The sequence below is a fragment of the Flavobacterium pectinovorum genome (assembly GCF_006438875.1).
GTDB classification, from domain to species: domain Bacteria; phylum Bacteroidota; class Bacteroidia; order Flavobacteriales; family Flavobacteriaceae; genus Flavobacterium; species Flavobacterium pectinovorum_A.
The window spans coordinates 115,343-156,525 of sequence record NZ_RCZH01000016.1 but is presented as its reverse complement, the minus strand read 5'-3'; the positions used below and the strand labels follow the sequence as shown (position 1 = coordinate 156,525).

Below are 41,183 nucleotides of genomic sequence, written 5' to 3'. Positions count from 1 at the left end.
AGGTATTTACAACAATCATAACAATAAACACATTGCGATGACCAAACTGGCACATTGGTACAAGAATGTAGAAGATTCAGGGTTTAAAAATTTTAATATCCTTTTAAATACTATAACGGTTAATTACCAATCAATCTTAAACTATTTTGGCAATAGAAGTACTAATGCTTCTGCAGAATCATTCAATGCTAAAGTAAAAGCGTTTAGAAGTCAATTTAGAGGAGTGCGTAAAGTAGATTTCTTCTTGTTCAGATTATCTAATCTTTTTGCCTAATCCCCAACTTTTGCACCTGATCCAGCATTATCCTTAATTTTTCTTAATATCTTAATGGTTAAAAACAAAAAATCCTCAAACAAATTGTTTGAGGATCTTGAAGAGCGAAAGACGAGGCTCGAACTCGCGACAACCAGCTTGGAAGGCTGGAGCTCTACCAACTGAGCTACTTTCGCATTAACAGGGTGCAAATATAAATAATTAAATCTTTTAAAAAAAATAAAAATCAAAAATTATTTATTTTGATAAAAAAACCGAAACAATTAAGTTTCGGTTTTTTAGAGCGAAAGACGAGGCTCGAACTCGCGACAACCAGCTTGGAAGGCTGGAGCTCTACCAACTGAGCTACTTTCGCATTACCGTGGTGCAAATATAAAAAATAAATCAAGGTAAAAACAAGCTTTTTCGCAAAAAAAATCAATAAAAAACAACAATTATTTATAACTAATTTAAAACTAAAAAGTTATATATTTATTTATTTTACACAAATCATGAATATCATTAAAGAAATACCGTCAAAAGAAACTTATATCGTTCGCCAACCTGTTTTAAGAAAGGGAAAACCTATCGAAAGTTGCGTATTTGAAGGAGATGACCTGGAGACGACACATCATTTTGGTTTATTTGAAAATAAAAGCTTAACAGGAATTATTTCACTATTTACAAAAATCAATCCTATATTTGCCCAAAAAAGTCAAGCCCAGATTCGCGGAATGGCCGTTTTAGAAAACCATCAGAAAAGAGGAATTGGAGAAGCTTTAGTCAGACATTGTGAAAACTATTGCAATACAAACAATGTCGATTTAATTTGGTTCAACGCAAGAACAGCCGCCGTTGGTTTTTATAAAAAAATGAGTTACAAAGCTTTGGGAGAAGCATTTGACATTAAAGATGTTGGAGAACATTATTTAATGTTTAAAAAATTATGACATGAGAAAACTTTACTTTTTAGTTATTATATGCCTGTTTGTTAGTTGTAAAAAAGATACACCTAAACCCGCACCTATTGTCAAAAAGAAACCGCCACTAATCATTCTTACTGACGAAAGGAAAGTAGAAATAGATACTACTACTATAAATGTGTTCAAAAGCGAAACTTTAAAACAGTTCTATGACGCTTCTGAAAATAAAACAGTTTGGGGAAACCTTAAAAAGAGAACTTATGTTTTATCGCAATTAGAAGAATCAGACAAATTGGGCTTAGATCCGGAAGATTACAAGGCTTCGAAGCTTAGAAAATTTGAAAGCAGAATCAGTTCTTTAAACGATAAAGATTTAGCAACTTATGACATTCTATTGACTTATAACTTCGAAAAATACCTGAATCACCTATATAAAGGAAAACTGGATCCAAAAAAAATATACACAGATTGGGATTTAGAAGAAAAAACATTTGATGTAAACAGTGTTCTAATCAAAGCTTTTAATAAAAACAAACTAGACAGCGTTGTTGATAATATCCAACCAAAATCAGAAACCTATAAAGAACTATTAAAAGCACTCGAAATTATTGATGAGTTTCCAAATGACGAAATTGGAACAATTGCAATTGATTCTTCGACTAGAAAAATAACTTTAAACGATACTAACAATGCGATAGTCAATATCAAAAAAAGACTTTTGTTTTGGGGAGATATGTCCGGAAAAGATACTTTAAACAGGATTTATAATAAAAAAACCTTCGAATCAGTTAAAAGATTTCAGGAAAGACATGGTTTAGCGTCTGATGGAGTTATTGGTGCAGGAACGATAAGCGCCTTAAACTATTCTAAAGAAAAAAGAAAACAACAAATTATCGCCAATTTAGAGCGTTGGAGATGGTATACTTCAGATTTTGCAGATAATTATTTCATTATAAATATTCCAAATTACAGCCTGAACGTCGTTGAAGACAAAGACACTACTTTAGTTAGAAATATTGTAGTTGGAACCAGTAAAAGAAAAACTCCAATTATAACCTCAACGCTCAAAACAGTGGTTTTTAACCCAACCTGGACCGTTCCGCCTACTATATTAAAGGAAGATGTAGTACCGGCTATGAAACGAAACAGAAATTATCTTGCTAATAAAAGTATTACTATATATGATACCACAGGAAAAGTAGTTGATCCAACTGCGTGGAACGAAAATAAACCAGGTAATTACCGTTATGTACAAAGTCCGGGATACAACAATTCATTGGGAGTAATGAAAATTTTGTTTCCAAATCATCATAGCGTATATCTACATGATACTAATCACAGAAATTACTTTGGAAGAAATAACCGTTCTTTAAGTTCAGGTTGTGTGCGTATTGAAAATCCTCTGGAACTTGCAGAACATATATTGGATGATCCTGAAAAATGGAACAGAGAGAAGATTGACACGCTAATTGCTACTAAAAAAACAACGAATATTAAGATAGTCAAAAAATACGCATTATATCAATGGTACTGGACAGCTTGGAGCAAAAAAAATCAGCTCGTTTTCAGAGCTGATATTTATAACTTAGATTCGGATTTGTATGCTAAATTAAGAAATTAGCTTTTCTTCCATCGCAAAACTTCTTGACGGATGGTAGATATACAAACACGATTTGTCTTTTATAACTTGTATTATTTCATCCGTTAACTCCACTGGAATTGCCGGACAACCTTGGCTTCTGCCTAATCTTTTATTCCCTCTGATGAAGGATTCTGAAACATAATCGGCACCATGCATAACGACACCTCTTTCGCGGGCGTTATCATTTACGCCGTTCTCTAAACCGTCTAAACGAAGAGAAGCTCCATGTTTTCCCTGATAAATTTCGCCGGTAGCATAAAAACCTAAGCTGCTTTTAAAAGAGGAATTTGAATTTGAAAATGTAGAGGCAAATTCTTCTCCGGTATTTCGTCCGTGAGCAACTAACGAATTGAATAGAATTGTATTTGTTGTCAAATCAATTACCCAAAGGCGTTTTGCATTTGATGACAAACTAAAATCAATCAATGTTAGAATGTTTTTTTGAATAATTCCTCTTTCTTTCAATAAATAAAACCCTTTTAAAGCTTCCGAAAAAGTTCTAAGTTCAGGTAATTTAAAGTTGTTGGAATTCAAAGTATTATAGACACTTTCAATTTTTGCTTCGACAGTAAGTTTTTCAACTTTTGCGATAGTCTTTATTGCAGTCTTTTTAATTTCGGGTGTGTTATTTGAATCTTTACCAAAAGATAACAACATAACCACAAGCAGCGGATAAATTTTATAAATCATTGAATTACTTTAGGTTAAACAAAAGGTTTGGGTCTGGCAAAACTACAAAAAAAATATACTTATCAAAGTATAAGCCTGTAAATCAAGGGCTTTTTGGTTAAACTTTAACAAAATCAAAATAAAATATTAGCATTTGGAGCGAAAATCATTTTTATTTGTAAGATATTTACTTATCATAAAAATCTTAGCGTTTTAGACCTCTTTCTTAAAGAAAACTTAATCAAACGGCATTTATTACAATTATAAGTGTAACATTTTGGAAAAAACGTTGTCTACTAATGCAACAAACATTCTAAAATCGTTTATTTAAAATTTGACATGAAAAAAGCACTTTTTCTTATTCTTCTTTTATCCACTTTCTCAGGCTATAGTCAGAAAAAAGTTTTGCAGGCCCAATCGACTTCGCAAAGCATTATTATTGACGGAAAACTGGATGAATCAGCATGGAAAGATGCTTCAATAGCAACAGATTTTGTAATGTATGATCCTGATAACGGAAAACCGATTCCGGAGAACAAAAGGACAGACATTAAAGTGGTATATAATAATGACGCCATTTATATTGGCGCAATGCTGTATGATGATGAACCTAATAAGATTCTAAAAGAAGTTTTGCAGCGCGACAACTTTGGAACCGCCGATATTTTTGGTGTTTTTATTAATGGCTTTAATGACGGTCAGCAAAACTTTGAATTTTTCGTTTCTGCTGCCGATGTTCAGGGCGATTGTATCATGACTGATGCGAACGGCGAGGATTATTCCTGGGATGCCGTCTGGATTAGCAAGGCAAGAATAACGGATAAAGGCTGGATTGTCGAAATTAAACTTCCTTATGCCGCGTTGCGTTTTTCAGGAGAAAACAAGCAAACTTGGGGAATAAATTTTTTCAGAGATATAAAACGTGAACGTAAAAAATATACCTGGAATTTGATCAACACCAAAATTGGAACATTTACGCAACAAAATGGTGATTTGACAGGAATTGAAAACATCAAACCTCCTACCCGATTATTTTTTCTGCCTTATGCTTCTTATTATTTAAATGCCGGAGATGGTCAAAAAACTTACGGTACGCTAAAAGGCGGAATGGATATTAAGTACGGAATCAGCGATGCTTTTACGCTTGACGCTATTCTAGTTCCTGATTTTGGACAGGCAAAATATGACGATCAGATTTTAAATCTTGGTCCGTTTGAGCAACAATTTAATGAAAACAGGGCCTTTTTTACTGAAGGAACTGACTTGTTTAATAAAGGTAATATATTTTACTCCAGACGAATTGGCGGAAAACCTTCTGTTGATCCTGAACTGCATGATAATGAAGAAATCATTGACAATGTTCAAAATGTAAATCTGATCAATGCTTTGAAAGTTTCGGGAAGAACAAAAAACGGATTGGGAATTGGAATTCTAAATGCTGTTACCGAAAAAACGTATGCTACTATAAAAGATACGATAACGGGAGAAACGAGACGCGTAGTTGTAGAACCTTTAACAAATTATAATGTACTGGTTCTGGATCAGCGTTTTAGAAAAAATTCTTCGGTAACGTTTATTAATACAAATGTTAGCAGAAACGGTCATTTTAGAGATGCAAATCTAACCGGATTAGTTTGGGATTTGAACACAAAAGCAAATACTTATAACTTATCCGGTAATATAAAATACAGCTTTATTAATGCGGCTGAAGATAAAAATGGGCTTTTTTCTACCATTAGTTTTGCCGAAACCAGCGGAAAATATCGCTACAGCGTTGGTTCTGATTTTGTAACCAAAGATTTTGATCCGAATGATTTGGGAATTAACTTTTACACCAATTATTATAACTTTTATGGCAATGCCAATTATAGGATTCTAAACCCTACAAAACTCTTCAATAAATTTAAAGTGGACTATGATATGTATGTCGAGTTTAATAAAGAATCCGGAAAAGTTCAAGACAATAAAATAAGTTCTGAAGTAAATGTTACCTCGGTAAATAATAATTATTATGGCTTTGGAGTTACTCTTTTTCCGCTGGAATCTAATGATTATTATGAACCCAGAGCAGAAAACAGATATGTTATTATTCCGAGGAAAATTGAAGCATGGGCAAGCGTATCCACCAATTACAACAAGAAATTTGCTGTTGATTTAAATCCATCTGTTGCTATTGCAGATGAATCCGGACGAATTGCTTACGGGGCTGATATTGGTCCGAGATATCGATTTAACGACAAACTGTTACTAACGTATACTTTTAGTTTTTTAAGACGAAACAACAACAAAGGTTATATTGATAGTGTCGATGATGATGACAACGAAAACACTCCCGAAACTATTGTTTTTGCGAATAGAAACGTCATTACATACGCAAATACGCTGGGCGGAAAATATGCTTTAAACAGCGCTATGACAATCAATCTCGCGGTTCGTCAATATTGGTCATCGGCTGAAAACAAAGATATTTTAGAACTTGAACCAGATGGAACTCTGACTCCTTATCCTCAATATACCGAAAATAAAAACTCAAGCTTTTATTCGTGGAATACTGATTTATCGTATTCCTGGTGGTTTGCGCCCGGAAGTCAGCTTTCGGTTTTATACCGCAATAATGCTTCTAATTTTGAACGTCTTATTGACAAAAATTTCAAACACAATGTAACGGACTTACTGAACAATGATGCCTTAAAACACATTTTTTCGGTTAGTGTAAAATATTTTATTGACTATAATGCCGTCAAAAATAAGATTAGAAACAGAGCCTAGCGTGAATTAATTTTAAATTTTTCAGGGTTCTTCAGCTAAATTATTATTTTTTAATACGCTTCATTTTATTAACCATAAATTATAACATTGCTTTCGTTCACATTTTAGAAATGGTTTATCTTTGTAAAAAACTAAAAACGATGAATAAAAAAGTAATTCTAATGATTTTAGACGGTTGGGGAAAATCTCCTGACCCTAAAGTATCTGCAATAGACAACGCAAACGTTCCTTTTATAAACAGTCTTTACCAAAACTACCCAAGCGCACAACTTCGAACTGACGGATTAAATGTTGGTTTACCTGAAGGTCAAATGGGAAACAGTGAAGTTGGTCACATGAATCTTGGTGCAGGAAGAATCGTATATCAGGATTTAGCCAAAATAAACTTAGCCGTAGCAAACAAAACACTTGCCAAAGAACAAGTACTTATTGATGCTTTTACCTACGCTAAAGAAAACAATAAAAAAGTACACTTTTTAGGATTAGTTTCTGATGGAGGTGTTCACTCTCATACTTCTCACTTACGCGGATTAATCGACGCTTCGCAAGAATATGGCTTAGATAAAGTTTTTATTCACGCTTTTACAGATGGTCGTGATGTTGATCCGAAATCCGGAGCAAAATACATTCACGATTTAGAAGAACATATTAAAGATACGCCTGTAAAAATCGCTTCGATCATTGGTCGTTATTATGCAATGGATCGTGACAAACGTTGGGAACGTGTAAAACTGGCTTACGATTTAGTCGTTAACGCTATTGGAACTCCATCTAAAAATGCCGTTGCAAGTGTTCTTGACAGTTATGCACATGATGTTACTGACGAGTTTATCGCTCCAATTGTAATGGTTGATGAAGACGAAAAACCATTAGCAACAATTGTTGAAGGTGATGTAGTTATCTTCTTTAACTTTAGAACTGACAGAGGACGTGAACTTACAGAAGCGCTTTCGCAACAAGATTTCCACGAGCAAAACATGCACAAGTTAAACTTGTATTATGTAACGCTTACGAACTACGACGAAACATACCAAAACGTAAAAGTAGTTTACAATAAAGACAACATTACAGAAACTCTTGGTGAGGTTTTAGAAAAAGCAGGTAAAAAACAAATTCGTATTGCCGAAACAGAGAAATATCCACACGTTACGTTTTTCTTTTCCGGCGGAAGAGAAACTCCTTTTGAAGGCGAATCTCGTATTTTAAGAAATTCTCCAAAAGTAGCAACTTACGACTTACAACCAGAAATGAGCGCATTTGAACTTACAGCTGCTCTTGTTCCTGAATTGAACAAAGGCGAAGTTGATTTCGTTTGCTTAAACTTTGCTAACGGAGATATGGTTGGTCATACCGGAATCATGAGCGCAGCAATTCTTGCTTGTGAAGCTGTTGATGCTTGTGTAAAACAAGTTATTGAAGCGGCTCTTGCCAATGATTATACTACAATCGTAATTGCCGATCACGGAAATTGCGAAACTATGATTAATCCTGATGGAAGCCCAAATACAGCACACACAACAAACCCAGTGCCGATTATCTTAGTTGACAAAGAATTAAAAAATATCCAAAATGGTGTTCTTGGTGACATCGCTCCTACTATTTTAGAATTAATGGGAGTTCAGCAGCCTAATGCAATGACTTGTCATTCGTTGCTTTAGTCGCGGCTTCTAGTCACAGTCGCAGTTTTCAGTCTCAGTGACTGCCGAAAATAACAACAAACCCGATAGATTTAAAAAATCTATCGGGTTTTCTATTTATAATCCAAACTGAAAACTGAGACTGAGACTGAAAACTGGGACTGAGACTGAGACTAAAAAACTGAGACCGTGACTGAAAACTGTGACTAGAAAAAGCAATAAATAAAAGTTAAAAACTCAAAACTAATAGTATTACTATTATATTTGCATATAAAATAATTGTTATGGAAATTATACTATCAAATATAAAGATGCAGGTAAACGAAAAGATCTATGTAAAAGATCCCGAAACATCTGCATTAGGAAAAAAGATAATTGAACAGAGTATTCTTCTTATAGATGCTATTGGCTTTGATAATTTTACTTTTAAAAAATTAGGCGAAAAAATAGGTTCAAACGAAAGTTCGATTTATCGTTATTTCGAAAACAAGCACAAATTATTAGTATATTTATCTTCATGGTATTGGAGCTGGATGGAATACAAACTTGTTTTTACAACGACCAACATTGTAGACAAGAAAGAAAAGCTCAACAAAGCCATTAATATAGTTACGGAGAAAATTACAGATGACGTTTCAACAGATCATATTAATGAAGCGATTCTAAATAAAATTATAATTGCCGAATTCACAAAAACACTTCACACCAAAGAAGTGGATCAGGAAAATAAGGAAGGTTTTTTCTTAATCTACAAAAGGGTGATTAATCGAATTGTTGCCATTGTGAAGGAAGTAAATCCTGAATATCCGTACGCAAAATCATTAGTATCAACTATTGTCGAAGGAAGTTTACACCAACATTTTCTAACAGATCATTTAAAAACAATTACAGATTGCAATGAGACCGTTACATCGACTCAATTTTACTTAAATCTAGTACAAAACGTTCTGCGCTAATTATAAAAAAAACAGTATGACTCCATTAAAACGATTTTACCACTTACTTGAGCTGGATAAAAAAGACATTTACCAAATCTTCTTCTACGCCATATTTGCCGGACTTATCAGTTTATCGCTTCCGCTAGGAATTCAGGCGATCATCACTTTTATACAATCCGGACGTGTAAGCGCATCCTGGATTGTGCTTATCATACTTGTTGTTGCCGGCGTTGCGCTTGTTGGACTTTTGTCTTTGATGCAATTGCGAATCACTGAAAATTTACAGCAAAAAATATTTGTTCGCGCTTCGTTCGAATTTGCAGCTCGTTTGCCAAAAATAAAATCACAGGAATTGTACGACACTTATCCGCCGGAATTAACGAATCGCTTTTTTGATACGTTAACCATTCAAAAAGGAACTTCAAAATTACTAACAGATTTTTCGGCTGCTCTACTTCAAATCACTTTCGGGATTATTTTACTGTCTTTATACCATCCCTACTTTATTGTTTTTGGTCTTTTATTGTTCCTGCTTTTATTCTTCATTTTTAAATTTTCGTATAAATCAGGTTTAGAAACCAGCTTAAAAGAATCAAAATTCAAATACAAAGTAGCAAGCTGGCTACAGGAAATGGCGCGTAATAATTTTAGTTTCAGAAATGAATTAAACTATGATTTTGCACTTCAAAAAAACAACTCAATTGTAGAAGGTTATCTTAATTATCGCGAGAAACATTTTGGTGTAATCAAAAGACAATTTATACAATTGATCATTTTTAAAGTCATCATTACAGCAAGTTTATTATCGATCGGTGGCTATTTGGTTTTGAGTCAGGAAATGAATATTGGACAATTTGTGGCTGCAGAAATCATTATTTTGTTAGTAATTACTTCTGTCGAAAAAATCATTATTGGACTTGAAAGTTTTTATGATGTTTTAACTTCGGTTGAAAAAATTGGTCAGGTAACCGATTTAGAATTAGAAGAAAACTCAGATTCACAAACCGAACATAACTACAACAGTATTACTTTGGAAACTGAAAATTTAAAATTCAAATTTCCGGATTCTCCAACCAATGCTTTAGATTCTATAACGCTAAAAATTGAACAAGGCGAAAAAATCTTTGTTGACGGTACAAATGGTTCTGGAAAAACAACTCTTATTCGATTATTATCCGGTTTATTAAAACAAAGTTCCGGTGCTTTTTACATCAATGATGACACTTTTAGAAAAATAGACCTAAAACAATATCGCTCACAAATAGGCAGTATTATTCATAACGAAACACCATTTGAGGGAACAATTTTAGAAAACATAACCTTCAACGATCCGTCTATAAGTACCGAAGATTTAAAATGGGCGCTTGATGGAGTTCAGTTGAGTCCGTTAATCAAGACATTACCAAAAGGTCTAAAAACACATATTCATCCCGAAGGAAGACAATTATCATCTTCTAATGCTCAAAAAATCCTGTTGGCAAGAAGTATAATTCATAAACCGAAAGTGCTTTTTTATGAAGATCCAACAGATACGATGGATGAAAATGTAGCGAATGAAATCATTGATTTTATCACTTCTGATAAAAACGACTGGACCATTATTGTTTCATCCAAAAATCCACATTGGAAAACAAAATCGACACGACAAATTACGATGCAAAACGGCCTTATTATTCTGGATCAAAAAAAACAATAAGTCATGCTAAATATATCTGACAACAAAACAAAATTACAGTCTCTTGATCGATACGAAACTGTAAAGAACCTGAGCAACAGACCTCATTATAAGATCCTGAACAAAATAATAATTGGAACTTCAATCTTGGGATTAATTGCTCTTTTCCTGCCTTGGACGCAAAACATTTCGGGATCTGGAGCTGTGACAACCTTAAAACCCAACCAAAGACCACAATCGATTCAGAGTGTAATTTCGGGACGTATTGAAAAATGGTACGTACAAGAAGGTGACTTTGTAAAAAAAGGCGATACAATTCTGTTTATTTCTGAAATAAAAGAAGATTATATGGATCCGAATTTGGTCGAAAATACCAAAAATCAGGTTGATGCCAAAAAGAACTCTTTAGAATCGTATGATGATAAAGTAACAACACTTTCGACCCAAATTCAATCCATAGAAAATGAAAGGAAACTGAAACTAGAACAAGCCAGAAATAAAGTCAAACAATCGCTTTTAAAAATAAAAAGTGACAGTATCGATTTGGTTGCCGCAAAAACTCAGTTAAAAATTGCTAATACACAATACAACCGTTCTGTACAACTGAATAAAGAAGGCTTAAAACCTTTGACGGATGTTGAAGAAAAGCGTTTGAAATTGCAAGATGTCGATGCTAAAATCATAACGCAGGAAAATAAATATCTCACCAGCAAAAATGAATACATAAACGCCAGAGTTGAGATAAACAGAATTTCCGCTGAATATGGCGAAAAAGTAGCCAAAGCAAAAAGTGATCAATTTACAACCCTGAGTAATAAATTTGATACTGAGGCTCAAGTAAGCAAACTGGAAAATCAATATGCAAATTACAGCTTACGAAACGGAATGTATTATATCAAAGCGGTACAAAACGGCTATATTAATCGCGCTTTGCAGGCTGGTTTAGGCGAAACGATAAAAGAAGGAACGCCAATTGTAACTATAATGCCTTCCCATTATGATATTGCGGTTGAAACGTATATAAATCCAATCGATTTGCCTTTGATAAAAAAAGGAGCGGAAGTTCGTGTTTGGTTTGACGGATGGCCAACAATTGTTTTTTCGGGATGGCCGGATATGTCGTACGGAACTTTTGGAGGAAAAGTTGTTGCGATAGAAAACTTTATAAGTGCTAACGGGAAATACAGAATCTTAATTGCTCCAGATCCAAACGAAGCAAAATGGCCAAAACAATTAAGTATTGGTTCCGGAGCACAAACAATTGCATTATTAGACACCGTTCCAATTTGGTTTGAAATCTGGAGAACCCTAAACGGATTCCCTCCTAATTACTATAAAACGGGTGAAAAAGAAACTAAAGAGAAAAAATAATGAAACGGATATTTATAGCTTTTCTTTTTTTGAGCTGCACCGCTTTTGGTCAGCAGCCCATATCTAAAGAACTTACTTATAATGAGTTTCTTGGATATGTAAAAAAGTACCATCCTTTAGTTAAAAGTGCTAATCTTGAAATAAGCGAAGCACAAGCCAATTTGATGATGGCGCGAGGTGGTTTTGATCCAAAGATTGAAGTCGATTTTAGTCAGAAACAATTCAAAGACAAAGAATATTATTCGATTTTGAACAGTAGTTTCAAAATCCCAACCTGGTACGGAATCGAACTAAAAGCGGGTTTTGATAATAATGAAGGAGTTTATCTTAATCCCGAAAATACAACTCCAAGTTCAGGGTTAACTTCGTTTGGAATCAGTGTGCCGCTTGGACAAGGATTGTTTATTAATCAAAGAATGGCAGATGTTCGCAAAGCCAAAATTCAAATAAAACTAAGTCAGGCTGAAAGAAAACTTCAAGCCGTAAGTGTTTTATACGATGCTTCAATTGCTTATTTCAATTGGAAGAAGAATTTTGAAGAAATGAAACTTTACGAAACGTACAACAACAATGCGGTAATACGTTTGGAAGGAATTAAATCTTTGATAACGCAGGGCGATAAACCTGCCATAGACAGTATCGAAGCCGGAATTATTGTAAAAAACAGAGCTTTAAGCCTTGAAGATTCTAAACTAAAACTGGCAAAAGCAAAACTCGAATTGTCAAATTTTATGTGGCTGGATAATAATATTCCGTTAGAGCTTTCGGACGAACTTGTGCCGGAAGCAGCACTTGAATCTACTTTGCAGGAAACTTTAAAAACAAACGATCTTTTGCAAGAAAATGTTAATTTAGAAACACATCCAAAATTAAATGCGCTGCAAAATAAAATAGAAATTCTGACAGTCGAAAAAGATCTCAAGCAAAATATGTTATTACCCAAAATAAATGTCGGTTATTCTTATTTGTCGGAACCCGGTTATATTGACAATTATCGTTTTGACGATTACAAAATTGGACTTGAATTTTACTTTCCTTTATTTCTGCGAAAAGAAAGAGGAAGTCTGAAATTGGCAAAATACAAGCTTCAGGAAAACGAATTTGCTTTAGCTTTGGAAAAAACACAATTGACGAATAAAATAACGGCTCAAAAAACAGAAATCATTTCACTTGTAAAACAAAAAAAGCTAGCCAAAGATTTGGTCGATAACAACCTGACAATGCTAAATTCTGAAGAACGATTATTCACTTTTGGAGAAAGTTCTTTGTTCCTGATTAATACGCGCGAGAATAATTTAGTAAGTGCAAAATTGGCTTCAATTGCTTTAGAAAACAGATTTTATATCTCCAATTCAGAGCTATTCAAGATCATGGCAAATCCTGATTAAAGTTTTAACCATATAAGTGATATAAGTAATTATAAGTTGCCGCGTTTTTTAGGCTTTGCTTAAATGAACTTATATCACTTATATGGTTAAACTATCTAGATGTTTAAATCACAAAATAATGGTAAGTCCATTCGACACAATAGATTAAGATTCCGATGAGCCCTCCAACCAAAGTTCCGTTGATTCTGATGTATTGCAGATCTTTACCGATTTCTAATTCTAATTTCTCAGAAACCTCTTTTCCGTCCCAACTTTTTACGGTTGACGAAATCAAATCTCCAATCACTTTTTTATTGTTCAAAAGAATAGAAAGTAAATCGTTTTTGATGAAATTATTGATCTTGTCAATCATTACAGGATCTTCTTTTATTCCGTTTCCAAAGCCTTGAATTAAACCGGAAATATTTTTCTTGATTGATGACTCTTCGCCTTTTTCCAAATCATTGGTAATTGACAATTTTATTTCGTCCCAAATTCCGTTGATGTAATCCTGAACTTCTTTTTTTCCGGCAAAACCAAGAATCATCGTATTGATTTTTACCCTCATTTCTTCTGAGTTCTTTACTTTATCCAGAAAATCATAAACATATTCATCAATCTTAACTCTAATCGTACTTCCCGGTTGTTTGGCTTCATTTAGAAAATCTGCCAATCCATTAAAAACACCTTCTGAAATGCTTTTATCGGCTAAGCCAAAACTCAAAAATGGTGTTGATTCTTTTACTTTTCTTCTGATTAAATCCTTATTATTACTCAATTCCGTGCTCATCACATTCAGAACATTGGTGAGCAATTCGTCTTTTACATTTCCTTTCTGTAAAGGTTCCAAAGCCAACGCTACCCATTCTCCAAAATTAATTGCTTCCAGTTTTTCTTTGAATTGAATTTGAATAAAGCGTTTTATATCTTCATCTTTTAATGTTTTCAAAACTCCGGGAATAACATTTACAGCCACCAAATTGGCAATTTTATTGGCGTTTTCGTCAAGCGAAAGCCATTCAGAAGCTTTTGTAGCAAAGTTGAACTCTTCTATTTTAACTTCTAGTTTTTCACGATTCAGAAATTCTTCCGAAACAAAATTTCCCAGATTTTCACCAATTTCATTTTTCTTGGTCGGAATAATAGCGGTGTGCCAAATCGGGATTCCCAACGGATGACGAAATAAAGCTACAACCGCAAACCAATCTGCGATTCCACCAACCATTGCCGCTTCGCTAAAAGCCTGCAACATTGGAATTTTAAAATAAATAGCAATGATAAACAGAAGCACCGCAACACCTAAAAGTGCCAAAGCATTCTGTTTCATTTTATTTAAAGCTTTCTTTTTGGATATATTTTCCTGATCTATAGACGTTTCCATAATTATAATATTTTAACTATTACTAATTTACGGTTTTTCTGTCAAACACTTATTCTAAAAATTGCTCTTGATTGTTGTTTCGCCACGAATTTCACGAATTAGCACGAATTTATTATTCATATTATTAAATAAATCAGTTTAAAATTAAATTTCGATTAGTGAAATTCAATTTTAAAGCAATTGTAATTTGTGTTAATTTGTGAAATTCGTGGCAAACTTTTTAAACTACTATCATTCATATCAATTCGTGCAATTTGTGGAGAAAAATTTTAAATAAAAAATCGTACTTTTGCGAACTGAAAATCTGAAAAATATGATTATCCAAAAAAGTAGAGAAGAAATTGAATTAATGCGCGAAAGTGCTTTAATCGTATCGAAAACATTAGGAATGATTGCTTCTGAAATTAAAGAAGGAGTCACCACATTATATCTGGACAAATTAGCTGAGGAATTTATCCGTGATCACGGTGCGGTTCCTAGTTTCCTGGGATTATATGATTTCCCTAATTCACTTTGTATGAGTCCAAACTCTCAGGTTGTACACGGAATCCCGAATAATACGCCATTGAAAAGCGGTGACGTTATATCAGTAGATTGTGGTGCATTCAAAAATGGATATCACGGAGATCATGCTTATAGTTTTGAAATTGGAGAAGTTGCTCCCGAAGTTAAAAAACTTCTGCAAGTAACTAAAGAATCTCTTTATGTAGGAATTAGAGAATTTAAAGCTGGAAATCGCGTTGAAGATGTTGGAAATGCGATCCAAAAATATACTGAATCTCACGGTTACGGAGTCGTTCGCGAATTGGTTGGTCATGGTTTAGGGCAAAAAATGCACGAAGAACCAGAAATGCCAAACTACGGAAAACGTGGTCGCGGAAAGCTTTTTGTTGAAGGAATGGTTGTTGCAATTGAGCCAATGATCAACATGGGAACAAAAAACATCAAACAACATAAAGACGGCTGGACAATTACAACTGCTGACGGAAAAGCAAGCGCACATTTCGAACACGACGTGGCGCTAATAGATGGAAAACCAGAGTTATTATCGACTTTCCAATATATCTATAAAGCTCTTGGAATCGTAAGCAACGAAGAAGATGAATTCAGAAAAGTGCCGTTAGTTTTATAGTTATTACACAGAGATTCACAAAGATATACGCCAAGATTCACAAAAATTTATTTATAAGCCTTTCTTAAAATGTATGAAGAAAACAATGAATCTCGTAATCAGCTAGACGCCATTACATATAAAATAATTGGACTTGCAATTGAAGTGCACAAGCAACTTGGACCTGGATTATTAGAATCCGCATATCAGGAATGTTTGTACTACGAAATTGTAAATTCAGGTCTTATTGTTGAAAAGCAAAAAGCTTTACCAATAATATATAAAGAAATAAAACTAGATCATGGGTATAGAATTGACTTATTGATTGAAAACAAAATTGTCATTGAATTAAAAACTGTTGAAGCTTTTACAGATGTACATTTTGCTCAAATTCTTACGTATCTAAAACTCGGAAATTATCCGTTAGGGTTATTAATTAATTTTGATTCAAAAATTTTAAAAAACAATATAAAAAGATTTATAAACACTCTGTGAAACTCCGTGCTTCCTTTGTGTAACTCTGCGAAACTGCCCCATGAAAAAACTTTTTAAACTCGTACTTAATACAATACCTCGTCCATTATTAATTCGTTTGAGTTATGTTGCCCGACCAATTTTGGCACTTTCATTAAAAGGAAGTCGATTTACTGACCCGATTGACGGGAAAAGTTTTAGATCGTTTTTGCCTTATGGATATGGAAAACAACGTAACAATGTGCTTTCGCCAAGTACACTTTCATTAGAAAGACACCGTTTACTTTGGTTGTATTTAAATGATCAGACTGATTTTTTTACAGCACCAAAAAAAGTACTTCATTTTGCTCCGGAACAAGCTTTTTATAAAAGATTCCGCAAGCAGAAAAATCTAGATTATACTACAACTGATTTATTTTCGCCTTTGGCAGATGTAAAAGCAGACATTTGTAATTTGCCTTTCAAAGACAATGAATACGATGTTATTTTGTGTAATCACGTTTTAGAGCATATTCCGGACGATACAAAAGCAATGCAGGAATTGTTTCGTGTATTAAAACCTGGCGGAATGGCGATTTTGCAGATTCCACAGGATTTATCGAGAGCTGTAACTTTTGCCGATGATACTATTACAGATCAAAAAGAACGCGCCAAAATTTTTGGACAATACGATCACGTTCGTATTTATGGCCGTGATTATTTTGACAAATTAAGAAGCATTGGTTTTATCGTAATCGAAGAAGATTATACGAATAAAATATCTCCTGAATTGGTAGAGAAATATTGCTTAGCAAAAGGAGAAATCATTCCGCTTTGTTTTAAACAAGAAAACTAAACAGTTTTTTTACCTTATAAATTCCTTTAAAAAGTTTTCAAAATAGTAATAATTTGAAAACTTTTTAAATTTTAGAATACTCTCAACTTACAATTAAATCAAACTCCTAATCTTGGAACTCTCAAAATCATTTCAATTTTGTTTCGACATCAGTTTTGAAAAAAACCTGAATGTTTATCTCCCAACAGCTTACATCATTGATAATACCGATGAAATTAAATATTTAGACAAAAAAGCAAGTACGGACGTGCTTGAAAGTTTTGGAATCGCTTTTGAAAATTTAGATTCCAGTACCAAAAAAATACTCACCGCTTGCGAATCTTTAAAGCCGGACTTTATTTTCAAAAAATTCAGCACAAAAATCAAATCGGCAAAAACAATTGCTGATTTGCAAAAAGACTCCAAAATTGAATTTGCCATTCGTCAGCATTTAAAATTTAACCTGGAATCTTTTTACAATCTAATTGTGAAAGAACAATTTCCGTTATCTGCTAATATGAGTGCCGAAAAGGATTTTTATCGCTGGAGAGTTGACACAACTTCGGTAGATTTTGAACCTCAAATTCAATTCGATAAACACGAAGAAGGAATTACTTATACCTTATCTTTAAAAGAAAGCGAAACTTCATTTTTACCCATGGATAAAAGTATCGATATTCTTTTGGATGAACCGGGCTGGCTAATTGTCGATAAAAAATTAGGACAGCTGAAAGATCTTAATTCTAAGAAACTTTCGCCATTTTTAAAGAAGAAATCAATCGAAATACCTTCAAAATTGGTGGATAATTATTTTAAGAATTTCATTCCTGAAATAGCAAAAAAAATAGACATTGACGCGACCGGTTTTGAAATTAAACTTCGGGACAAAATCATTTCGTGCACGATTCAGCCTGTTTATGATTTCTTTAAAAACTGTTATTACCTCAACCTTTATTTTGATTATAACGGATATATATTTGACGCCAGTAAAACTAAAAAAACACATTCGTTTGTTGATTTTGGTCTTATCAATGAGCCCAAAATAATTCAGTTTAAACGAAGTTCTGATGAAAAATCATACACGGAAAAATTACAGGAAATTGGCTTAATAAAAATCAAAAATGAATTATTCGGATTGAATTCAGATACCGAAATTCCTGATCCTTATACCAATATACAATTCGTTATTGATCGTAAAGAAGAGCTTGAAAGCTTGGGATTTACGGTTGAGAATCTGAAATTGGAAAGCAAAGAAATCATTACAGAAAACCATACTGTTGCAACTTCAAAAGGAGAAACAAAAGAAGATTGGTTTGATATCAAAATCATTATTTCTGTTGGAACATATAAAATCAATTTCAGCGAGATTATTCCGAATATAAAAAGCAAGGAAAGACTCTTTTTATTGCCTGACGGAAATTACTTTTTGATTCCGTTAGAATGGCTTAGTAAATACAGTTCACTGGCAAAATTGGCTAAAACCGAAGATGGGAATCTACTTTTACGCAAAAGTAATTTTGCTGCTTTAGATGCGATTCCGGAAATCAAAGACGATGTGAATCCAATTCTGCAAGCGGAATATGTGTCTTCTGATTTATTAAAAGCAACTTTACGACCTTATCAAATTGATGGAGTAAAATGGCTTTTGAGTCATTTTAATTCAAATTTAGGCGCTTGTCTGGCTGATGATATGGGACTTGGTAAGACTTTACAAACTTTAGCCGTTTTAGTTGCCGTACAGGAACAATTAGGTTTTACGACTAAAACCACGAATTTTGATTTGTTTGAAAACGAAACTACTGTCCAAAAAGAACCTTTAAAAACGTTGATTGTTTTACCTTCTTCATTAGTTTTTAACTGGTATAATGAGGCCGCAAAATTTACACCGCATTTTTCGAAAATGCAATATGTTGGAAACGATAGAAAGCAATTACAAAATCGATTAGAATCTTCAGATTTAATTTTTACCAGCTACAGCATTATTCATCGTGACATTTCTATTTTAGAAAAATATAATTTTCGCTATTTAATTTTAGACGAAAGTCAATACATTAAAAATAAAGATTCTAAGATTTTCAAAGCGATTAATAAGATCAATACAGCTCATAAAATCGCTTTAAGTGGTACGCCAATCGAAAACTCGCTTGACGATTTATGGTCGCAAATGCAATTTATAAATCCGGATATTTTGGGTACTTATGCTTTTTTTGCTGAAAATTTTAAAATTCCGATTGAGAAAAAACAAGACGAAAATAGTTTATCAGAATTAAAAAACCTTATTCAGCCTTATATTTTAAGACGAACAAAAGAACAGGTTTTAAAGGATTTACCAGAATTAACGGAGCAGATTTACTATTGCGATATGGATCCTGAACAGGAAAAACTATATGAAAAAGAAAAATCTAAAGCGCGTAATTTTTTACTAAAAACAGACGGTTCAAGTCCTGACAAAATCAGTATTATCAATACTTTGATGAAGTTAAGACAGTTGAGTAATCACCCAAAAATGGTAGATCAGGAATCTGAAATTGATTCCGGAAAATATATTGCCGTTACTAATTATCTGGAAACTTTAGTAAAAGAGAAACAAAAAACCATCATTTTTAGTTCTTTTGTTACTAATTTGAGTTTTTATACGGATTGGTGTAAAGAAAACAAAATAGCATATTGCGAAATTACAGGCGAAACTCCCGCCAGAAACAGGGAACAGCAGGTAAATTTATTTCAGGGAAAAGAAGAACCTTTGTTGTTTTTTATTTCGCTAAAAGCAGGGGGCGTTGGATTGAATATTACCAAAGCTTCTTATGTTTTGTTCTTAGATCCATGGTGGAATCCTTTTGCTGAAAAGCAAGGAGTTGGAAGGGCGCATCGAATTGGGCAATTAAACAAAGTGAATGTGATTCGGTTTATTTCGAAAAATACGGTGGAAGAAAAAATCATCAAACTACAGGAAAACAAAAAGCTATTATCTGATTCCCTTTTAGAAGAAAGTTTTGTTAATGACGAAATCGAAGTTAATTTAGAATACATTTTGGGTTCTTAATAACTTGTTTTCAAAACCAATAAATTGGCATCATATTCGTTATATAAAATTGTTATATTTACAATCTTACAACGTAATATGATGCCAAAATTTTTATTTAGAAATCTCTTTCTGCTTTTTATTTTTGCTTCGGCGACAGCTCAGGAAGTACAAACCGAAGTAGTCCCTCCATATAATATCAAAACTGTTTCCTTTATTCAGGGTGGTAATAATGTTGTTCCGATATTTCAATTGGGCGACACATTTCAATTTCAATTTGATGATTTATTTGGCAATGAAGCCAATTATTATTTTGAAGTAACACATTGCGATTACAATTGGGTTCCAACTGATATTCCGAAAACAGATTATGTGAGAGGTTTCGATAATCAACGAATTACGGATTATTCAAATTCATTCAACACGCTTCAGGTTTACTCTCATTATCGACTTCCTTTTCCAAATCAGTTTACTACTGAATTGAGAATCTCCGGAAACTACATTTTGAAAATTCTTAATGAAGACAGGGAAGTTGTTTTTTCGAGAAAGTTTATATTGTACGAAGATCATTCTACCGTTACGGCTCAGGTAAAAAGAAGTCGTGACGTTACAAACATCGATTATAAACAAAATCTGGATTTTGCAGTATTGTCAAACGACATTGTTTTTCAGACTCCGTTACAAAACATAAAAATCCTTTTATTACAAAACGGAAATCTTAATACCGGTATTAAAAATATTCCGCCACAATATACCATTGGAAATCAAATGGTTTATAAATACAATAAAGAAACCCAATTTTGGGGCGGAAACGAATTTTTATATTTTGAGAATAAAGACATTCGTGCCGGAAGCAATAATGTTGCGAGAGTTGGCGCAAATAATGATATTTATAATTCTTATTTATACACAAATTTGGCGCGAGGCAGTCAGATTTATACTGTAAATCAGGATGTAAACGGAAACTTTGTTGTCAAAAATATTAATGCTTCTAGTAACGAAATCGAAGCTGATTATGCCTGGGTTTATTTTAGTTTGTCTGCTCCTACTTTCAGATCATCAACTAAAGACATTTATATTACCGGAATGTTTAACAATTACAGCCTTTCGCCAGAATATAAAATGGATTATAATGCGGAAAAAGGACTTTTTGAAAAAGCAGTTATGATCAAGCAGGGTTTTACTAGTTTTCAATACACAATTGCCGATAAAAAAGGGGTTATTGACTATGAAAATGCTATTGACGGAAATTTTTATCAAACTGAAAATGACTACACCATATTAGTTTATTACAAAGAGGCCTCAGATCGTTATCAAAGAGTTATAGGAAAAGGAAATGCAAACTCCATAAACATCATAAATTAAAACATTGCGCATCATTCATTAAAACATTGTTAAGGTTTCGGGCGGAATGATTTTTTTTTGTAGATTTGCACATATAACGCACACATATATACTACTTTAGTATGGTTTCTCAAATTACAAGAGGCATAAAAATATCTGTTTTGACTAGTTTTGAAGGTACTTACTTCAAAAACTACAAGATTCATTTTGCCTTTAGTTATGTCGTTACAATCGAAAATCACAGTAAAGATTCTGTTCAGTTGACTTCTCGTCACTGGGAAATTTTTGATTCATTAAACGATTTAGAAGTTGTTGACGGAGAAGGCGTTATCGGAAAAAAACCCGTTTTGAAACCTGGAGAAAATCACACTTATAGTTCTGGTTGTTTATTATCGTCTCCTTATGGCGCGATGAAAGGTCATTTTAATATGATCAACTTTACTACCACCAAAACATTCAAAGTTATTGTTCCTACTTTTAGAATGTGTGCTCCTTTTGCATTGAATTAATTCAACGCTTTATTTCTATTACTTCCTCTTTTGTAATGGCATATATTTGGTCATTTTCTTTAGGAATCAGATAAAAATTACCTGTAAATTCGCCAAAAGAGGGGAAAATCATTTGATTTGGTTTTCTAAAAAAACACGATAAACTTAAAAACTGTCTGCCCATTCCTTTTAATTTAATTCCGGGATGTATGTGTCCGCAAAAATTAAATAATTGTTCTCTTTCTGATGGATGATGAGTAAGTAAAAAATCATGAATGATCAATTCCTGATGAACTTCTATATTCAAATCTAAGTAATACTGTTTTGAAATTATATCGTGATTGCCTTCAATCAAAATAATTTTCTGAGAATGTGTTTTTGTCCATTCTGAAAAAAAATTCCATTCGTTATTGATTTTACTGTGAAATAAATCTCCCAAAAAAATAATAGTTTCAGAATCAAAACATTCTAAAACAACATTCAATCTGGCAAAATTTTCTAAAATAGCTTTTTCAGGAATTGCCATTCCGTGTTTTCTAAAATGTCCAATCTTCCCCAAATGCAAATCAGAAATGAAGAGTATTTTTTCTTCTTCCCAAAAAGCAGCGCCGGATTGATGTAAAACGAAGTTTTGATTGTTGATATTAATTTTCATACTGAATTCTTATTTCATGTAGCTTGCGGTCATTTTTTTAATTCTTTCCTGTAAAGTTTCACTGGATAATTTTTCTCTAAGTCTATCTGTAATTATCGGAAAACTAAATGGCGTTGGCTTATTGCATTGCTTCCAAACGATATTCTGACTGTTAATCCTTTCCATCGCCTGAATTAAACGCCCTTCTTCTAATTGATGTTCAAATGTTTCTGTAAAAGCCTGTTGCAGCAATAAATTATCAGGTTCATGATCGCGAAAAACTTCAAAAAGCAACTGTGATCCGCTTTGCAAATGTCTGGTTTTAATTGGTTTTCCCGGCATTCCTGTAAAAACCAAACCAGCAATAACGGCAATATCCCGAAATTTTCTACGTGCCATTTCTGTCGAATTCAAACTTTTTTGCAAATCTTGATGTACATAAGAAGTGATAAATAAATCATTATCAAATACCGCTTGCATATCAATTTCCTGATCAGACAACAATTCAAATCCATAATCATTATAAGCTAAAGAAAAAGTAATCGGCGAAAGCAAACTAATACGATACGAAAGCAAACTTGCCAATGCTTCATGGACATAACGTCCTTCAAAAGGATAAAAAATGGCATGAAAACCTTCTCGTGTTTTAAAAGTTTCAATTAAAAATTCATCGTTATTTGGAACAATACTTTCTTTACGCTGTCTTTCAAAAAGTGGACGTAAGGCTTTTAATTCGGGGGTTAAATTTTCTGTATTTGCGGCATATAATTCCTCTCGCAGCAATTTACTCATTTGAGCAGATAATGTCATACGCCCGCCCATCCAGCTTACGACACGAGAAGCTTTTTTAGGATCTGCCTTTCGAACTAATACTTGCATATTCTTCACTCGAAACAATTCCAGTCTTTTTCCGGCAAAGGTAAAAACATCTCCGGGATGTAATTTTGAAGCAAACCATTCTTCAATAGAACCTATATAACCTCCGCTTAAATATTTAACGTTCAAAGCCGCATCGCCAACAATTGTTCCAATCTGCATTCGGTGATGCATCGCAATTAATCGACTGTTAATTTTGAAACGTCCGTCTTCTTCTATCTCAACTTTTTTAAATTCGTCATAGGCTTGTAAACTCTGACTTCCGTTTGTGATAAAATTCAGAACCCAATTCCAATTTTCTTTTGTAATATTTTGAAAGCAGAAAGTTTGCTTAATTTCCGGAAATATTTCATCGGGAAAAAAACCATCTGAAACTGCTAAAGTATTAAGGTATTGCACCAGAACATCCCAACTGTTTAAATACGGCATCCGATCTTCGACAACGGTTTTGGCAACTGCTTTTTTTAAGGCAGAAGCCTCAATTAATTCCATTGCATGTGTGGCCAAAAAGTAAATCACACTTTCTTTTCCCGGTTGATGACCACTTCTTCCTGCCCTTTGCAAAAATCGTGCAACACCTTTTGGTCCTCCAACTTGGATAATCGTTTCGACAGGCGCAAAATCAACGCCAAGGTCCAGACTCGACGTACAAACTACAACTTTTAATTCTTCGTCTCGAATGGCATTTTCTACCCATAAACGCGTTTCCCTGCTAATGCTGCCGTGGTGCATTGCCATATCTCCAGCAAATTCCGGATATTTTTCTAAGAGTGCCTGAAACCACATTTCGCAGGCAGAACGGACATTGGTAAAAATCAAGGTTGTCTTGCTTTTTCTTATGATTTTTGCTACCTCATCAATTAAGTGCAAACCCATATGTCCCCGCCAAGGGTAACTTTCCATTTTTTCGGGAAGAATGGATTCGATTTTTATTTTTTTGTTGATGTGTGCTTTTATTAAAACCGAATTCTCATAAGCTTCTGAATTGACTCCTAACAAAACTTGCTGTGCCAATTCAAGATTTCCAATAGTGGCTGAAATTCCCCAAATTTTCATTTTTGGAGCAACCGTTTTTAATCGCGACAAAGCCAATTCCATTTGAACACCACGTTTTGTACCTAATAATTCATGCCATTCATCAACAACAATTGCGGAACAATTGGCAAAAGTTTTAGCAAATTCTTTTGATGCTAAAAGCAATTGTAAACTTTCAGGAGTTGTAATAAGTAAATCCGGCATTTTTTTGCTTTGCTTGGTTCTTTCGCTTTGCGAAGTATCTCCGGAACGAATTCCAACAGTCAATGGCAAATCTAAATCTGTAATAATTCGTTCAGCAGCTTGTTTTATTTCGACAGAAAGTGCTCGCAAAGGCGTAATCCAGATTGCTTTTAATCCGGGTTTATGTTTCGTTTTAAAGTCAGGATTTGTTTTGATGTAATCGAGAACGATCGGAAACCATAAAGCATAGGTTTTTCCGCTTCCCGTTGGCGCGTTCAATAAACCGTTTTTGCCTTGAAGGAAAGCAGTCCAGGTTTGGGTTTGAAACGGAAAAGATTTCCATCCCTGATCCCGAAACCAGTTTTCTGCAATTCTATATAGTTCGTCTCTGTTCATTTTTTCATAAGGTTCAAAGTTGCAAAGGCTCAGAGGGACAAAGTGTAGCTGTTTCCTAAAGTTTTTTTTCTTTAAAACTTTGTTACTTTGTCCCTTTGAACCTTTTACGAAATCATACTTTTTAAATCTTCAATTGAATTGGCGTCTTCAATTTTTTTGTCATGTCGCCATCTCAAAATTCTTGGAAAACGTGTCGCAACTCCACTTTTATGTCTTTTGGAAAGTGCAATTCCTTCAAAGCCAATTTCGAACACTAATTTTGGCGTTACACTTCGAACGGGACCAAATCTTTCTAATGTGTTTTTTTTAATAAAATCATCTACTTGTCGAAATTCGGCATCGGTTAAACCGGAATAGGCTTTCGCGAAAGTGACAAGTTCTTTCTCCTCTTTTTCATTTGTTTGCCAAAGCGCAAAAGTATAATCGGTAAATAAATTAGATCTTCGACCGTGACCTCGCATGGCATAGGTTAAAACGGCATCGATTACCAAAGGTTCGATTTTCCATTTCCACCAATCTCCTTTTTTTCTTCCTACCTGATAAGTCGAATTGTTGCGTTTTATCATCAAACCTTCGCTTTTCATTTCGCGGGCACGCATTCTTTCTGTTGCAACATCTTCCCAGGAATGGAGCAAAACTCTTTCTGATAATTGAAAACTTTTAGTTTTATCTTTTATCGAATCGTATAATTGTTCTAATAATAATCTTCTTTCAGAATAAGGTAAATTCCGAATATCCTCCCCTTCCCATTCCAGAATATCGTAAGCTTTTAAAATAACAGGAACTTTTTCAAGCAAAGAAGCTGATATTGTTTTGCGTCCAATTCTCGTTTGTAAATCATTAAAAGTTCCAATTTCTCCTTCTGTAAAAGCTAAAATTTCGGCGTCAATAACAGTTCCGTTTGGAATTAAACCAACAAAAGACTGAAACTCCGGATATTTATCGGTGACCAACTCCTCGCCTCTCGACCAAACATAAATCTCGCTTTCGCGGATGATGGTCTGTGACCGAATTCCGTCCCATTTGTGTTCTATTGACCAATCTTCCGGATTTCCAAGATTATCAACTTCTCCTTCAATTGGATAAGCCAGATAAAACGGATAAGGTTTTGACAAATAATCACTGCTTTTTTCGTCCAAAATTAATTCCTGAAAAGTAATTGTATTCGGATCCCAATTTCCCATTAATTTATACGCCAAAGCATCTTCGTCCACATCTTCTGCTTTAGAAAGTGCTCTTGTCATTAATTTTTGGCTTACGCCGATTCTGAAACTTCCGGTAATTAATTTGGTAAAAACGAAGCGTTCGTAATAATTGAGCGCTAACCAATTTTGATGTAAATATTCCTTTTTTTCTATATCAGATTTCTTTTTTAAGGCGATGATTTCCTGAAGATATTCGGTTAGACTTTTATCAGAATGTTCTTTGGTAGTGGGAATTATCAAAGCAATCGTTTCGGCCAAATCTCCAACGATGTGATAACTTTCTTCAAAAAGCCATAACGGAATATTCGCTAATTCATTTGCCCAATTGCGTAATAAAGTAGTATTAACAGGTCTTGGCGGACGACGATGCGAAAGAATCGCAATCGTCCATACTTTATCTTCCGGCGATGCATTTTTAAAATACGTCGTTAGTGCATCGACTTTTATATTCGTTTTATTAGAACTGTCAAGTGTTTTTATCAGTTGGGCAAAGTTTTTCATTCTTGGATTTCTTTCACAGTTTCAACTTCCTTTTCCATTTCATCAGTTTCGCCTTCATATTGCGTTTTTTCGGTTCTGGCATCGTAACCAATTTCCCTTAAATATTTGGAGAAAATATCGGTATAACCATGCGTGCAAATTACTTTTTCGGCACCAGTAGCTTTTATACTATCCAATAAAGAAAACCAATCGCAATGATCACTTAAAACAAAACCTTTGTCAATAGCGCGTCTGCGTCTTGCTCCTCGAAACGCCATCCAGCCGCTTGCTGAACCGGTCACAAAAGGAGTCATTTTTCTGATCCAGATACTTCCGTGCGCACTTGGCGGTGCGAGAACAATATTTCCTAATAAATCTTCTTTCTTGGTTTCACGCGTCACTAATGTCGTAGGTGGAAAATTGACCATTGGTCGTAAAACATTCGTCATGTTTTCGATTGCACCGTGCGTATAAATTGTTCCGATATCAGTGTCGAGGTATTTTAAAAGTCGTTGTGCTTTACCAAGAGAATATCCAAAAAGAACAGATGTTTTTCCTTCTGCTTTATTTTCAGCCCACCAATTATTTATTTCTGTAAGTACTTCGGCTTGTGGCGTCCAGTTAAAGGCAGGTAAACCAAAAGTACATTCGGTTATAAAAGTGTTACATTTTACAACTTCATAGGGAACTGAAATTCCATCGTCTTCGGTTTTGTAATCCCCTGTAAAAACCCAGACTTCGCCTTTGTGTTCAACTCTAACTTGAGAACTCCCAATAATGTGTCCTGCGGGGTGCAATGAAAATTTTACATTATTGATCACGAAGGTTTCTCCCCATTCTTTTCCCGTCACATTTATTTCGCCCAGGCGATGTCGAATTATTGGAATATTAGTGTGATGTGTAATATAATTTTGATTTCCCCAACGTGCATGATCAGAATGACCGTGTGTTATAATGGCATTTTTTACCGGTTTCCATGGATCAAGATACACATCAGCCTGCTGGCAATAAATACCTCTATCATTGAAAGCTAAAAGTGGTATTTTCATAGTAGTCATTTTTAAAGAAATTATGCAAAACGATCCGCAGATTAACCTCAAAATTAAATATTTACGCAGATAAACATTTTACAGCTTAACGTGATTAATTTATTAAATTACAACTTTTTAATATTGTATTGTGATATAATCAAATTATCATTTGTACTTTTGTAATTAATTAAACAATTCGTAAATTTTAAAATAATTTATCCCATGTTAAAAGGATTCTTTCATGTACCAAAAGCGGTAAACGAGCCTGTAAAAAGTTACGCACCGAACTCGCCAGAAAAAGCAGCTGTTCAGGCAGCTTACACAACAATGTGGAACTCAAAAATTGATGTTCCATTATACATTGGAAGTGAAGAAATCAAAACTGGAAATACAAAAACTATATCAGCGCCTCACGATCACAAACATATCGTAGGAACGTATCATTTAGCTGAAAAACAACATATCGAAAAAGCAATTGCCAATGCTCTTGAATCAAGAAAAGCATGGGCAAATATGGCATGGGAACAACGTGCTGCTATTTTCTTAAAAGCTGCTGAACTTATCGCAGGTCCATACAGAGCTCGTATTAACGCGGCTACAATGATTGGACAATCTAAAAATATCCACCAGGCAGAAATTGATGCTTCTTGTGAATTAATTGACTTTTTACGTTACAACGTAGAGTTCATGACTCAAATTTATGGAGATCAGCCAAAATCTGATTCTACAACCTGGAATCGTTTAGAATACGGACCTCTTGAAGGTTTTGTTTACGCAATTACTCCTTTCAACTTTACTGCTATTGCTGCCAATCTTCCTGCAAGTGCTGCAATGATGGGTAACGTTGTGATCTGGAAACCAAGTGATAGCCAGGTTTTCTCTACAAAAATTATCATCGAAGTTTTCAAAGAAGCTGGTGTTCCTGATGGAGTTATCAATGTTGTTTTTGGAGACGCTTTAATGATTACTGATACTGTTTTGGCAAGTCGTGATTTTGCTGGAGTTCACTTTACAGGATCAACTCACGTATTTAAAGATATTTGGGCTAAAATTGGTGCAAATATTCACAATTACAAAACTTACCCAAGAATCGTTGGAGAAACTGGTGGTAAAGATTTTATCATTGCACACCCAAGCGCTAATGTAAAACAAGTGGCTACAGGAATTGTTCGTGGAGCATTTGAATTTCAAGGGCAAAAATGTTCTGCAGCTTCAAGAGCTTATATTCCTCAAAGTTTATGGCCAGCTGTAAAAGAACAATTAATTGCTGATGTAAAATCTATGAAAATGGGTTCTCCGGAAGATTTTGGAAACTTTATCACTGCAGTTATTCACGAAGGTTCTTTTGATAAATTGGCTGGTTTTATCGATCAGGCTAAAAAAGATGCTGACGCTGAAATCATCGTTGGAGGAAATTACGATAAATCAGTTGGATACTTTATTGAGCCAACAGTTATCGTAACTACAAATCCAAAATATACTACAATGGAAACCGAATTATTCGGACCGGTTATTACTATTTATGTTTATGAAGATGCTAAATGGGAAGAAACTTTAGAATTAGTTGATACTACTTCTGAGTATGCTTTGACCGGAGCTGTATTTAGCCAGGATCGTTATGCTATTGAAGTAGCAACTACGAAATTGCAAAATGCTGCAGGTAACTTCTACATCAATGATAAACCAACAGGAGCTGTTGTAGGAATGCAGCCTTTTGGTGGAGCAAGAGCTTCGGGAACTAACGATAAAGCAGGTTCTGCATTGAACTTATTACGTTGGGCTTCTCCTAGAACTATCAAAGAAACTTTTGTAACTCCAGAAGATTACAGATACCCGTTTTTAGGATAATATTTCTGATTTTAGATTTTAGAAATCAGATTTTAGATTATAAAAAAAGCCGCAATTTTCAATTGAAAATTGCGGCTTTTGCTTTATTATTGTTTTTACTTCCAAATCGGAATTTTTACATAACTGTCGTTGTACCATTTTATTTTTAAAGGTTCTTTGGCATCTTTGATACTTTCGTCGCTAACTTCTTTTCCTGTTCCATAATTTAATTGAGAGAATGGGTTTTTGTTGACATTAATTGACACAAGCAAACGACTTCCTTTACTTAATTGTTTACTTACCAAATGTGTATTTGAAAAAGGAATAGATTCTATTTTATTCGGATTCAGTAAATTTCTATTGGTGATATCTTTGACATAACTCGCCCGACCTAAAAAATAAGACAAATGAAAATATTCTCCATTTGGCATTACTTCATATAAAGTCACGCCAATATCCATATCTTTTTTATTGATACTTGCTTTTATTTCTCCTAAAAACGAGCCATTAATCAGCATTGGCTCTTTTAAGGGTTCACTTATAAAAATAAATCCGTTGCTGGTTTCTATTTCTTTTCTAATAATAGGATCCGGATAATAATCGTTATTTTGTATTTGTCTGTTGGCAAAATCAACTTCCTGATAGAGATACTTTCTTTGAGTTGGCTTTTTACTCTTTAATACATAGAAATTACCCGCTTTATCATTTGTCAGATACATTTTTAGAAAGCCATTACTCATTTTGTCCAGAGAAGGAGCACTTCGCCATTCATTTGCTCCCATTACTTCATAGTTTATTTTGTCTTTTAGCATTACCGGTTTAGTGCCTTTTTTCAGAATATAATCAAACCATTCATATGTTATTTTTTTTACATTAATTATCGCTGTCGAATCAACCTTGTAATCGTTCAAATTAGTTTCTCCTCCCATTTGAGCACCAAAGTGACTGTATGGACCAATTATGACATAAACAGGAGTTTTCGGATTGTATTTTTGAAGTTCTCTGACATAATACAAACTTGAATTTTGAGAGTCGTTATAATATCCGTCGAAAGTTAATACAGGAATATTTATTTGTTCAAAATCTTTTTGGTATGGCGCCATTTTTTGCCAATATGCATCAAATGAAGGATGTTTTATCCATCGCTGAAAAAATCGGTTTGGACTTCCATCTACGCTATCCATTTTTTTATAAAGCACTCCGGTTTCCCACCATTTAAACATCATTTTTCTAAAACGCTGTCTGTCATTTCCCGCAACTGTATCTAAATATTTATTATTGCCTACATAAAACGACCATTCATAATTAGGATTTACAAATACATTATTTTCCATTGGCAAACCCATTCCCGGTCTGTTTGCTACATAAGGCACAATTGTTTTAAGTGCCGGATGCATTTTTTTGCAAGCCGCCCATTGTGTAAATCCGTTATAACTTCCTCCATACATCCCGATACTCCCGTTACACCATTCCTGTTTACTGATCCAATCGATGACATCGTAAGAATCATTGGCATCATTTTCATATGGAAATATTTCATCAGGACTAAACCTTTTACCTCGCGAATAGGCAATAACACCAATATAATCTTTGTCTGCGGCTTCTTTTAAGGATTTAATATCTCGTCCTTTGTCTCTAACATAAATAGTAAATTGAAATATTACAGGTTTTGGAGTAGAAATTCCTTTTTTTCGCACAACCATTGCCGATATATATGCGCCATCTCTGGTTTTAATCATCACACTGTCCTGAATATCATAAGCGCTTTTAAAACCCTCCGATTTTGCTACACTTGTCTGTTGTGAAAATGAAGAATTTATTACTAAAACCAGAAATACAAAATTTAAAAGTGATTTCATTGGATCATTTTATTGGATTAATTTTATTTCTAAATAATAAAAAGACAAGCTTAAATTCCATTGCTATTTTTGAACTTGGCTGATTGACGGTTTGAAACCTCTAATAGTTCTCCTGTCTTTAATTGTACTTCCAATCTTCCTCCACTTGTGCTGCTTACTTTCTGTATGTAATTAATATTTATAATCTCGGTTCTGTTTATTCTAAAGAAAACATTCTCATCCAGTATTTCTTCCCATTGGCGAAGGGAACGTCTTTGCATGGCTTTTTTATCCTGAAAAAAAAGTCTGGTGTAATTTTCAAGTGACTCAATTAAATAAATTTCATACAATGGAATAAAAAATCTTTTCTCTCCATCTTTAATGAAAATTTTTCGGTCTTTTGCTGCAGTATTCTGTAAAGAAGATTTCGCTATAATAGTGTTTCTTATTTTTTCAATGGCTTTTGCAAAACGCTCCTCTCTTATTGGTTTCATTAAATAATCTAAAGCATTAACTTCAAATGCCTGAACTGCATATTGATTATGAGCTGTCGTAAAGAGTACTTCAGGCACATTATCAAGAGACTCCAATAAATCGAAGCCTGATTTCTCCGGCATTTGAATGTCTAGAAACATTAAATCGGGCATCTCGCTTTCAATTAAATTTTTAGCTTCATCTGCATTTTCAGCCTCGCCTATCAAAACAAAATCGTCATAAAATTGTAATGCCCTTTTTAGTTCTTCTCTCGATAGACGCTCATCATCTACTATTATAACTTTTATCTTTTTCATTTTAATGGTAGTAAAATAGTTGCCAAAACTGTTTCGTCCGATACTTCTTTGATTTCAAAAGACGCTTTCCCTTTATACTGTAACAAGAGTCTCTCTTTTAAATTATTTAATCCAATTCCGGAATCTTTGATTTCTCCGATTAGCGTTCCTAAATTTTGAACACTAATTTTTATAAAATCATTTTCCTTTTCAATTTTTAGCCAAATAATTCCGCCACTTTTTCTTTTTTCAATTCCATGTTTTATGGCATTCTCGATCAACGTCTGGATACTCAAAGGAAGAACCAGATGTTTTGATAAATCAACACTTGTTTCAATTTTTACCTGCAAGCGTTCTTCAAATCGCATTTTTTCCAATTCCAAATAATCATTGACAAGATTAATTTCAGCGCTTAACGATATCAATTTTGCAACATTACTATTTAAGGAATTCCTCAATAACTCAGATAATAAATCAATGGCTCTTCTGGCTAAATGCGGATTTTCTAATATCAAAAATTTTATACTATTTAAGGAGTTAAAAAGGAAGTGAGGATTGAGCTGCGCATTCAGGTTATTAAGCTGGGCTTCTTTTATCAGAATTGATAATCGGGCATTTTCTTTTACAGTTTCGATCTCAAGCCTTGAATAATAATAAAGATGAAAAGCCAATACCCAAATAGACATGAGTCTGATACCGGTAATAAAGATTTGTAATTGTATCGACTTAAAAAACGCTACAAAGGAAATTGTACTGCCTTTAAGAAAAAACAAACGCACGAGATATAGCTTACCAACAATCAAAAACACATATAGTAAAGAAAGCACCAATATACTAACTACAATTCTTGGCACTAATTTTTTTAGATTCAACTTATTCCATCTCTTTTTTATAGCAAAATTTCTGTACGTATTTGTCAATGCAATACCAATACATACATCCAGTATTAAATCTGCGATACCCATTTTCCAGATAAAATTACCATAAAAAAAAGCCGAAACTCCCCAATACAAAGAAGCAGAAATCCATCCTATGAGTTGAATTTTCCAATATGTCGATATTCTTGTAATTATTTTCACAGTAAAAGTTGTTAGTGCTATAGTAAAGGTATCTCTCTAATACAGATTGAACAAATAAAAGTACATGAACGATAGATTATCGAGGATGAATGAGTTCATTAATTGGAGTACTAATAAAGACCAAGTTTTACAGACAATTTTGTAACTGCAAAAAATATGGATTAATAATCGTATTATACTGTAAAGCAACATCATAGTTTATTACTTAAAATAAATTGTAGTATTTTTCCTATCGCACTAACACTCAACAACATACAGAAATATAAAGCTTATTTTATCATTTTAAAAACTTATTGGAGTCCTAAAAAAACACACATCGCTCTAGATTTGCTTTACTGGAAAAAACTTAGAAATCAGGGAAAATTCATCAAAAAAAGTGATAATTAACCCCAATAATGAATTAAAAAAAGAATTATGAAAAGTATTAATACTCCTGAGATTATTTTAAAGTCAAAAAGCATAGGTCATCCAATTGATTTTAGCTGGACCCGAAAAAAAATTGAACAATTTTTAGATCCTTTAGACCAAAACAAGGAATTAGAAAATATTTTAACCACTGTTAACCACAAAGGCACTGTTGGTCTTACAGCAGCTTTATTAGAATGGATCAATTGTCGTTTTTCGGGATATACTAAAGCAACAAATGACATAAATCAACGTATAGAAGCACTTTGGTGTTCTATTGCAAATCCTGACAATACAGCACCTCTTCTTTTTGACTCTAATCTTGATATGCCTGCATCAGGTTCTGTAAACGGACCACTTTGGATTGCATTAATGAATGTTAGAATGATTGATGTAAAATATAGAAAAGGTTCTTATTTTATCCAGAATGAAATTCTTGGACTTGTTTTGTTGGCACGTCACATAACTCCTAAGAAGAAGTTTTTTGACAAATGGTTTAACGATACAATAATAGAATTAAATCGATTATATCCATGTGCATATAACTACAAAAATTTAGATGAAACTGACGAAGCTATTTATGATTCCTCAAATGAACCTGTTATTTGTCGCGATTTTTTCTTTAATGATAAATTCGAATTCACTCTTGAAAACTCAGAAAACGTGCTTAATAATTTCATAGAAAGTTTAGATTCTAAAGCAAATCCATTTTTACAATTAGCACAAAAAGCATCTTAATTATTATTCACATTTGATATGCAAAAACCCGATAAATACTCAAAAGCACGTATCGGGTTTTAATTCTGTCAATTTTCTTTGTAAAAATTTATACTGTAAATTTCAAAGGCAAATGCACCACTTTTTTGGTTTCAAAAAACTCATCTTCAAAAATGGTTGATAAATCATATAAAGTTGCTTTCGGAAAATCTTTTAATTCTTCTGTCAAATCACCGCCTTTTAGATATAGAATACCATTTTTCAAAGTATGTTTATGCTGTTTCTTGATCTTATCTTTTATCCAGGAAACGAAATCAGGCATATTAGTTACGGCGCGGCTTACAATAAAATCGAAATCGCCTTTTACTAGTTCAGCACGTTTTTGTTCTGCTTTTACGTTCTTTAATTCTAATGCATCAACAACACCCTGAACCACTTTTATTTTCTTGGCAATAACGTCTATCAAATAAAAACGTGTTTCCGGAAACAGAATTGCCAGTGGAATTCCAGGAAATCCTCCACCGGTTCCAACATCAAGAACAGTTGCTCCGGGCTCAAATTTCATGATTTTTGCAATTCCAAGCGAATGCAAAATGTGTTTCGTATATAAGGCATCAATATCTTTACGCGAAATGACATTGATTTTTTCATTCCAATCGTGGTATAAAAAGTCTAATTTTTGAAATTGTTCGATTTGAATGTCGGTCAAATCAGGAAAATATTTCAATATCTCATCCATTGCTCTAATTTTTTAACAAAAGTACTACTTTACAGTTGAAATATTTAACTCAATTTTGCAAATTGAAAATTTATAATAATTACCTTTGAAACCTATTTAAATTAATTATGAATAACACTGCGCCTACATTTGCTAAGCAAGACAATCTGAAGTTCTTCAGAACACTTAACTCACGAGTAAACAATTACTTCAAGGAGAACAACATTCAGAAAACCGGAAACTGGAAGCTGCACTTAAAAGCTGTTATTCTTTTTGCCGTTTTTCTAACGCCATACTTTTTAATCTTAACTCTGGACATGCCATTTTGGGCACAATTGCTGCTAAATATTCTTATGGGAATTGGAATGGCCGGAATTGGAATGAACGTAATGCATGATGGAAATCATGGATCGTACTCTTCAAAATCATGGATTAACAAAATTATGGGCGGAAGCATCTACGTATTAGCCGGAAATGTACACAACTGGCAAGTACAACACAATGTACTTCATCATACTTATACTAATATTCACGGTCATGACGAAGATCTTGATGCCGGAAGAATTATCCGCTTTACACAAAATGCCGAATGGCACCGTTTTCATAAATTTCAACATTACTATTCTTTCTTCCTATACGGATTATTGACTTTTAATTGGGCGTTAACAACCGATTTCAAGCAAATGAAAAATTACCTAAAAAGAAAATTATCATACGGGGCACCACAAAATCCAACTAAATTATGGACCGTTTTAGTGATCACAAAAATTATCTACGTTTTAATCTGGATGGTTTTGCCAATGATCTTAGGCGTAACATGGTGGAAAGTTGTTATTGGATTTTTCGTAATGCATTACACTGCAGGATTAATCTTGAGTATCGTTTTTCAATTGGCACACGTGGTTGAAGAAACTTCAAATCCGGTTCCTAACGAAGAGGGAGAAATGGAAAATACGTGGGCAATTCACCAATTGTACACAACAGCAAATTTTGCTCCAAAAAACAAAGTAATCAACTGGTTTACCGGAGGATTGAACCACCAAATCGAGCACCATATTTTTCCAAATATTAGTCACGTACATTACGGGAAAATTGCCGAAATTGTAAAACAAACTGCAATCGAATGCAACTTGCCATATCATGAATTCAGAACCATGAGAGGAGCTGTTATTGCACATTACAAGCATCTTAAAGATCTTGGAATGAAACCGGAACTAGCATAAAATTAAAAAAAAGCGTTGCGTAAAGATGCTCGGCAGTGCATCTTTACAATACATTTAAATATAATATTAAACCGCAATTAACTACAAAAATGAATCACATTCTTTCAGACAGAATCAACAACTTAGCAACATCACAAACTTTAGCAATGGCTGCTTTGGCACGCGAACTAAAAGCACAAGGAAAAGACATTATCAGTTTAAGTTTAGGCGAGCCTGACTTTAACACTCCTGACTTTATCAAGGAAGCTGTTAAAAAAGCAGTCGACGAAAATTATAGCACTTATTCTCCGGTAGAAGGTTATTTAGAATTGAGAGAAGCGATTTGCAGAAAATTCAAAAGAGACAATAATTTAGAATATAAACCAACTCAAATCGTAGTTTCTACAGGAGCAAAACAATCTCTATACAACATTGCGCAAGTAATGTTAAATGATGGTGACGAAGTTATTTTACCGGCACCTTACTGGGTTTCTTACTTCGAAATTGTAAAACTTTCAGGAGGAGTTCCAGTTGAAGTTCCAACATCTGTAGATACTGATTTTAAAATTACACCAGAACAATTAGAAGCTGCCATCACACCAAAAACAAAAATGATGTGGTTCAGTTCTCCTTGTAATCCATCTGGATCTGTTTATAGCAGAGAAGAGTTAACAGCTCTTGCAAAAGTTTTAGAAAAACACCCAAATATATATGTAGTTGCTGACGAAATTTATGAGCACATTAATTTCTCAGGAACTTTCTGCAGCATCGGTTCAATCCCGGGAATGCTTGAAAGAACAATTACTGTAAACGGAGTTGCAAAAGCATTCGCTATGACGGGATACAGAATTGGTTATATTGGAGCTCCGGAATTTATCGCAAAAGCGTGTACAAAAATTCAGGGACAAGTTACTTCAGGAGCAAATTCTGTGGCACAACGCGCTACAATTACTGCTGTTGACGCAGACCCAAGCGTATTAAATCATATGGTTGAAGCTTTTCATGGCCGTAGAGATTTAGTTGTTGGATTATTAAAAGAAATTCCAGGAGTAAAAATCAACGTTCCTGAAGGAGCATTTTACGTATTCCCAGACGTTTCTTCTTTCTTCGGAAAAACATTAAGAGGAACCGAAATTAAAGATGCCAACGACTTATCAATGTATCTTTTAGGCGAAGCAAACGTAGCAACGGTAACTGGAGACGCTTTCGGAAACCCGAATTGTATCCGTTTCTCTTACGCAACAAGCAATGACATCTTAATAGAAGCGTTACGCAGAATCAAAGACGCTTTGACTGCATAACACCATAAACAATTTTACTAAAACGGCTTGAGGTTTAAAGTTTCATCACTTTATACTTTGAGCTGTTTTTTTATGTGGTTATTTTGGGCGGGTCGGGCTATTCACTTCAAGTCCTCGCACTTCGTCAGGCTGTGGGCTTTCCGTTACTATCCCAATGTCATTAAGTTAAGCTTTTTTTAGATAATTAAGACTGAAAAAAAATCGCGCAAAGTCGCAAAGCCGCCAAGTTTACATACATTTTCTTTGCGACTCTGCGACTCTGCGACTTTGCGAGATTTATGTGGCAATATTCCCTTAACTTAATGACATTGGTTGCTATCCCTCACGCAAATCGATAAACAAGGAGTTTTCTTCAACCAAATTAAACACATGGTAATTTGTGAAAATTCGTGAAATTCGTGGCAAAAACAATCTAATCCTTTCAAAATTCCCATTCTACAATATTGTAAATCAACATTATAATTCTGTAAAACATTACATGTAGTAAATTCCCAACTTTGTATTATACATTAATTTAAATAGTAACATCATGATACATACAGAAGAAACCACAACAGAAGCAATTCACACATTAGAAGGATTAATTTCTATTTTGGAAGATGGAAAACTAGGATATACCAATGCCGCTGAGCATGTAAACGATTTGGCCATTAAAGCTGAATTTTTAGATCATGCAAGAGAACGTGCCCTATTCATAGTCGAATTGCAAGACCAAATTAACAAACTAGGAAAATCAACAGACACTTCTGGCGGAGGTCCTTTAGGCGCTTTACACCGCACATGGATTGATATTAAATCGTCATTTACCGGCGGAGATACGGAAGCAATCATTAATGCTTGTGTTACAGGAGAAGAAGCTGCCGTAGAAAAATACAAAATGGCACTGGAAAAAAATGAATTTGAAGGCAGTCAAATTGCAATCATTTCGAAACAATTAAACAGTATTCAAAGTACGTTGGATAAAATTAAAGCAAAAAGATTGTCATAATAATTGGCACTATTTTTTTTGGAGCGAAAACTACTTGGTTTAATAACCAGGTAGTTTTTTTGTTTTGTAGGAATTCAAAAATAAATCTTTACTTTCCCCCAACTAATCAAAATAAGTTCTTAACCCAAAAAACGCTTTATGAATCCAGCATTACGCAGCTCAATTTTTATTACAATTTTTACTTTATTTTTCTCCAATCACACAAAAGCCCAATCTGAAGGTAATGCTATCAAAGCATCGATAGGTTTTGCAGCAAGCAGTTCTTATTACATAGAAAATTACGGCAGCCAGGAAGAAGTAGATGTCATGGGAGGTGGTCCTTATCTGCAAGCAGAATATATCATTGGAGTAAAATCATGGTTTAGTTTGCGTCCATATGCAGGAGCCATATTTACATCTGTTGATAACAATCAGAATGTACAAAATCAACCGCAATACAAAGTAACAACGAATGCTTTTTTACTTGGAGCAAAAGTTCGCCTTTGCGCACCAATTCCTTGGGTTGCACCTTTTATTGAAGGAGGTATTGGTACTTCAATAGGTAAATTTGAAACCATTACACCTGGAGTTAATTTCAACAAAAGCGACCTGTTATTACATATTCCTTTTAGTATTGGATTAGCGATTGGTCGACACAATAATTTTGAAATTGCTATTTCAGGCTACTTTCACCCAGCAGCTAAACAATCCTCTGGGATATTTGCAGTAGGATATAATTTTCCATTAGACTAAAAACGAAATATATAATCTGACATAAAAAATCTAAATATTTATACTATTTCAAGAACAAAAAAACTACTTGGTTAATAAACTAAGTAGTTTTTTGTTTTATTAAAAACTGAAATAATATATTTTTATATCATATTCTATAAAAACATAAACTACACAATGAAAAAAGTAATTTTAGATTTAGCAGTAACTTTAGACGGTTTTATTGAAGGACCAAATGGAGAAATCGATTGGTGTATTATGGACGATGATATGGATTTTGATGGTTTTTTATCTGGCATAGATACTATTTTTTATGGTCGCGTTAGTTATGACGCCTGGGGTAATTATCAACCAGATCAAAATGCCAGTCCAGCCGAAAAACAACTTTGGAAAGGAGTACACTCAAAGGAAAAATATGTCTTTTCAAGTCAAAATAGAGAAGATCAAAATGCCATATTTGTAAACTCTGATATTTTAAATAAAGTAATTGAGATTAAACAACAATCCGGAAAAGATATTTGGTTATATGGCGGAGCTAGCCTTATTAAAACATTTATTCAATTAAATCTTATCGACATATACAGAATATCCGTTCATCCAATAGCTTTAGGAAATGGCAAACCATTGTTTGAAGACTTAAAAGAACGAATAGAATTAAGATTACTTAAAACAAATATTTTCAAATCAGGCGTTGTTCAACTTATCTACGAACCCAACAAATAAATTTGAAACCTTAAATATTATCATTCCATATTAGTTAACTATTTCAAAAAAAGTCACTTCAGCATTAGCAAACTCAAATAAAATATAAGAACTTTGCAAACTTTTTTCAATGAATACCACAAAAGCCTAAAGTTTTAGAGATGAAGAAGAAGATTGAAATATTAGCTCCAGCAAAAGATTTAATTGGAGGAATGGCCGCGATAAATAGTGGTGCCGATGCTGTTTATATTGGTGCTCCACAATTTGGTGCCCGTTCTAATGCCAACAATTCAATCGAAGATGTAGCTGCATTAGTAAAATATGCGCATTTATTTAATGCTCAGGTTTTTGTAGTAATGAATACCATTTTGTACGACAACGAACTTGAAACGTGTCGACAAATGATCTATGAATTATATGACATTGGTGTTGATGCCCTGATTATTCAGGATATGGCAATTATGGAAATGGAGTTACCTCCTATCGTACTTCACGCCAGTACACAAGCCAATAATCGTGATGCTGATAAAATTAAATTCTTGAAAGATGCCGGAATCAAACGTGTGGTTTTGGCCCGCGAATTGAACTTGCATCAAATTAAAACAATTTACGACGAAGCTGATGTTGAACTAGAATTCTTTGTAACCGGAGCTTTATGCGTATCCTTCAGCGGAAACTGCTATATGAGTGTTGCAAACGGAGAACGCAGTGCCAATCGTGGTTCTTGTGCCCAAAACTGTCGTTTACCTTATAATTTAATTGACGGAAACGGAGATACTTTAATCAAAAACAGTCACTTACTTTCTATTAAAGATTTAGATATTTCAGAGCAAATTCCGAATCTTATTGAAGCCGGAATCGTTTCTTTTAAAATCGAAGGAAGATTGAAAGATATTGTTTATGTAAAAAACAATGTATCTTATCTTCGTCAAAAACTAGATAGTTTCTTAGAAGCCGAAGGAAACGACAAATACACGAAAGCTTCATCAGGAACATGTACCTATACTTTCGATTCTTCTTTAAACAGAACTTTCAACCGCGGTTATACCGATTATTTTGTAAACGATAGAAATAATAGTATTGGATCTTGGGAAAGCCCAAAATCAAAAGGACAATATATTGGTAAACTAATCCGAACTGTTGGAAATGCTTACGAAATCGAAAACGGAGAATTGTTAAACAACGGCGACGGACTTTGTTTCATCAA

Annotated in this window: 33 protein-coding genes and 2 tRNA genes (1 of these 35 cut by a window edge); 23 read left to right on the top strand and 12 right to left on the bottom strand. The window is 33.9% G+C overall.

Annotated elements, in window-relative coordinates; all coding sequences use genetic code 11:
• On the top strand, positions 1 to 274 hold a 274-nt coding region (locus tag EAH81_RS21035; RefSeq protein WP_241676537.1), incomplete at its 5' end, for a transposase.
• Between the two features lie 103 nt (positions 275 to 377).
• On the opposite strand, the gene EAH81_RS21030 is transcribed toward EAH81_RS21035, so the two are convergent.
• A tRNA-Gly gene (locus tag EAH81_RS21030) sits at positions 378 to 450 on the bottom strand.
• A gap of 106 nt (positions 451 to 556) precedes the next feature.
• Positions 557 to 629 (bottom strand) — tRNA-Gly (locus EAH81_RS21025).
• A gap of 136 nt (positions 630 to 765) precedes the next feature.
• Here EAH81_RS21025 and EAH81_RS21020 point away from each other — a divergent pair.
• Together EAH81_RS21020 and EAH81_RS21015 are read left to right on the top strand one after the other, a co-directional pair.
• Entirely contained in the window at positions 766 to 1,203 is a 438-nt protein-coding gene (locus EAH81_RS21020) for a GNAT family N-acetyltransferase (RefSeq protein WP_170214146.1), read from the top strand.
• A gap of 1 nt (position 1,204) precedes the next feature.
• The gene (locus EAH81_RS21015; RefSeq protein WP_140510932.1) at positions 1,205 to 2,797 is read left to right on the top strand and encodes a murein L,D-transpeptidase; all 1,593 of its coding nucleotides are present in this window, start codon (positions 1,205 to 1,207) and stop codon (positions 2,795 to 2,797) included.
• On the opposite strand, the gene EAH81_RS21010 is transcribed toward EAH81_RS21015, so the two are convergent.
• Complete coding sequence (locus tag EAH81_RS21010; RefSeq protein ID WP_140510929.1) at positions 2,786 to 3,508, bottom strand: murein L,D-transpeptidase catalytic domain family protein; 723 nt, start codon at positions 3,506 to 3,508, stop codon at positions 2,786 to 2,788. The two genes, EAH81_RS21015 and EAH81_RS21010, sit on opposite strands and share 12 nt — an antisense overlap.
• A 318-nt stretch (positions 3,509 to 3,826) precedes the next feature.
• Between EAH81_RS21010 and EAH81_RS21005 the strand changes: the two genes are divergently transcribed.
• The 6 genes from EAH81_RS21005 (at position 3,827) to EAH81_RS20980 (ending at position 13,265) form a co-directional block, all read left to right on the top strand.
• Positions 3,827 to 6,256, top strand: coding sequence for a DUF5916 domain-containing protein (locus tag EAH81_RS21005; protein WP_140510927.1), 2,430 nt, complete (start codon positions 3,827 to 3,829; stop codon positions 6,254 to 6,256).
• A gap of 140 nt (positions 6,257 to 6,396) precedes the next feature.
• Complete coding sequence (gpmI, locus tag EAH81_RS21000; protein ID WP_140510925.1) at positions 6,397 to 7,914, top strand: 2,3-bisphosphoglycerate-independent phosphoglycerate mutase; 1,518 nt, start codon at positions 6,397 to 6,399, stop codon at positions 7,912 to 7,914.
• 263 nt (positions 7,915 to 8,177) lie between these two features.
• Positions 8,178 to 8,849 (top strand): TetR/AcrR family transcriptional regulator, encoded by a 672-nt coding sequence (locus tag EAH81_RS20995; RefSeq protein ID WP_140510923.1) that lies wholly within the window; start codon positions 8,178 to 8,180, stop codon positions 8,847 to 8,849.
• Positions 8,850 to 8,865: 16 nt separating this feature from the next.
• Positions 8,866 to 10,527 carry a peptidase domain-containing ABC transporter gene (locus EAH81_RS20990; protein ID WP_140510921.1) on the top strand — a complete coding sequence of 554 codons (1,662 nt, stop codon included), beginning with the start codon at positions 8,866 to 8,868 and terminating at the stop codon, positions 10,525 to 10,527.
• Between the two features lie 3 nt (positions 10,528 to 10,530).
• Entirely contained in the window at positions 10,531 to 11,877 is a 1,347-nt protein-coding gene (locus EAH81_RS20985) for an HlyD family secretion protein (protein ID WP_140510919.1), read from the top strand.
• On the top strand, positions 11,877 to 13,265 hold the full coding sequence (locus EAH81_RS20980; protein WP_140510917.1) for a TolC family protein: 1,389 nt from the start codon (positions 11,877 to 11,879) through the stop codon (positions 13,263 to 13,265). The genes EAH81_RS20985 and EAH81_RS20980 overlap by 1 nt, the downstream gene beginning before the upstream one ends.
• A gap of 103 nt (positions 13,266 to 13,368) precedes the next feature.
• Here the strand turns inward: EAH81_RS20980 and EAH81_RS20975 are convergent, their stop codons facing one another.
• Positions 13,369 to 14,625 carry a DUF445 domain-containing protein gene (locus tag EAH81_RS20975; protein WP_140510915.1) on the bottom strand — a complete coding sequence of 419 codons (1,257 nt, stop codon included), beginning with the start codon at positions 14,623 to 14,625 and terminating at the stop codon, positions 13,369 to 13,371.
• 313 nt (positions 14,626 to 14,938) lie between these two features.
• On the opposite strand from EAH81_RS20975, the gene map reads away from it, so the two are divergent.
• The 6 genes from map to apaG all read left to right on the top strand — a co-directional run bounded on the left by map (position 14,939) and on the right by apaG (position 21,899).
• Entirely contained in the window at positions 14,939 to 15,757 is an 819-nt protein-coding gene (gene map / locus EAH81_RS20970; protein ID WP_140510913.1) for a type I methionyl aminopeptidase, read from the top strand.
• A 69-nt stretch (positions 15,758 to 15,826) separates the two neighbouring features.
• Complete coding sequence (locus EAH81_RS20965; RefSeq protein WP_140510911.1) at positions 15,827 to 16,231, top strand: GxxExxY protein; 405 nt, start codon at positions 15,827 to 15,829, stop codon at positions 16,229 to 16,231.
• A gap of 40 nt (positions 16,232 to 16,271) precedes the next feature.
• Positions 16,272 to 17,045: a class I SAM-dependent methyltransferase gene (locus tag EAH81_RS20960; RefSeq protein WP_140510909.1), complete on the top strand. Its 774-nt coding sequence runs from the start codon at positions 16,272 to 16,274 to the stop codon at positions 17,043 to 17,045.
• 112 nt (positions 17,046 to 17,157) lie between these two features.
• Positions 17,158 to 20,067 (top strand): DEAD/DEAH box helicase, encoded by a 2,910-nt coding sequence (locus EAH81_RS20955; protein ID WP_140510907.1) that lies wholly within the window; start codon positions 17,158 to 17,160, stop codon positions 20,065 to 20,067.
• A gap of 81 nt (positions 20,068 to 20,148) precedes the next feature.
• The gene (locus EAH81_RS20950) at positions 20,149 to 21,411 is read left to right on the top strand and encodes a DUF5103 domain-containing protein (protein WP_140510945.1); all 1,263 of its coding nucleotides are present in this window, start codon (positions 20,149 to 20,151) and stop codon (positions 21,409 to 21,411) included.
• A gap of 101 nt (positions 21,412 to 21,512) precedes the next feature.
• A complete protein-coding gene (apaG, locus tag EAH81_RS20945) occupies positions 21,513 to 21,899 on the top strand; it encodes a Co2+/Mg2+ efflux protein ApaG (RefSeq protein ID WP_008467225.1) in 387 nt (128 codons plus the stop codon).
• A 1-nt stretch (position 21,900) separates the two neighbouring features.
• On the opposite strand, the gene pdeM is transcribed toward apaG, so the two are convergent.
• The 4 genes from pdeM to EAH81_RS20925 all read right to left on the bottom strand — a co-directional run bounded on the left by pdeM (position 21,901) and on the right by EAH81_RS20925 (position 27,736).
• Positions 21,901 to 22,533, bottom strand: coding sequence for a ligase-associated DNA damage response endonuclease PdeM (gene pdeM, locus EAH81_RS20940; RefSeq protein WP_140510905.1), 633 nt, complete (start codon positions 22,531 to 22,533; stop codon positions 21,901 to 21,903).
• Between the two features lie 9 nt (positions 22,534 to 22,542).
• The gene (locus EAH81_RS20935; protein WP_140510903.1) at positions 22,543 to 25,002 is read right to left on the bottom strand and encodes a ligase-associated DNA damage response DEXH box helicase; all 2,460 of its coding nucleotides are present in this window, start codon (positions 25,000 to 25,002) and stop codon (positions 22,543 to 22,545) included.
• 104 nt (positions 25,003 to 25,106) lie between these two features.
• Entirely contained in the window at positions 25,107 to 26,708 is a 1,602-nt protein-coding gene (locus EAH81_RS20930; protein ID WP_140510901.1) for an ATP-dependent DNA ligase, read from the bottom strand.
• Entirely contained in the window at positions 26,705 to 27,736 is a 1,032-nt protein-coding gene (locus EAH81_RS20925) for a ligase-associated DNA damage response exonuclease (protein ID WP_140510899.1), read from the bottom strand. Before EAH81_RS20925 ends, EAH81_RS20930 begins: the two co-directional genes overlap by 4 nt.
• Before the next feature lie 204 nt (positions 27,737 to 27,940).
• Here EAH81_RS20925 and pruA point away from each other — a divergent pair, with 204 nt between their 5' ends.
• Positions 27,941 to 29,566 (top strand): L-glutamate gamma-semialdehyde dehydrogenase, encoded by a 1,626-nt coding sequence (gene pruA / locus EAH81_RS20920; RefSeq protein ID WP_140510897.1) that lies wholly within the window; start codon positions 27,941 to 27,943, stop codon positions 29,564 to 29,566.
• Between the two features lie 95 nt (positions 29,567 to 29,661).
• Here pruA and EAH81_RS20915 read toward each other — a convergent pair whose 3' ends face one another.
• From EAH81_RS20915 to EAH81_RS20905, 3 genes are read right to left on the bottom strand one after another with little or no spacing between them, the layout of a single operon-like run.
• On the bottom strand, positions 29,662 to 31,404 hold the full coding sequence (locus EAH81_RS20915) for a CocE/NonD family hydrolase (protein WP_140510895.1): 1,743 nt from the start codon (positions 31,402 to 31,404) through the stop codon (positions 29,662 to 29,664).
• Between the two features lie 50 nt (positions 31,405 to 31,454).
• Positions 31,455 to 32,174 (bottom strand): LytR/AlgR family response regulator transcription factor, encoded by a 720-nt coding sequence (locus EAH81_RS20910; protein ID WP_140510893.1) that lies wholly within the window; start codon positions 32,172 to 32,174, stop codon positions 31,455 to 31,457.
• Positions 32,171 to 33,232 (bottom strand): sensor histidine kinase, encoded by a 1,062-nt coding sequence (locus tag EAH81_RS20905; RefSeq protein WP_140510890.1) that lies wholly within the window; start codon positions 33,230 to 33,232, stop codon positions 32,171 to 32,173. Before EAH81_RS20905 ends, EAH81_RS20910 begins: the two co-directional genes overlap by 4 nt.
• A 414-nt stretch (positions 33,233 to 33,646) precedes the next feature.
• Here EAH81_RS20905 and EAH81_RS20900 point away from each other — a divergent pair, with 414 nt between their 5' ends.
• On the top strand, positions 33,647 to 34,375 hold the full coding sequence (locus EAH81_RS20900; RefSeq protein ID WP_140510888.1) for a hypothetical protein: 729 nt from the start codon (positions 33,647 to 33,649) through the stop codon (positions 34,373 to 34,375).
• An 88-nt stretch (positions 34,376 to 34,463) separates the two neighbouring features.
• Here EAH81_RS20900 and rsmG read toward each other — a convergent pair whose 3' ends face one another.
• Entirely contained in the window at positions 34,464 to 35,093 is a 630-nt protein-coding gene (rsmG, locus tag EAH81_RS20895; protein WP_089354210.1) for a 16S rRNA (guanine(527)-N(7))-methyltransferase RsmG, read from the bottom strand.
• Between the two features lie 107 nt (positions 35,094 to 35,200).
• Between rsmG and EAH81_RS20890 the strand changes: the two genes are divergently transcribed.
• The 6 genes from EAH81_RS20890 to EAH81_RS20865 form a co-directional block, all read left to right on the top strand.
• Positions 35,201 to 36,295 (top strand): fatty acid desaturase family protein, encoded by a 1,095-nt coding sequence (locus EAH81_RS20890; RefSeq protein ID WP_140510886.1) that lies wholly within the window; start codon positions 35,201 to 35,203, stop codon positions 36,293 to 36,295.
• An 89-nt stretch (positions 36,296 to 36,384) separates the two neighbouring features.
• Positions 36,385 to 37,575, top strand: coding sequence for a pyridoxal phosphate-dependent aminotransferase (locus tag EAH81_RS20885; protein ID WP_140510884.1), 1,191 nt, complete (start codon positions 36,385 to 36,387; stop codon positions 37,573 to 37,575).
• Positions 37,576 to 38,104: 529 nt separating this feature from the next.
• Entirely contained in the window at positions 38,105 to 38,563 is a 459-nt protein-coding gene (locus tag EAH81_RS20880) for a ferritin-like domain-containing protein (RefSeq protein ID WP_140510882.1), read from the top strand.
• Between the two features lie 138 nt (positions 38,564 to 38,701).
• Complete coding sequence (locus tag EAH81_RS20875; RefSeq protein WP_140510880.1) at positions 38,702 to 39,295, top strand: hypothetical protein; 594 nt, start codon at positions 38,702 to 38,704, stop codon at positions 39,293 to 39,295.
• 156 nt (positions 39,296 to 39,451) lie between these two features.
• Positions 39,452 to 39,997, top strand: coding sequence for a dihydrofolate reductase family protein (locus EAH81_RS20870; RefSeq protein ID WP_140510878.1), 546 nt, complete (start codon positions 39,452 to 39,454; stop codon positions 39,995 to 39,997).
• Positions 39,998 to 40,137: 140 nt separating this feature from the next.
• Positions 40,138 to 41,183 carry the 5' portion of a peptidase U32 family protein gene (locus EAH81_RS20865; protein ID WP_140510876.1) on the top strand. 829 nt of this gene lie beyond the right edge of the window, so 1,046 of the gene's 1,875 nt are visible here — the first part of the coding sequence; its start codon is at positions 40,138 to 40,140; the stop codon falls past the right edge of the window.

Bases quoted from the DNA above. Each gene is read 5' to 3' on its own strand.
- EAH81_RS20985 (WP_140510919.1), top strand. From the start codon at position 10,531: ATGCTAAATATATCTGACAACAAAACAAAATTACAGTCTCTTGATCGA.
- apaG (WP_008467225.1), top strand. From the start codon at position 21,513: ATGGTTTCTCAAATTACAAGAGGCATAAAAATATCTGTTTTGACTAGT.
- EAH81_RS20960 (WP_140510909.1), top strand. From the start codon at position 16,272: ATGAAAAAACTTTTTAAACTCGTACTTAATACAATACCTCGTCCATTA.
- pruA (WP_140510897.1), top strand. From the start codon at position 27,941: ATGTTAAAAGGATTCTTTCATGTACCAAAAGCGGTAAACGAGCCTGTA.
- EAH81_RS21005 (WP_140510927.1), top strand. From the start codon at position 3,827: ATGAAAAAAGCACTTTTTCTTATTCTTCTTTTATCCACTTTCTCAGGC.
- EAH81_RS20885 (WP_140510884.1), top strand. From the start codon at position 36,385: ATGAATCACATTCTTTCAGACAGAATCAACAACTTAGCAACATCACAA.
- rsmG (WP_089354210.1), bottom strand. From the start codon at position 35,093: ATGGATGAGATATTGAAATATTTTCCTGATTTGACCGACATTCAAATC.
- EAH81_RS21010 (WP_140510929.1), bottom strand. From the start codon at position 3,508: ATGATTTATAAAATTTATCCGCTGCTTGTGGTTATGTTGTTATCTTTT.
- EAH81_RS20900 (WP_140510888.1), top strand. From the start codon at position 33,647: ATGAAAAGTATTAATACTCCTGAGATTATTTTAAAGTCAAAAAGCATA.
- EAH81_RS20880 (WP_140510882.1), top strand. From the start codon at position 38,105: ATGATACATACAGAAGAAACCACAACAGAAGCAATTCACACATTAGAA.
- map (WP_140510913.1), top strand. From the start codon at position 14,939: ATGATTATCCAAAAAAGTAGAGAAGAAATTGAATTAATGCGCGAAAGT.
- EAH81_RS20980 (WP_140510917.1), top strand. From the start codon at position 11,877: ATGAAACGGATATTTATAGCTTTTCTTTTTTTGAGCTGCACCGCTTTT.
- EAH81_RS20925 (WP_140510899.1), bottom strand. From the start codon at position 27,736: ATGAAAATACCACTTTTAGCTTTCAATGATAGAGGTATTTATTGCCAG.
- EAH81_RS20965 (WP_140510911.1), top strand. From the start codon at position 15,827: ATGTATGAAGAAAACAATGAATCTCGTAATCAGCTAGACGCCATTACA.
- EAH81_RS20950 (WP_140510945.1), top strand. From the start codon at position 20,149: ATGCCAAAATTTTTATTTAGAAATCTCTTTCTGCTTTTTATTTTTGCT.
- EAH81_RS20975 (WP_140510915.1), bottom strand. From the start codon at position 14,625: ATGGAAACGTCTATAGATCAGGAAAATATATCCAAAAAGAAAGCTTTA.
- EAH81_RS20870 (WP_140510878.1), top strand. From the start codon at position 39,452: ATGAAAAAAGTAATTTTAGATTTAGCAGTAACTTTAGACGGTTTTATT.
- EAH81_RS20910 (WP_140510893.1), bottom strand. From the start codon at position 32,174: ATGAAAAAGATAAAAGTTATAATAGTAGATGATGAGCGTCTATCGAGA.
- EAH81_RS21020 (WP_170214146.1), top strand. From the start codon at position 766: ATGAATATCATTAAAGAAATACCGTCAAAAGAAACTTATATCGTTCGC.
- EAH81_RS20890 (WP_140510886.1), top strand. From the start codon at position 35,201: ATGAATAACACTGCGCCTACATTTGCTAAGCAAGACAATCTGAAGTTC.
- EAH81_RS20995 (WP_140510923.1), top strand. From the start codon at position 8,178: ATGGAAATTATACTATCAAATATAAAGATGCAGGTAAACGAAAAGATC.
- EAH81_RS20935 (WP_140510903.1), bottom strand. From the start codon at position 25,002: ATGAACAGAGACGAACTATATAGAATTGCAGAAAACTGGTTTCGGGAT.
- EAH81_RS20875 (WP_140510880.1), top strand. From the start codon at position 38,702: ATGAATCCAGCATTACGCAGCTCAATTTTTATTACAATTTTTACTTTA.
- EAH81_RS20915 (WP_140510895.1), bottom strand. From the start codon at position 31,404: ATGAAATCACTTTTAAATTTTGTATTTCTGGTTTTAGTAATAAATTCT.
- pdeM (WP_140510905.1), bottom strand. From the start codon at position 22,533: ATGAAAATTAATATCAACAATCAAAACTTCGTTTTACATCAATCCGGC.
- gpmI (WP_140510925.1), top strand. From the start codon at position 6,397: ATGAATAAAAAAGTAATTCTAATGATTTTAGACGGTTGGGGAAAATCT.
- EAH81_RS21015 (WP_140510932.1), top strand. From the start codon at position 1,205: ATGAGAAAACTTTACTTTTTAGTTATTATATGCCTGTTTGTTAGTTGT.
- EAH81_RS20990 (WP_140510921.1), top strand. From the start codon at position 8,866: ATGACTCCATTAAAACGATTTTACCACTTACTTGAGCTGGATAAAAAA.
- EAH81_RS20930 (WP_140510901.1), bottom strand. From the start codon at position 26,708: ATGAAAAACTTTGCCCAACTGATAAAAACACTTGACAGTTCTAATAAA.